Below are 44,310 nucleotides of genomic sequence, written 5' to 3'. Positions count from 1 at the left end.
GAAGTCACGTGCTTCACCACCATATACTTTTGCAAGTACGTTAGTGATTGCTGCTGTTAGAGTTGTTTTACCGTGGTCAACGTGGCCGATTGTACCAACGTTAACGTGCGGTTTCGAACGTTCAAACTTTTCTTTTGCCATGACGGAACCTATAAGTTTTTGTGTATCTAGATTACATATAAAAATAATCCACGCGCGCGCGCGGGGACTATGTTTATTCTTTACAATTATAAATGTTTTTGTGACAAATCAAAGGAAGTATTTGGGAAGATCCGGAGACTGGTGCTGATAGGCAGATTTGAACTGCCGACCTCACCCTTACCAAGGGTGCGCTCTACCAACTGAGCTATATCAGCACACCAGAAATCTGGAGCGGGCAGCGGGAATCGAACCCGCATCATCAGCTTGGAAGGCTGAGGTAATAGCCATTATACGATGCCCGCTTTAGGAACCTGTTCTTAACTACCTCAGAACCGTCAAGAATAAAGTGGTGGAGGGAGCTGGATTCGAACCAGCGAAGGCTGAGCCGTCAGATTTACAGTCTGATCCCTTTGGCCGCTCGGGAACCCCTCCACATAAAAATTCTTTTCTAAAGCGTGTTCTAAATCTTGAAAATGGTGCCGACTATCCGAGTCGAACGGATGACCTACTGATTACAAGTCAGTTGCTCTACCAACTGAGCTAAGTCGGCACTGCTTTAGTACGGGGCGAGATATTAGAGCAACCGCTGACACTATGCAACAGTTAAATCAAAAAAAATCGCAATTTCTTGTTTAAATGCTCATATTTACAACAAAAACTCTACTATTTAATCGTTTTGTTGATATTTACGCCAATAAATCAGCCCTTGCATAACCAAGTCATCAAAATAGATACCTTTAGGATCAAGGTGTTGCTGTATAAGCTCACCATATCCACCAGCATAAATGAGCTGTGCGTTTTCACCCATTTGCGTCACTGCACGCTCGGCCAGTGCAACAGTCGCACTCAACGCTGCATTTTTTACCGCATTGGGTGTATTGGTCCCCAGCTTGGTATCAAATAGCGTATGTGTGTCACTGAATACTTTTTGTGTATTGGCCACCAAGCTGTCGATCATCATATCGAGTCCGGGCAAAATCCACCCCCCTTGGTGCTGACCCGTCGCATCCAACACATCGACTTTAGTCGCTGTCCCAGAGTCAACAATCACACAAGCTTGCTTGGGAAACAAATGAAAACTGGCAACCACAGTGAGCCAACGATCTATGCCTAAGTTTTGAAATTCTGCATACGCACATTTTAGTGCGCCTAAAGTGGGTGAGACTGAAGCAAATAGATAAGGCACTTGATGAGTCTGGGCTTGTTGCAATATTGGCGTTAAGTCCTCGTTACTACCAACTTGCGCTATCAAGACTTCTTTGATTTTGTGCCAAGGCACGTGCGCTTCATTAATAAGCACAATCTCACCTTGAAACTCAGTGGCTACTTTCACGGCGGTATTACCGACATCGATAAGCAAACGCATCACGGCTCCTTACGCAGTGAAATTTCACCGCCATAATAGGTTTTACGCTCACCATCTTGACGCAAGATTAAACCGCCTTGATGATCAATGCCCTCACAGATCCCCCGCCACTGTCTTTGCCCCGTGCTCAAACTCACAACTTGGTCGCGAAACGCATTTAACGCATTCCACTGGGCGACCATGTTGCTTAAACCATTCTTTTGATACATATGTAAGCGCTTTTGCAAACATAAGGTAAGTACAACTGCCAGTTGGTTTTTATCAACCTCAGACACATGTTGGCTTAGATCTGTCCATGCTTGATCAATATACTGTGCAGCAGTATTGGGCATCGCTACATTTAAGCCGATGCCAATCACTAAATGACATGGCCCTTCCATTTGCCCATCTAGCTCCACCAGCACACCTGCCAACTTATGCTCATTGATATAAATGTCATTTGGCCATTTAAGTTGGACATCTAAATCATACAAAGCATTGAGCGCATCATGCACAGCCAATCCCACTGCAACAGATACCCCCATGGCCGCCTGCATACCGTCTTCGAAATACCAGTAGTAGCTGTAATATAAATTAGCGCCAAATGGCGATTGCCACTGTCTACCACGCCGACCGCGACCAGCTTGCTGCATCTCTGCAACTAATACCTGACCCGATGTTAGGCAATCTTCTTTCGACTGAATACGACGCATCAACTCACTGTTGGTCGAGTCAATGATGGGCTGCACTTCTATATGGCAAGGCTTGTCAGTTAACGCCTGCCACACTGGCAAAATTTTATGTTGATCTAATAAGGGCAGGCTATGGTTAAGGCGATAACCTTTACCAGTCACTTTGAAGATATCGATACCCATATCCTGAAGCGAATTAATGTGTTTTGAGACAGCGGCACGCGTGATCCCCAACTGCTCTCCCAATGCCTGACCAGAGATAAAATGGTCTCGGCTTAGCGCACTTAAGATTGCTAGTTTATTTCCAACAGGTGCTTTAACCATGCATGCCCCCAGCTAAATGTTCTCCTTGCGCTGCGACCAAACGCACTTCAGGCATTAACGCAACAGTAAACTTATCCCATACCGACTGCTGAATGTGCGCAATCATGGCGAGTAAATCAGTACCATCACCTTGTTGGTCATTGACCAATACCAAAGCTTGCTTATCATACACGCGGATACCACCAATACGATGGTTTTTAAGACCGGCTTGCTCAATCAACCACCCAGCGGCCAGTTTCACTTTGCTCTTTGAGACCGGGTACACTGGCATATCAGGGTATTGTTCTCGTAATGTATCGACCCATTGCGCTTCAACAACTGGGTTTTTAAAAAAGCTACCCGCATTGGCACACACTCTTGGATCAGGCAATTTACTGCGTCTTATTTGCATCACTCGCTCAGCCACTAATTGTGGACTAACAGGCTGTCCCTGTAACTCTTTCAATGGTCCATATGCCAATATCGGTTGCCACTGCTTGGGAAGTTTAAGCTTGACTTCGGTGATCACAAATTGGCCTTGCAATGGCCCTTTAAAGACCGAGTCACGATAACCAAACTGGCACTGAGCTTTATTAAGCTGTACAAAATCTCGTTTTACAATATCAAAGCCGATTAGCGAGTCAAAAACATGAGCCAATTCCACACCATAAGCGCCGATATTTTGCACCGGTGCTGCGCCGACGGTGCCGGGTATTAACGCCAGATTTTCAAGTCCGCCTATGCCCATATTCAGTAATTTGATCACCAATTGATGCCAGTTTTCACCTGCGGCTACACGCACATGATAATGCAGCTCGGTTTCGGTGATCTCAATGCCTCGGTTTGCTATCTGCAGAACACTGCCTTGGAAATCTTCTAAAAAGACGCAGTTACTCCCCTCTCCCAAAATAAAGAATGGAGGTTCAAAATCAATTTCTTTTAACTGCTCTGGCGCCTCAACCACCACTAATTCTTGGCAATGAGAAGGCAAAGCAAACGTATGTAAGGACTGCAAAGCGTGCACAGAAAGCACCTATAAACTACCAACTATTCTTCCTAGTTTACCTGATTGATGCCGCTAACGCATCCAAGTGCCATTTACGCTGTGAAGTGGTATAACAACGGCGACACTCAATCATGAGCAAGGATAAAAATGAAACTCTCAGCCTTAACATTCGGCCTCACAATGGCGGGCCTCTCTCATACTGTTTTGGCGGCAGATGCCGTCGATGAGCATACTTTTGCAAACTTAAAAGATGTAGTAAGCACGCACTTACATTTAGATCTCGATATCGACTTTGAGGACAAGCAGCTCGAAGGATTTGTTGAGCACACCCTAGCATGGCAAAACAGCCATGCACGGACACTGGTACTGGATACCCGCGACCTTGAAATAGATAAAATCCTCTATCAGTCACCACAGGGAAAATGGCTACCTGCACAATTCACACTCGCACCGCGCAGTGGTGTGAAAGGGGCCAAGCTCACCATCCAATTCAAGCACCAAGCGAGCAAAGCTCGCATTTACTATAACAGCTTGCCACAAGCCTCTGGCTTACAGTGGTTAACGCCAGTGCAGACTGCAAGTAAAACTCACCCATTCATGTACAGTCAATCTCAAGCAATTCATGCCAGAAGTTGGATCCCTGTGCAAGACACCCCAGCGATGCGCACCACCTATACAGCGCGTATTCAAACACCCAAAGATGTCCGCGCAGTCATGAGTGCAGACAACTCCGAAGCGTTTATAAAAGATGGTGACTACTGGTTTGATATGCCACAGGCTATTCCACCATATTTAATCGCCATCGGTGCCGGTAACCTAGAGTATAAAGAAATGTCTCATCAAACCGCGATTTTTGCGGAGCCACAAATTCTCGACGCTTCTGTGGCAGAGTTTAATGACACGCAAGCCATGATAGACAAAACCAACGCCATGTATGGTGAATACGCTTGGGGCCGCTACGACTTACTTATGTTGCCACCGAGTTTTCCATTTGGTGGGATGGAAAACCCACGCTTGTCATTCATTACGCCGACTGTCGTTGCAGGTGATAAAAGCCTGGTTAACTTGATTGCTCATGAACTGGCCCATTCCTGGTCAGGTAACCTAGTAACAAACGCGACATGGGAAGATCTGTGGCTCAATGAAGGTTTTACGTCCTATGTTGAAAACCGCATCATGGAAGAGGTCTTTGGCCGTGACCGTGCGGTAATGGAGCAAGCGCTAGATGCAGCCGGCCTGCGTGCACAGCTCAAAAACATTCCCGCACCAGACACTCGATTAAACTTAAAACTCAATGGCCGCGATCCGGATGATGCCTTCAGTAAAGTGCCTTATATTAAAGGTCAGTTATTCCTCATTTATTTAGAGGAAAAGTTTGGTCGTGAAAAGTTTGATGTATTTGTAAAAGGCTATTTTGACGCCTATGCATTTAAATCGCTCACTACCGCCGAGTTCGTTCAATACCTGGATAAACACTTATTGAAAAAGCACCCAGGTATCGTTTCATTGAATAAAGCCAAAGAGTGGATCTATCAACCAGGTCTACCAGAGGATGCACCAAACCCAACTTCTGATGCTTTCAATCAGGTTGATAGCCATATGCAAGCTTGGCTTAGCGGTAACAAATCACTAGATACACTACCTACCAGCAACTGGACGGTGCATGAGTGGCTTCATTTTTTAAATAATCTGCCAAGAGATCTGGGTTTAGACAAGATGGCTGCACTAGACAACGCATTTAACCTGACCAACTCAAGTAATGCCGAATTAGCTTTTGCATGGTACATGCTGGCAGTTGGCAACGGTTATCAGGCAATTTATCCCGCCCTAGATGCACATCTCAGTGGCATTGGCCGACGTAAACTCATCGTGCCTTTATACAAAGCATTGGCAAGTACAGATAGACGTGATTGGGCGTATCGTGTTTATCAAAAAGCACGTCCAGGCTACCACCCGTTAGCGCAAGGTACCGTCGACGCGATTTTCGAATAAACAATAGCAGAGATAAAGCTTTGGCTTTATCTCTGCGTCACTTTATCTGACGCTGTTCAGTGCTTTTCATCAATAGACATTAAAAACGCGGTGCGTTGCTCAGGCGTCGCCTGCTGCCACCAAAACTCCAACATAGACACCGCATCCGGCTTGCCTGCGCTGGGCGCAACATGATCTGTGCTACTTTCTTTTTGACTGCGTGCTTTGACTACCGTAGGCACTGGCTCACGGACTACTGGCATGGGCGCTGCGGTTGTTTGCGCCTTTACACGCTTTGCTGCGACTGTGTCGCCTTTTTTAGGTTGCAGCCAAATTTTCGGAGCCTTGGCAAACGCCCGTGCTTGTTCTACATCTTCAATGGGCTTGAAGCGCACTTGATAATCACGATCTTTGATGGTCACTTCCACCCAAAATGGTTTCGAGTTGACGACTTCATGCTCATCATAATCTAATTCAAACAAGTCTGAATACTTCACTTTGATGCGATGCACACCCGCAGGTAACTCTAACTGACGTACCTTGTTAAAAAACGAATGCTCTATCTCACGATCATTCACTTGCAAAGGCAGCAATTCTTCTGGGAAGTTAACTTCCCCCGCAACAGAAATACCACTATAAAGTGCTATAAAAATTCCAAATATACTAATTTTCTTCATATTTCCTCTTTATTTGATTGCTACCTTGGTAGTGAAAGGTATTTGTGCCAAATTTAGTTACAATTATGAACAAGCATCAATTGTAATTTCCCTTGTATCTTGTAGAGTCCGCGCTATGCTGAACAGCTAAACTAACGTATATAAGGAGAAAAGTAATGGCCCAAGAAACGATTTTTACAAAAATAATTAATCGTGAAATACCTGCAGATATTGTGTACGAAGACGAAAAGGCACTTGCGTTTAAGGATATTAATCCTCAAGCACCTTTTCATGTGTTGGTGATACCAAAGCAGCCAATCGCAACAATTAATGACGTAAACGAAGAAAATGCACACTTAGTTGGGCATTTACACTTAGTCGCGTCTAAACTTGCGAAAGAGCACGGATTTGCTGAAGACGGTTATCGCGTTGTAATGAACTGCAACAATGATGGTGGACAAACCGTATATCACATTCATCTACATGTATTAGCTGGACTTGAAATGGGCTGGCCTCCGTACCAAAGTAGGAAAAAAGTAGTATCTTAAATTATTCTTTGTTAAAAAATGTAATTAACTAAGCTATTACTCTACTAAATTAAATTAATACTAAAATCAACAAGTTGAAGCATTCACAAAATTAAGCTGTTTACAAAACAGGCTATCGTGCCAAACTTTATATTGTAAACATCTTTTTATTGATGAAATTTCTAATACAAAAGGTCTGATTCACGTGTTAGCATTGCGTTATCAGACAGAATGAGAGTGTTTTCCAAATGAGCAGTACTGCATTTTTATTGCTAGATAAAGAGCCTATCAACACGATAGGAATAAACGTTTTACAACCCCTGCTAAAAACTCAAGGGTTAGACGTCATCACAGGAACTGATATTTCCGAAGTACCTGAAGATACTCGGTTGCTTTTTATTGAAACGGCAGTCAATGATGCATGGGGCAAACTTAAAGAGCAGTTAGTAAACCTCAAAGTGAGTTGCGACATCGTGCTGTTCAATTTAGATGAAAACCCTGAATTGGCAAATCGCGCATTGCTCAGCGGTATTCGTGGTGTGTTTTATACCACAGATAATGCAGACGTCTTGATGAAAGGTATCCGTTTGCTGATGGAAGATCAGCTATGGTATCGCCGTGAAATCATGTGTAATGCATTAAATCGCATGCTGCAATTCAATAAAGACGCCCTGCACAAGCTAACTGAAGGCGATATTGAACCAGTCAAACTGACTAAGCGTGAAAAAGCCATTATCTCGCTAATGAGTAAAGGCGCGAAAAACAAAGAAATCGCGGAAGATTTAAATATCAGCCCACATACGGTTAAAACCCATCTATACAGCGCATTTCGCAAAACTAAGTGCCGTAACCGTATCGAGCTACTGTCATGGGCACAACAAAATATCCCTGACGAGATCCGCTAATACTCATCATCGAGTACACTTCTAAAGTCTGTAAAAAGCATGCACCTCGCATGCTTTTTGTATTTTTACCTATCACTTAATCTCTATACTTGCTATCTCATTATTTTCTTGGCGCTTTGCTTTACTGCATTAGGTCTTCGCTCTATCCTAGGTACGTCTATTAATTGTTAACAAAGTCTTTATGTTGGACCATAAAACCCTGTATGTAGCCAGTGCAGCAATGACAGCGATGATGACGCTCATCAATTACTTAACTTGGCGTGCGAATAAAAACACACCAGGCGTACTGTTATACATTTTTTACCCCCTTATCCTATTTGCTGCCATATCTATGTTTGCACTGCATAGCTTTTTATCTCAGTGGCAAACCATTGGTATTGCAAACACCTTACTATTTTTGGCATCCATCATACATTGTTGGGCAATAAGTCAGTTTTTAGGGCAGCGAGGCATCGAATTCAGGACCTATTTATTTGCCACTTTGGCCCTGCTCTCTGCACTCATTTATTATGCAATGGTCGATGATAATTTGCGAAAGCGTATTCTAATCTCTGACTTGCAGCATATCGTCGAAGCGATCTTACTGAGCTATTACTTTATACGTTATGCTCGCAAACAATACCCCAATGGCAGCATCGTATATTTAATCGTCCTCAGCTTTATTTTCACGGCTTTTATAGGACGCTCGTTATTCATGGGAGACGTCGACCAGGTATCCTTATTTGTCGACCCATGGTTTTCGATCGCCATCTTTTTTAATGGCGTTTTAGCCCCCATTTTCTATGCCACTGGCATGGCACTATTATGTAATGAGCGGCGCGAACTTAACCTCAATAAACTGACCGAAAAAGCCCAAAAAGATCTCGAAATTCGCGGTTTATTTTTATCCACCATCAGCCATGAGATCCGCACCCCTTTAAATGGTATTTTAGGCAGTGCACAACTGGTCCTTAACCGCAGTCATGATCAGCATAGCAAAGCCTATTGTGAGGCCATTATCAACTCCGCAGAATCTCTCAATTTATTGATAGACAAGGTACTCGATTACGCCAGTTTAGATCAAAGTGACGAAGTGCTCTCCTCCGAAGATGTCGAATTAAAGAGTTGGCTCGATAACCTATGCTTGTTGATGAGCCCACTAGCCGAGCAAAAGAAACTCACTTTTACGCTGCTCTATGATTTGCCAGACCAAGTATGTTATTACTGCGACCAGCAAAAACTACGGCAAATTTTGCTCAATTTGGTAGGCAATGCCATTAAGTTTACGGACAAAGGGGAAGTCAAACTGCGCGTCGAATTGCTAGAGGAAGCCAACATGTCTCATATTGTGCGCTTCAGCGTCGTCGACTCAGGCCCTGGCATCGAAGAAGAAGACATCGACAAGCTGACAGAGCCTTATGTACAGAGTAACGCGGGTAAAACCAAAGGTGGAACAGGCCTTGGTCTGGCTATCACGGCACGCTTGCTGAGCAAGCTTGGCAGTCAACTTGAGATAATCAGTGAGCTTGGCAAAGGCAGCTCGTTTAGTTTTGACGTCAGTTTGCCTGTCGGCGAGTTAAGTTTGGTAGAGCAGCGCCATCACAACCCAGAATACCCAACAGGGCTCTCTGTTTTATTGGTTGAAGACTTAGACCTCAATCGCAAAATTGCCATCGAATTTATGGCAGCGGACGAGCATAAGATTAAGCTCGCATACGATGGCACCAGTGCCATAGAGCACCTGAAAGAATATGTCTTCGACGTTGTGCTCTTGGATATGAATTTGCCTGATTTCACCGGCCAAGAAGTCCTGAGGCACTTACAAACGATTGAGCATAAAAATAAGCGCACGCCCTTCTTGGCATTTACCGCGAGCTTAAGCCCAGAAGAAATCAAAGAATATTTATCTCTTGGTATCAAAGATGTGGTTGGTAAGCCCATAAAACAAGAGAAGCTTCGTCAAGCCATCAGTGACTCACAAAAAGCGCAAAAGCCGGATATGCGGGTCGAGTTGAGCGATACTTTGTATGATGATACCGCCGTCAACTCGCTTAAAAGTGGTTTCAGCGAAGATGAAGTCTCCTCAATTTACAATGAGTTTGTACTTTCTGCTCGTAACAAATTAATCCATATCCAACAGTTGCTGGCTGAGGATGAAGAACAGTGTATTAAGTCTCTGCATCGCCAAGCCAGCACCGCTTTGCAGCTGGGCTTTAACCGCTACGGCCTTGCCTTGAAGAAAATAGAGCGTCGATTACTCGATGGTAAGTCTTGTGATGATGATTTAACCCAAGCCATGGCATTGTGGCAGAAAAGCTTAGAAGCCTATTTACAATTTGTTCGTCAACAGACGCTCAATTAGCCTCAATGCTCGCCGTACTGCCTAACCAGTACGGCGCTTTTTGCACGCCTATGACATCAAGGTAACGAATACATTTAAATAAAAACAGACAAAGTTTGTATAAAAATACTGCAAAACTGCCGCATTTGAGCGCACTTTTATCGCCATCTTGTCGACTTTAGTAAAAAAATTCGCCATCCTACACGGGTAAAATACAAATTAGCTCACAACAAGACAAGAAACCAACACTCAGCGATAGACTGAGACTTGGCTTAAAGCATATAGGAATACACCATGGCACTATTTAAATCGCCGATTGCCATTGCAATCGGGGCCGCTTTGATTGGATTAAGTACACCAGCACTCGCCTCCTCTGGTGCGCAGGAAACCACCGCAAAATGGGATGTACTTGCCCCGCCTGGCGAAAAGCAAACTATCACCATAGATACCAATGAAACAACATGGAGTAATGTCGATGTCAGCCCAGATGGCCAGCACGTTATTTTCGATATGTTGGGTGATATCTATGTAATGCCAATCTCTGGTGGTAAAGCGACTGCAATTACCGCTGATCGCGCTTGGAACTTCCAGCCGAAGTTCTCACCTGATGGTAAACACATCGCATTTATTTCTGATCGCGCGGGTGCAGAAAACCTATGGGTTATGGATGTCAACGGCGACAACATGCGTCAAGTATCTGATGAATCACACAACCTCATTCATAATCCATCATGGTCACCTGATGGGCAATATATCGCTGTAAAGCAAGGCCAAGTCACAGGTCGTACGATTCCTGGTGGTTCTATACGCATGTACCACATTTCCGGTGGTAAAGGGGTATTAGTACGTGAAAGATTGCACGGCGCAAAGTCACAAAAGAACATCGCAGAGCCTGCATTCTCTACTGACGGTAAAAAGATCTATTATTCAGTCGATGCCACAGCCGGTGTACGCTGGCAATACAATAAAAACGCTTTAACATCGGTCTTTGAGATCCGCTCTTGGGATTTAGCAACCGGTGAAGAGGAAACGGTGATCCGTGGTGCCGGTGGTGCTATCCGCCCAACACCAAGCCCTGATGGTCAATCAATTGCTTTTGTAAAACGTGAAGACAACGGCGAGAAAATGATCAGTGCGCTATATGTTAAAGACCTGAAATCTGGTATTGAATCACAAATCTTCACAGGTCTTGACCGCGACTTACAAGAAGCCAATGGCGCGCAGGGTAATACACCTGCATTTGCTTACACGCCAGATGGCAAAGCTTTAGTATTTTGGTCAGGTGGTGTATTCCACAAAGTAGACATTGCAACAAAGCAGTCGCAAGTCATTCCAACGCGCATAGTGGCTGAAAAAGAGATCACACCGGCACTTAAATTTGCAGTAGACGTTGCCCCTGATAACTTCAAAGTAAAACTGGCTCGCTGGTCGCAAATTTCACCGGATGGCGAGACAGCACTATTCCAAGCCCTGGGCCATTTATACATCAAAGACATTGAGTCTGGTAAAGTACGCCGTGTTACTACGCAAAACGATCACTTTGAGTTTTACCCTAGCTACTCTCGCGATGGTAAATACATTGTATACACCACGTATGATGATCAAGAGTTAGGGAGTGTGCGTATCGTCTCTGCAAAAGGCGGTAAAGGTCGCATCATTACACAAAACCCAGGTCACTATATATCACCTAGCTTCTCGCCAGATGGCAAAAAAGTCCTATTCAAAAAAGTAACTGGTGGTTATCTTCTGAGCGGTGACTGGTCAATGCACCCGGGTATCTACCTCGTTGATGCCAAAGGTGGCGAAGCAAAACGCATCGTTAAAAGTGGTGATAATCCGCACTTTGGCGCCAACCCTGAGCGTATCTACTTCTCCGTTGCTAGCAGCGAAACCAGTAGAGAGCTAAAAAGTGTCGATTTGAATGGTCATGAAGAACGCAGTCACTTCAAAGGCGAATTCATCTTTGATTATAAAGTCTCACCCGATGGCAACTATGTTGCATTTATCGAGCACTTCAACACCTTTGTTGCCCCCTTCACCAGCACAGGGAAAACACTGTCTATCAATAAAGGTGGTAAAGCCTTCCCTGTAAAACAAGTATCTAAATATTCAGGCGATTTCTTAAATTGGAAAGCAGACAGTAGTGCGTTAACTTGGGCATTTGGTCCAAACCTGTATCAACGTAAACTCACAGACACTTTCTCATTTGTTGACAATGCATCTGACAACCTGGATGAATTAACCGCTGAAGGCATTGACCTGAGCTTCGAGCAACCTGCAGATAAACCAAAAGGCTTGCTGGCACTGGTTGGTGGTAAAGTGGTGACTATGCGTGATGCAGAGAACCAACAAGAAATCATCGAAGATGGTGTGGTACTGATTGAAGATAACCGCATTATCGCCGTGGGTACGCGCAGTGATGTGACCATCCCTAGTGCAGCAAAAGTAATGGATATTAAAGGGAAAACAGTGATCCCTGGCTTAGTCGATGCCCACGCACACGGCAGCTACGGTAGCCATAACTTGCAACCTGAGCAAAACTGGAACCAGTTCTCCAACGTCAGCTTTGGTGTCACGACCATTCATGATCCATCAAATAACTCTAACGAAGTATTCTCCATGGCAGAGCTACAACGTGCAGGTTTGACTGTGGCGCCGCGTATATACTCTGTAGGTCGTATCTTATATGCAGGTGAAGCACCAGGTTACAAGACACCAATCAATAATTTGGAAGATGCACAATTCCACGTTAAGCGTTTAAAAGACGCCGGTGCAATCTCGGTGAAAAGTTATAACCACCCTCGCCGTGATACTCGCCAGCAAGTGCTAGAAGCTGCGAAGCAAATGGAAATCATGGTAGTGCCAGAAGGTGGTTCAAAGTTCCAGCAAAACATGAACATGATCATTGATGGTCACACAGGCCTTGAACATGCATTGCCAATTCCAAATATCTACTCAGATGTCACGCAAATGTGGAGCCAAACTGACGCGGGCTTTACGCCGACTTTCAATGTGGCATATGGCGGTATTAAAGGTGAAGACTACTTCTACAACACCACCAATGTATGGGAAAATGAGCGCTTAATGAGCTTTGTTCCGGAGTATGTTGTCAAACCAATGTCTATCCGCCGTGAAAAAGCACCAGAGCACCACTATAACCATATCAATGCTGCAAAATCAGCTAAGCAACTACGTGATAAAGGTGTCACAGTACATATTGGTGCACACGGCCAACGTGAAGGTTTGGGCGCACACTGGGAACTGTGGTCAATGGCACAAGGCGGATTTACGCCGTGGGAAGCCCTGCGCAGTGGTACGATTGATGGCGCAAGATACCTCGCAATGGACCACGATATTGGCACAATTGAAAAAGGTAAGCTTGCCGACCTAGTGATCATTGACGGTGATGTACTGAATGACATCCGCGAGTCTGAAAAGGTGACCTATACAATTCTGAATGGTCGTGTTTATGACGCAGCGACCATGAATGAAATCGGTCATCAAAAACGTGACCGCCAGCCGTTCTTCTTTGAAAACGGTAACAAGACACCAATGCACCCAGATACGGAAGCGTATATGGAAGAAAAAGCACATAAGTATCATTGGAAACACTGATCACAGTGACCTACTTTCTTAACAAGAGGCAGCAATAGCTGCTTCTTTTTTTGTCTGAAAGAATGATCATCAAAAGTTCATCAAATTTGTTTTTACACCTCTCCCTCATGTTATCGCAATTCATCGGTGTCAGCGAAGCCTACCATCGGTTAACCAATATTTGTTCAGATTAGAGAAACATTCACGCCTAGATCTTATCGAGATGTGATCTACACTAAGCTTAAATCTGTACAATTATTAGCCACACATTGTGTAGGGTTTTACACAGTTTGGTTCGATAATCTGACAACAGAATAAGGTAGCAAACAGCATCAAACTGATGCCAAAAATACAAGGATCGGAGGGCCACATCATGTCTCGAATACATCAATTCCTAAAATCGCTCGACCTCGCTAAAAAGCTCATGGCCGCCTTTTTACTTGTCGCCCTCATCCCCGCCACTGTCATTATCACTTTTTCACTTATTCAAGCTTCCAATACCATCAGTGAACAGGTTTATGCACAGCTCGGTGCCGTGGGCAGTGTTAAAAAGCGTGCCATTGAACGTCACTTTAAAACCGTCGAAGATAAACTACATGCTTTAGCAATCAACCCCTATTTAATAACAGCAACACAAGACTTACTCGATGGCTTTGACGAAACGCAAGCGGCCCAAACCATTCCAAGTAACCTAAAACAGTTTTACCAAGACGCTTTTTTACCTCGCTTTGAACAGCAAACAAATAGCAAGGTCGCGCTCAATTCCTTAGTCGACTCGCTCTCTGGTCAGGGCATGACTTTGCAGGCACGCTATTTAGCAGATAATCCACATCCCATCGGTGAGAAAGATGCATTGAATGCCACAGGGCACCTCGATGCCTATGACCTTGCACACCAACGCCACCATGGATTTTTCCGCGAGCTCACCGACGTTTACCAACTTTATGATATTTTTATCGTCGATAATTACAGCGGTAATATTGTGTACTCAGTATTTAAAGAAGTCGACTTCGCCACTTCTTTAAATACCGGTCCGTATGCCAATAGCAGTATCGCCGACGTATTTAATCGTGCCTTAATCGAACAAGATCAAATGCTGTTCGCAGACTATGAGCCATACTTACCCTCATATAATGCGCCTGCAAGCTTTGTAGCTATGCCATTGGATTTTGATGGTATTTCTCAAGCAACCTTAATTTTTCAACTCTCTATTGACGCACTGAACGACATCATGAGTGAACGCCATGGGCTGGGGCAAAGTGGTGAAACCTACCTCGTTGGCCCAGATGGATTAATGCGATCAGATTCATACCTCGACCCTATTAATCATTCTGTGCAGGCCTCTTTTGAAAATCCTGCTAAGGGCACCATTGCCACTGAATCATATAAGCTGGCTATGCAAGGCCTGCAAGGGCAAAAAGTCGTCACCGACTACAATGGTAATCCCGTGTTATCTGCCTATAGCGATTTACAGGTGTTTGATGTCAGATGGGCACTGCTAGCTGAAATCGATGAAGCAGAAGCATTTGCGCCCGTTGCTTCTCTGCGCCAAACCATGACAATTGTCATGCTCATCAGCATCGTTGTGATTTTATTTACCGCGCTATGGTTTGCCAGAAGTTTATCTCGGCCCGTACATAAACTCGTCAACACCATGCGAGCAGTCCAAACTCGCGGGGACTTTTCGCTACGTGCCGAAGTCAGTTCTCGTGATGAAATAGGGCAAAGTGCGCAGGCCTTCAATTCCTTGCTCGATGCACTGCAACTGTCTATTTCTGAAGCCAATCGAGTACTGAATCAAATGGCCAAAGGTAAGTTTAGCGATCGAATAAGTGCGCCGTGTAATGGCGAGCTCAAAGAGCTCAAAAACGCCACAAATGAATGCTCTACTAGTTTGCAAACGGCTTTAACAGAAATCAATCTCGTGATGCAAGCCATGGCCAGAGGGCAATTTACTCAACAGATCACAGCCCCGCTGAGTGGAGATTTAGACGTTTTAAAAAACAATATCAATCACTCCGTTACTTCCATTGATGAGACCATGAACGACATTATTAATGTGATGAGTTGTGTAGAACAAGGGGAGTTTAAACAACAGGTCACAGTCGAAGCCAATGGCAATCTGGCGCGCTTGAAAGACAGTGTGAACAATTCCATACTCGCGTTAAGTGGTGCCATTGATGAATTGAGCTCTACGATGAGTGCCATCAGCAGTGGCGATTTTTCTAAACGTATTACACATCCCTTATCAGGCCAATTAGCGCAACTGAAAAGAGACACCAATTTGAGTATGGATAATCTCGAAGCCATCTTGCAAGACATTGGCAATACCATGGCCGCGGTCAGTGAAGGCGACTTTAAACATCCGATTGTAACCCCAGCCCACGGTCAACTTGGACAGCTGAAAACCAATGTAAACCTATCTATCGCCAGCTTAGACCAAGCCATCAGTGAGATTTCATCGGTGATGATGGCTATAAGCCATGGACGCTTTGATCGCACCATTAATACACCGTTAAAAGGTCAATTAGCCACTTTACAACACGACATCAATCATACTGTCAATAACTTAAATCAGGTTATCGAAGAGCTTGCCAGCGTCATGGCGGCCATGAGCGAAGGTGAGTTTTCTCATAAGATCGAGTCCACATTACAAGGTCAGTTGCTGCAGCTGAAAGAGGACGTCAACGGCTCTATCGATACCATCTCAGGCGCGATCCATGCTGTTACGCATAGTCTCGGCGCCATTGCTAGGGGCGACCTATGCACCTTAGTGGAAGGTGAATACGACGGTGTCTTTGCCACCTTGCAACAAGACCTCAATACCACCACCAACAAACTCACACACGTCATTGAAAGCATTCAAAGTGCAGCCAGCTTGGTTGCACATAGTACCGAAGAAATCGCCGCTAGCAATGCTGAGATCAGCCGCCGCACCGAAGAGCAAGCAGCTAACCTAGAAGAAGCCAATGCAAGCACTGGCCATATTCTTGAGGAGCTGACACAAGTAGCGATGCAATCGGACACTGCGGTTGAAAAGTCACATAATGCACAAAACATTGCGAAAGAAGGCGGTACTTTATCACAAGACACAGTGTATGCCATCGGTGAGGTCAATGCTGCCAGTAAAGACATTAACGAAATTGTATCGGTAATTGATGAACTGGCATTTCAAACTAATCTACTGGCCTTAAATGCCGCGGTCGAAGCTGCCCGCGCTGGCGAAAACGGCCGAGGTTTCGCGGTGGTCGCCAATGAAGTACGAGAGCTGGCGGGGCGCAGTGCCGCTTCTGCCAAACAAATTAAAGACATCATCGCCAACAGCAACGATAAAGTACAACAAGGTACCACCCTCGCCAATAGCTCTGGAGAGAAACTCGGACACATTGTACAAGCGGTCGCTGACGTAAATGAAAATATCATCAGCATTAACCGCTCTACATTGACACAAAAGCAAGCCATTGAAGAAGTCGATATAGTGGTGCAGAGACTCACTGATTTAATTCAAGAAAACTCTGCTATCACCGAAGAGACCATGGCCGCGGCAAAACGTATGGCAACCCAGGCGATGGAAATGAAAAACTTACTGGGCTACTTTACATTACCCAATACTGACAACAGCCAGTCGACGGATATCGCCTCGCCGCAACAAGCACTCTTAGTGCATCAATACAACGTCTAACTCTGTACGGAGCAGCATTTGCTGCTCCCATTTATACACTCAGTTCAAAGCCATCTGCATCTAAATGAGCTGGAAATTGGCACTTAAACTCAGCTAGCTTTGCTTTTTCAAGTATGACGCTGATCATCCCAGTCTCGTCATCACCAACCTGGGTGATCGCTTGCCCTAAATAATCTAAAGCCACGGTGCCGCCATTGTGAGCAATCCCTTGACCGTCTTGACCAATACGATTGGTCGCCAGAACAAAACACTGATTTTCGATCGCACGAGCACGTAACAGCGTATCCCAGGCGTAGCGTCTTGCTGATGGCCAGTTTGCAACGTTCACCATCACGTCATAATCGTTTTTACTGCGTTGAAAAACGGGGAAACGCAAGTCATAACACACCTGGGGTAACAGCCTAAAACCATTGATTTCAAATATTTTTCTTTCCTTACCTTGGGCTACATAATCCCCTTCATTTCCCAGGCAAAACAAATGACGTTTATCATACGTCTGTTCAGTTCCATCAGGCCAGACCCAATAAAAGCGATTGGCTTTTTTACCTTGATGAGGCACCAATACAGAGCCCGCGACCACACACTGTAAACGTTTAGCCAGTTGCTGTATAAATGCCCTCGCCTTCGCTGCTTGCTCATCGGTTGCCTGTTGCAACGCAAATCCTGTGGCAAAGGTCTCAGGTAGCAATAGCAAATCACAAGGAGGCGCATCAGCAACCAGCGCTTCAATCGTTGCGAAATTCTGCTCTGGGGCTAACCACGCAATGTCATATTGCACTAGGTTAACTGTTAAAGTTGACATAATTTCTCCGCCGCTGCGATTAATGTCTCGGTTTCTTTAGCAAAACACAAACGAATAATTTTATCGCCATTCGGTTTATCATAGAACACGCTTAACGGGATCGCCGCCACGCCACTTTGCTCAACCAATTGCTGACAAAAAGTCACATCGTCTAGATCGGAAATATCACTGTAATCAAGTAACAAGAAGTAAGTCCCTTCACTTGGCAGGATCTTAAAGCGACTGGTCGCTAACGCCTCAACCAGTACATCACGCTTTTGTTGATAAAACGCACTCAATTCATCGACATGCTCAGGGACATCACGCAACATGTCTGCCAATGCGAATTGCGCCGGCGTAAAACTCGAAAAATTCACAAACTGGTGGATTTTTCTAAACTCAACAGACAAATGCGCTGGTGCGACACAATAACCCATTTTCCAACCAGTACAGTGGAAGGTTTTTCCAAAACTTGATATCACAAACGCCCGTGCTGCAAGCTCAGAGTCTCGTAGAGCACTCAAGTGTGGCGCGTCATCAAAGGTAATGTGCTCATACACTTCGTCACTGATAAGGTATATATCATGCTCAATAAGCAGTGCTTTTAATGCATCTAGATCAGCTTGTTTGAGTGTTTTCGCACTGGGGTTATGAGGTGTATTAATGATGATCGCCCGTGTTTTATCCGTCACTGCTGCACGCACTTGTGCCCAATCAATGGCATACTCCGGTGCACTTAATGGCATATGCACAGTGCGCCCTCCCGCTAATTCGACCGCTGGGCGATAGGAGTCATAAGCGGGGTCAAACACAATCACTTCATCACCTTGGCGCACCAGTGACTGAATCGCCACGAACAACGCTTCTGTCGCCCCCGCAGTGACCGTCACTTGAGCCGTGGCGTCAATTTCTTGTTGATAGCGACGCGCAACAAGTGCGGCAATCTCTTGCTGTAAGACAGGTACACCAGGAGATGGCGCATATTGGTTATATCCCGCTAGAGCATGCTCAGCCAACGCATTTTTGAGCTTACTAGGGGTATCAAACTCAGGAAAACCTTGAGAGAGATTCAGTGCACCATGCGCGTTAGCAAGGCCTGTCATGGTCGTGAAGATACTGGTACCGACGTCTGGTAATTTACTTTCCATTTTGTAACTCTTTTCGTTATGGCGTAGGCGATAAAGCGATGCTATCATTGCCAAAGATAGAAGTATAGCCGTCCAAACCTCATAGGATGATCGAATATGCAAACAAAGGCAGCAAAACAAGCACTCATCGACGCAGGCCGCTGGGTTAGCCACCAAGGCTGGGTGCCCGCAACAGGCGGCAACTTTTCTATGAAGACCGATGATGGCTTTGTCGTCACCGCCAGCGGCTTTGATAAAGGCCACTTAACCCCTGAGCAATTTTTAGAATTGGACCAAGATGGCCACATTGTGTCTGGAGATGGTCGGCCCTCAGCAGAAACTGCCCTGCACCTAAAATTATATGAGTTACAGCCTCAAGCTGGATGTATATTACATACTCATTCTGTCGCCGCCACGGTGCTATCACGCTTCATACGTAGTAACAGTTTTACCGTGACTGGCTATGAAATGCAAAAATCACTTGCGGGCATTCAAAGCCATTTAGAGCCCTTATCCATTGCCATATTCGATAACGATCAGGATATTCCTGCTCTGGCTGCACGTGTTGCCAAGCATCATGAAACACACCCTATAACACACGGTGTTTTGATCCGAGGCCATGGCCTTTATGCCCTGGGTAACAGTATCTTTGAAACTCGCCGTCATATTGAAGGGCTAGAGTTTTTGTTCGCCTGCGAATTAGAACGCATCAAGCTTGAAGGAGCAGTAAAATGATAAAAGCCATTCTCACTGATATTGAAGGCACAATTACCCGAATTTCATTCGTTAAAGAAATCCTTTTCCCCTATGCCGCTAATCACTTAGCTAGTTTTATCAAAAATTCACAGGATGAGCCGCAAGTGCGTGCTCAACTTGATGCTGTCAGGGCAGAAATCGCGCAGCCAGATGCCAGTTTAGACACAGTGATAGACACCTTACTTGGCTGGATTGAAGCAGATAAAAAAATTACTCCACTTAAACAGCTACAGGGGTTAATCTGGCAAGATGGCTATCAACAAAAAGACTTCACAGGTCATATCTACCCCGATGCCCATGCCTATTTAACTGCGCAACACCAAGCTGGTACTGCGCTGTATGTGTATTCTTCTGGCTCAGTCAAGGCACAGCAGCTGCTTTTTGCACATTCCGATTTTGGTGATATACGCGGATTATTTAGCGATTATTTTGATACGCGAGTTGGGGCAAAACAGCAACCTGAGTCTTATCACAACATCGTACAAAACCTGCCTTTTGAGGCACATGAAGTTCTATTTTTAAGTGATGTCGTCGCTGAACTCGATGCCGCCAAAGCCGCCGGTTTACAAACTTTGCAGTTGTGGCGCGATGATCAACCCAAAAGCCCCAATCATGCTTTTATCACCAGTTTTGAGCACCTTTAAAACGAGACACCGTCATGAGTTACTTACATATCTACCAAGAAAATCAGCCCAATGAAGCTATTTTTCAAAGCGATGAGGCAAGTAAAATTGCCGAGCGACTTGCTGAGGTTGGCGTACGCTTTGAGCAATGGCAAGCAACACAAATATTGGCAAAAGAGGCAACAGAAGCAGATATCATTGCCGCTTACCGTCAAGATATCGAACGCTTGAAAGCGCAAGGTGGCTACCAAACCGTTGATGTTGTTGCACTGCAAAAAGGTAACCCTAATGCGCCGGCCATGCGAGAAAAGTTTCTTTTTGAACATACCCACAGTGAGGATGAAGTACGTTTTTTTGTAGCCGGATATGGCCTTTTCTGCCTGCATATCGCAGATAAGATTTATCAAGTATTCTGTCAGCAAGGCGATTTAATATCTGTACCAGATCACACGCCACATTGGTTTGATATGGGGAGTGATCCTGAGTTTACAGCTATTCGCTTATTCAATAACACCGAAGGCTGGGTCGCCAAAGAAACAGGGTCAAGTATTGCTAAACAATTCCCGATTTTAGACTAACAACAAGCGGAAAGCGGCGGCACCAACTTCACTTGGATGCCGCGCACTATCAATTAAATCGCCACTCAATCATGCTCAAGGTTCAAGTGCTTTTCTAAGAAAGTGATCAGCTGATTAAAGTAATCTAAGCGATGTTTTTCTTTGTAAAATCCATGACCTTCGGTTTCAAATACATAATAGCTCACTGGTTTATTTGCTTTTTTGAGTGCATTAACCATCGCCTCAGCCTGTGCGACTGGCGCACGGGCATCATCGCCACCATGAATAATTAACACCGGTGCAGTGACTTTTTCAGCATTGAGCGCCGGAGAATATTCGCGCAGCTGCTTCTCATTATCGCCCAGCACCATTTTCAAATAACTTTGACCTGTATCCGAACTTGCCACATCGCCTTTTTTAAATAGCAGTGTTAAATCGTAAACGCCAACCACACCAATTGCACATTTAAACTTATTCGGTGCAACCACGGTGCTTTGCAGCGCCGAGTAACCACCAAAACTTTCGCCAAAAATACACATGTTGTCAGGATCGACATAACCAGCTTCTACCACATGATCGACGCCATCTAAAATATCATATTGAATATTACGCCCCCATTCCAAGTAACCCAGCTCTTCAAACTTGCGACCATAGCCACCAGAAGCTCTGAAGTTCACACGTAATACCGCCATACCACGACTTGCAAAAAGTTGACTTTGCGTTTCATACTGCCAGTAATCACGCACACCATATGGTCCACCATGTGGCATAACAACAAGCGGAAGGTTTTTTGCTTCTCTATTTGTCGGCAAAGTCAAATAGCCATGTATTTTATTGCCATCGCGACTTTGAAATGAAATAGGCTTAGTCTCAGCCATCAACTCTGGATCTATCCAAGCACGAGCAGAGAATAAATAAGACATTTTTTTATTTTTTTGATCAAATAAATAGTAGTCCCCAGGATTGCGATCATTGTTTGCAAATACAACATGCTTTGTACCCTCTAATGTTGAGCTTACGATCTGTAGTTGATGGCCAGGAATACTTTTGAGTAGCGATTTAATACTCGTGCTCAGTGGCACTTTTTCATCCGTAAACGCATAGGTTGGATAGCCAGGGTCAAGCTCAATAGCAAATAATTCCTTGTTGACAGGGTCAACCCAAATTCTTGTTGGTGAGACATCTTTATCTTGATAGACCAAGGTCAGTTCGTTTTGCTTAAGCGAAAGCTTATACAACGCATCAGGTTCACCTTGTTTTGAACCAGTCAGATACACAGACTCGCCTTGATGACCGATTGCATGCAACTTAATATTTTTTAAAGCGCCCGGTATTTCAAGCGGCTGCCAACCACTGCCTTTTTTGTTTTTTTGATAAATCTCCCCCGCCATTTTGCTGTCCCAAGCCGCAGCAAAGCGAATATTACCAAGACGGTCTGTTAAAAACTGCGCATGTCTGCCAGGTGCGCGCGTCACGCGTTTTCGTTTACCTGATATCACATTAACACGATACACTCTTGCATGAGGCTCTTTGGACGCAGTCCATGGCACAGTATAAATCAACATGTGACGTTCATCATGAACAAGCGGATCTAAAACATACGATGTACCATATAACGCCGTAGCCTTTGAAATACGAGAGCCTGTCTGCCCGCCGCCCTGATAGCCAACCAGATATTTACCTGAAGAGCCATCGGCGTTGACACTATAAAGTTCACCATAGTAATGCGGTTGATCGGTCCACCCTTTGAGATATTCCTTTTCAACCACAATGCGCTCAGCATTCACCCAATGGTAATCTCCCACTTGCGCATTACTTTCAAAACGAATAGCGGACAGCATGCTAAAATTCTCTGCCAAGAGCACACCCAATATATTCTTGCCATCAACTTTGGAAATAAAGCTGATATATTTTCCACTTGGGGAGAGCTGAACGTTGGCGTATTCTTCTCCTTTGCTAAAATGTGAAATCGGAATAGGTTTGGAAGCTGGCTTCGTTTGGTGGGATTCTGCCAGTAAGCCAAAGCTTAAACTCAATAAGAATACTGCGCAGAGTATTTTCGAAAACATTTAAAACTCCATAAATATAAACGCCTAAATATGATATCAATTTAAGCGTTTAATATGGAGTAGGTTGAATTAATTAGAGAATATGGAAGTGTGGGGTATGATATACGCCGCTGTCAAAAACCCATCCAGTCACTAACTTGGCTGGAGTCACATCAAAAGCAGGGTTGTACACCTTTGCCTGCGAAGGGGCCCATTGGCATTCACCAAAGCTGCCACTCACGCCGGTCACCTCAAGCGCACTGCGCTGCTCAATTTCAATATCTTGCCCGCTGGCACACTTAGGATCAAAAGTCGTTTTTGGTGCCACCACATAAAATGGTACCTGATGAAAGTGCGCTAAAACAGCTAAATTATAAGTACCCACTTTATTCGCAAAATCGCCGTTCGCCGCGACCCTATCAGCACCAACAAATATCTTGTCGACTTTACCTGCAGCCATTAAAGATGCGGCCATGCTGTCACACAGCAAAGTATACGGGATCTGCCAGCGCGCCAGCTCATACGCGGTTAAACGCCCACCTTGCAATAAAGGGCGTGTTTCATCAACCCAAACATGAATATCACCATGGCGCTGCATCGCTTGGTAAATCACCCCCAATGCCGTACCAATGCCTGCTGTGGCCAGCGCGCCAGTATTACAATGGGTCAGAATATTATCACCAGCCTCCACCAGTTCAACACCATGCTGGGCAATCCGCGCGCACAAAGCGATATCTTCTTCAAAGAGATTCTCAGCAACACGCACAACATGCGCCACATATTGCACATCATTGACAACCGCTCTCAATCGGTCCATACAATGCTTAAGATTTACCGCTGTGGGTCGCGTTGCTTCTAAATCATCAATGGCCTTACATAGCACTTGCTGTGAAGCACCTTGCTCAGCAAGGTATGCCACCAACAAAGTCGCCGCTAGGCCAATTAAAGGCGCCCCCCGCACTTGAAGGTTATTTATTAGGCTCTGCATATCACTGACCGTTTGGCATACATGCCAAACCTCTTGATGAGGCAGCAGATACTGATCGAGCACCTGTACCTTACCATCCTGATATTTCAAACTTTGCGCGATTAAATCTTTCATTTTGATTAGGGAGTGTACAGTTGTAATTACTGCTCATTCTACATAAAGATCTAAAGATGTATAGACATCTAAACATTTAAAAATATAGAATGCTAAAAGTTACTTTAATTTTTGGTGAATAACCGTGAGCAAATACGTTGCCTTTAATAACGACACAGCCTTAAGTTACGTCCAAGAACTGGGGCAATTCTTTCCAGCAGATGCCATATTATCTTGCTATGAGTTTGGGGATGGAAACCTCAATTTGGTCTTTCGTATCCAAGATACGAATGCGCAGCGTAGCATCATTTTGAAACAAGCTCTGCCTTATGCTCGCTGCGTAGGGGAAAGTTGGCCGCTGACGTTAGACAGAGCCAGAATTGAAGCAAGCGTATTACAAAAACATGGCGCAGTATGTCCAGAGCTGACTGCAAAAGTACTGCATCACAATAGTGAACTAGCAGTAACAATTTTAGAAGATCTGGGTCATATGGCCATTTTGCGGGGTGAGCTGAACCAAGGCAATACGTTCAAACACCTTGGCACACATGTGGGCACTTACCTCGCCACCACCAGCTTTTTTTACTCGGATTTTTACTTACCTGCAGCAGATAAAAAATCGTTGGTTCAGGAGTTTACAAATCCTGAGCTATGCTCCATCACAGAAGATTTATTTTTTGATGATCCCTATCGAGAGCATGAACGAAACAATTACCCAGTAGCGCTAGAAGAGCAAGTGTCTCTGCTGCGCGAAAACAAAACCTTATTAATCAATGTTGCTAAACTAAAAAGTAAATTCTATTCGTCGCCGCAGACCCTATTACATGGTGACGTCCACACAGGTAGCCTGTTTGTTTCCGCACAAGAAACCAAGTTTATCGACCCAGAGTTCGGCTTTTTCGGCCCCATAGGCTTTGATTTAGGCTCATTTATCGGCAACCTATTACTTAATTACTGCGCTCAAAATGGGCGTATCGTCGAAACGCCTAAACGAAGAGATGTGCACTCTTACTTGTTAAACACCATCTCTACATGCTTGCAGACATTCGAACAACATTGGTTAACCTTAGCCAAAACAGATACCCGCGATTTAGCATTACAGGCACCTGGTTATGTAGAGCAATTTTTACAGGAAGTCTTGCAAGATGCGATGGGGTATTGTGGCACTGAATTGATCCGTCGCACCATCGGGCTAGCGCACGTTGCCGATATTGACGGCATTGAAGATGAAACTAAACGCTTAGCAGTGCAAAAACAAACGCTCTTGCTTGGCGAACAGTTGATTTTAAATGCAAAAAGTTGCCGTTCAACCGATGACTTTTATCAACTCATTATCAGCTTTGCACACTAATATGATAAGGCCGTGCTTGGCGGCCTTATCACTCCATCTTACTGCTGCGCTAATGTTTGTGTTATGTAATTCTTAATTTGCGCCTCGAGTACAAACAAAGGAACAGAGCCATTTTTCAGCACTTCACGGTGAAAGTCTCGAATCTCAAATTTTTCGCCCAATGCTTCCTCAGCCTCTGTACGCAAGCGCCTAATCGTCAACTCACCAATTTTGTATGACAACGCTTGGCCAGGCCAAGAAATGTACCGATCCGTTTCTGTTCTCACATTGTGTAATGATAACGCCGTATTATCTTGCATAAACTGCATCGCCTGTTCACGGCTCCAGCCAAACATATGCATGCCCGTATCCACTACTAAACGCGCAGCACGCCACATTTCATAGGTAAGTCGACCAAAATCACTGTATGGGTCTTGATAAAAACCCGCCTCTAAACCAAGATATTCAGCGTATAGCCCCCAACCCTCACCAAATGCAGAGATATATTCGTTTCGATACTCAGGTAGATGTATCAACTCATCATTCATTGAGATCTGTAGGTGATGACCCGGTACCCCTTCGTGTAAGGTCAATGCCTCTAAAACATAGAGCGGTCTCTTATCAAGCGCATACGTATTGACCCAATAATAGCCTGGATCTGTTTCTTTCGATGGCGATAAGTATCTCCCCGTAGTGTACTTAGGTGCGATACTGTCAGGCACAGGCGCTACACCATAAGGTACTCTAGGGAGCGTCGCAACATGGAAAAATTGAGGTAATTTTGCATCCATCTGTTTAGCAATAAATGATGCTTCTTTGAGCAACTCTTCAGGTGTCTTTGCATAAAACTGCGGATCGGTACGCAAAAACTCGACGAACTCAGCAAACGACCCTTCAAAGCCCACTTTTTCAATGATGGTTTCCATCTCACTGCGAATACGCGCCACTTCCTGCAAACCTAACTCATGGATTTGCCTAGGCGTCATATCGGTTGTCGTGAAATGCTTAGCACGGTTGATGTAAAATGCTTCACCATTGGGTGCACTCGACCAAGCAATATCTTGCTTTGCGTTCGGTCGGTATTCGTTGACGAAAAAATCTAAGTAACTTTGATATGCAGGATTAGCATATTGGACTATCGCTTGTTTGGCTTGCTGCTGAAGCTGCATAAACGCCTCATCTGATATACCCGCCTGATTTGTTTTGAACGGGGCATAAAACGGCGAGCGCTCAACATCATCTGTTGCAATATAAGCTTCAATGGATGACTCAAAGCCTTGAAGCACCACTTGAGGCTGAGTTAAACCGATAGCCATACCCTTTCTCATCCAGTCCATCTGCTGCGAAAAATATCGTGGCAGCTGCTTAATCCGAGCGATCAATAATTGATAACCAAGCTCGGTAGAAAAGTCATGCTCTCTGATCTTAAATGACATGCGTGTATGAAAGCCAGACTCAGATAACAAGGGTACATAATGATGTTTAAAGTGATATTTATCGACTTTATCTTGCACCTGTGCGCGCAAAATTGCGAAGTTAATTTGATTCTCAGCAGTTAACTGTGTTGTGTCTATCGCATCAAGCTTATTCAGTAGCGCTAAACGACGCTCATTTTCGCTTGCCAAGCGTTCTGGTGACATATCTGGCAGTAAATAGGGTGCATCTATTGACTTAATATGACTGGTGCTAATGTCAGCACGAAAGGCCATCACTTGCTCAGACAACGCCACAAAGGCCTGATCTGGATTGGTCTTGGTCATCTGACAAGCAGACAAACTGAGTGCTAATGCAATTGCACTTAGCGGTTTAAAAACGGCGTTCAACACTGAGGTTCCTTAACTTTCGCTGGGGTATGCACCATAACGAAGGCACTTATCGTTATGCAAGTATAATCGACCAAACATCGTTCAAATGCGCTCATCGATGCGCCGTCACATGTATAAGAGAAAAAGTTGTCGATAAATTCGCCTAATAGAATTAAATGGGTAACTTTTTACCATTAAAAGGGCAAATTTTACTTTCAAAAAGTCACAATTGCGATTAATGTAGCGGGACTTCAAATAGGATGAAATCATGACTTGTGCCAAAGGACGTTAAGGCTTCGAAATTAACCTGAATGTGTGGTAAATAAGTAGATGACGTTCCATGACCCAATGGCCATAGCCCAAGAAAAAATGACCAAAGTCTGTCATTTTTTGGAACTGCATGCGCTGCCACCCACGCCGCTCAACTACCAGGTAGCCTATACGTTCATCAGCCGTAGCAACGAACCTCTAACGACGCGCTTGGAGCGTGATTTACGAAATAATGTTGCCATTGATAACGTCTATATCGAACAACTTTACTTTGAGTTTATTTATACTGAGCATCAAGAAGAGTTGGCCGTGTTGAAAGAAGTCGACAACGTCATTGATGAGCTCTCATCCTCTTCATCCCGGACACACCAAAATATCGCAATATATACACAAAGCATTCGTAAATGTCACAGTGAATTGGATGCTCAGGATATCGCAAAAAGTAAAAAAGCGCTGAACGAATTTGTGCAGCAAACTGAACGTTATATGGAACAACAGCAACGTTTTAAACACAGTTTGCAAAAAGCCAGAGCCACACAAAGCCAGCAGTACATGGTATTAAACAAGATCCGCAAACAGCGTTTAATTGATCCACATACCGGCTTATACAAACGTCACTACCTCAACCAAAAAACACAACTCTGGCTAGACCAAGATAAAACCCTGTGTGCTATCTCTATTCAAGTTGATAACCTCAGTGACTTTAGTACGAGATTTGGCGATATGATTGGCGAAACCGTCTTGCAACGTGTTGCCAATAAAATCAAACATTATGTTTTAGAGAGTGGTGTACCCGGGCGCACAGGCAAACAAGAATTCACTATTTTACTTGCAGACATCGAGCCGGAAACAGCCAAAGTCATCGCCGCAAAGATCCGTAAAGGCGTCGAAAAGCTCAAATTCATTAGCAATAAAGGCAATGTACAATTTCCTGAAGTTCAGCTCGCCATTGGTATTGCAAAAAGGCAAAACGAACGAGACTTTAATGAATTGGCAACCCAAGCCGCTTTTGCGGCACAAAAAGCCCATACACTGGGGCGCGATTGCTACATTTCAGGGGCAATATAGTCTTTGTTTTAAGACAAATATTTACGATTTACAGCCACTATAAATTGCACCTGAGTGTCGCAATCAAGTACACTATACCCATCTAAACTGTGTCACCAAGGTCAACATGAAAGAAGAAAATCGCGATACCACCCACTTTGGTTATAAAACCGTAGAGTCCACTCAAAAAGAGTCTTTGGTTGCAGATGTTTTTCACTCTGTCGCAGCTAAATACGACATCATGAATGACTTTTTGTCGTTTGGTATTCACCGCCTTTGGAAGCGTCAAACCGTCGCATGCGCTGGCGTACGCAAAGGCCATCGAGTATTAGACTTGGCAGGTGGTACAGGTGATTTAACGGCTAAATTTAGCCAGCTTGTTGGTGATACAGGTCAAGTGATCCTCGGCGACATCAATGATTCAATGTTAAAAGTAGGCCGCGATAAACTGCGTGACTTAGGTTTGGTAAACAACATTGAATATGTGCAAATGAACGCCCAAGCATTACCATTTCCAGACAACAGCTTAGATGTTATCACCATTGCATTTGGTCTACGTAACGTCACAGATAAAGATGAGGCGTTGCGCTCTATGTACCGAGTGCTTAAGCCAGGTGGACGCTTATTGGTCTTGGAGTTTTCTAAAACAGATAACGAAGCGCTGTCAAAGTTGTATGACTTCTATTCCTTTAATATTTTGCCGAATGTTGGCAAAATAGTGGCCAATGACAGTGAATCTTATCGCTACCTTGCTGAGTCAATTCGCATGCACCCAGATCAAGAAACCTTGAAAGGAATGATGGAAGAAGCCGGTTTTGAGCAAACAAGCTATCAAAATTTCACCGGTGGCATCGTGGCGCTCCATAGAGGGTTTAAGTACTAACGTCTATAAGGATAAGTTTATGTTGATCTCTGTCTTAACGGCCGTGGCCGAGCAAGCTATGAATCGTCTATTAACCCTTGAACCCAGCCTCGCAAATGACTTGCAAGGCGCTGCACACAAGGTGCTAGCATTGACGTTAACAGACTTAAACTTATCCTGCGCACTACATTACAACGGGGAGTACTGTTTTGTGTATGGTCATTATCATGACAATGCTGACTGCCACATCACCACTTCCCTTGATTGCCTCGGCGAGTTAAAAGACCCCAGTCAACTGACACGATTGATCCGCAGTGGCAAATTAGATTTAGATGGAGATCTGCATCTGGCGCAGCTCTTCAGCAAGGCATTTGCAAATCTAAATATCGATTGGGCAGAACATTTATCTCGGTATTTAGGGGATGCGGGCGCGCAACATCTGGTGCAGCAAACCAAGCAATGTAACGCGTATACACAGCAACATAAAAAATCATATCAGCAAGTGCTGACTCAACTGTGTCAAGATGAGCTGAATGTCACCATCCACCCTCTGGAGATGCAGCAATTTAAAGCCCAAACAAGAGCCCTTTCATCGCAATTAGCTGCGCTTGAACAACGCATTAATGCACTAACTGACTGACTTTAAGGAGCAGGAATTGTCCATCGCTCGCCTATATCAAATTGGTAAAACATTCCTTAATTATGGCCTAGATGAACTGCTGCCTCAGCACTTACAGCCCTGGTACGCTAAATACCTGCGTAAAAGCTTATTTTGGCTGCCGAATAAACACCAAGAAAAATCCGAAGGTGCACGTTTACGCCTCGCGTTACAAACGCTGGGGCCAGTGTGGATAAAGTTTGGACAAATGCTGTCTACTCGCCGTGATTTGTTACCTCACGAAATGGCGCAAGAGTTAGCTCAACTGCAAGATAATGTTGCACCATTTGACGGTGAACAAGCGCAAAAATTAATAGAACAAGCGCTAGATTTAGAACATATAAGCGCGCTATTTGAACACTTCGAGCAACAACCGTTAGCCTCTGCATCGATTGCCCAAGTACATACCGCTCAGTTACAAACTGAACAAGGTTTGAAAGATGTGGTTGTCAAAGTGATCCGCCCGGACATAGAAAAGCAAATTCTCGCTGATTTATCTTTGATGGAGCAATTTGCCAAGATCTTAGCGGGTCTAGTCAGTGAAAGTCGCCGATTAAGGCCCGTTGAAGTTGTCCGTGAGTATCGTAAAACCTTACTCGACGAACTTGATTTAATGCGCGAAGGCGCCAATGCCATTCAACTGAGGCGCAACTTTGAGGGCTCTGAAGCACTGTACATTCCCGAAGTGTATAGCGACCACTCCAGACAAAACGTATTAGTCATGGAGCGTATTTATGGCATTCCGGTTTCTGATACTCAGACGCTAGAAGCGCAGGGTACTGATATGAAGCTACTCGCTGAACGGGGTGTAGAAGTCTTTTTCACTCAAGTTTTTAGAGACAGCTTTTTCCATGCTGACATGCATCCGGGTAATATTTTTGTCTCCTACGAACATCCTGAAAACCCACAGTATATTGGAATTGACTGTGGTATCGTCGGCACCTTAAACCGAGAGGATAAGCGATATTTAGCCGAAAACTTTATTGCATTTTTCAACCGTGACTACCGCCAAGTCGCTCAGCTGCATGTAGACTCTGGTTGGGTGCCCGCAGACACCTGTGTTGAAGAGTTTGAGTTTGCTATCCGCACCGTATGTGAACCCATTTTTAATAAACCCCTTGCCGAGATTTCATTTGGCCATGTACTGGTCAATTTATTCAATACGGCAAGACGCTTTAATATGGAAGTTCAACCACAACTCGTTTTATTGCAAAAAACACTGTTATACGTGGAAGGACTCGGCCGTCAACTATATCCTCAGCTAGATCTTTGGCAAACTGCCAAACCATTTCTAGAACATTGGGTGCAAGAGCAAGTTGGCCCACTGGCCGTGGCTAAAAAACTTTACCAGAATCTGCCTTTTTGGGCAGAAAAAATGCCTGAGCTGCCTGATTTAATTTATCAGAACCTGAAACGACAGCACCATCGTCCTGCGGCACCAAGCCGCTCGGTCAGCCAGCAAACTATGCAAAGTATTCTGCTCGGTATGGCAGCGTCAACCTTCGCCATAATCGCAGGCTTGTGTTTTATCGCAGAGTTAAGTGGGGCAAGCCTAGGAAGCGCACTCTTTGCATGCTTGCTATTTATTTGCGCATGGCGTAAAACAGGATGATATTTTATACGCGGGGCGTATAATCAAATCAGTATTTACAAATAACACGTAAACGGAGTCGTTATGGGATTAGGTGGAATTAGTATTTGGCAATTATTGATTGTGCTTGCAATCATTGTTTTGCTTTTTGGCACGAAAAAGCTACGCGGTATGGGTGGTGATCTTGGTAACGCTGTCAAAGGGTTTAAAAAAGCCATGTCAGATGAAGATAACAACGACGCTAGCAAGCCAAAAGACGCGCTTCAAAATCAAACTCAGAGCAAGTCAAACAGCACCGAAACTGACAAAGAAAAGGTATAGTTTACATGGGCATGTGGGAGCTCGTCGTCATATTGATTGTCGGCTTAATTGTATTAGGGCCTGAGCGCTTGCCTGTGGCGATCCGTACCGTTAGCCGCTGGATCAGAACCGTCAAATCAGTTGCCAATTCAGTCAAAGCTGAGGTCAATGAGGAGCTTCGGGTACATGAGCTACATGCCAATTTGAAAAAAGCTGAGCAGCAGGATATGCATAACTTAGCACCTGAGCTGCAAGAGTCCGTAGATGAGCTAAAAAAAGCGGCGGAGTCCGTTCGTCATAGCTATCAAACTGACGCGACAGATCAACAGTCGAAAAAAGACTAATCCCTAGAAGTAACAGGAATATTCATGTCAGAGCCGGAGCAAAGTGGATTTATAGGCCACCTGATTGAACTCAGAGATAGGCTGATAAAAGCCCTCCTTAGCGTATTGGTTATTTTTTTATCCTTAGTATATTTTGCGAATGATATTTATGCATTTGTCGCTAACCCATTGGTACTAAGTTTACCTGAAAATACCACTATGATAGCCACAGATGTCACGGCACCGTTTTTCGCACCGTTTAAACTGACTCTATTCGTCGCGTTATTTTTAGCAATCCCGTTTATTTTGCATCAAGTTTGGGGCTTTCTCGCACCCGGCTTATATCAGCATGAAAAACGCATGCTGATGCCAATACTGCTCTCAAGCATCATTCTATTTTACGCAGGTATCGCTTTTTGCTACTTTGTCGTTATGCCAATTATTTTGGGCTTTTTTACTGCGGTTGGCCCAGAAATGATGACCCTATCTCCGGATATTAGTAGCTACCTTGCCTTTATCCTCAAACTGTTTTTCGCATTTGGTGTCGCATTCGAAATCCCCGTCGCGATTATGCTGCTATGTTGGAGCGGTGTTACAACAACACAAAGTCTAAAAGAAAAAAGACCTTACATTGTTGTTGGTGTATTTGTCGTGGCAATGTTTTTAACTCCCCCTGATGTACTGTCACAAACACTGCTTGCCGTACCCATGTTATTATTATTCGAAATTGGCCTTATTTTAGCGGCGTTCTACAGCAAAAAATCTCAACAACAGGAAATGAATAATGAATAAGTGGCTCACTTTACTTGCCCTGAGTTTCTCACTCTCAACCGATGCACAAGAGAGCGCACTCGATCAACTAACTGCCTGCCAAAATATTTCAGTCGATCAACAACGTCTGCAGTGTTATGACCAAGTAGTAAGCCAATATCAAGCAAAACAGTCCGTCGCTCAGACACCACCTACTGCTAAGGTATCCACGGCACCTGTCACACTCAGCGCAGAGCAGCAACAAGCGCGTTTTGGCATAGAAAATAAAGTCATAAAAAACGAGCAACGCGTCGACAATATTGAAGCTACAATAATAAAACTCACAAAATCAACCCATGGCGTGCGTACTTTTGAGCTTTCAAACGCACAAGTATGGAAGCAAATAGGCAGCAGCGCTTTTTTTGCAAAACAAGAGGACACTGTGACGATTCAACGTGGCTCATTTAACTCTTTTTTGATGAGTAAATCAGGCTCAAACAGAACCATACGTGTAAAAAGAATAAAATAAATGCAAACAATGATTGATGCCGGTGTCAATTTAACCAGCTCCCAATTTGATAAAGACAGAGCTGACGTCGTCTTACGCGCCAAATCACAGCATATTAGTAATATGCTTTTAATCGGGTGTGACCTCGCATCGAGCGATGACAGCCTTGCTTTAGCACAAACCTATCAATTAGTAAGCACCGCCGGAATTCACCCCCACGATGCCAAAGATGCCCCTGACGATTTCATTGCGCAAATCATGAGATTAGCCAGCTCTCCTCATGTTGTAGCAATTGGCGAGTGTGGATTAGATTTTAATCGCGACTTTTCCCCTCGAGATACGCAAGAACGTATCTGCAGTGCTCAATTTGCACTCGCCCAACAACTCAATATGCCAGCTTATATCCACGAACGAGATGCACATGACCGTATGAAAGGATTATTATCTGAGCATCAACTCGACGGTGTCTTACATTGCTTTACGGGGGACAAACAAGCACTCAAGTTTTATCTCGATTACGGTTTAATGATCGGCATTACAGGTTGGGTATGTGATGAAAGACGCGGCCAACAATTACGTGATTTGATTAAATATATTCCAAACGATAGACTTCTTATTGAAACTGATGCGCCTTATTTACTGCCACGGACCCTATCACCCAAACCCAAATCTCGGCGTAATGAACCCGCGTATTTACCTGCCGTTGCTGAGCAAATTGCCTTATTAAAAAACACCGATAGAGAATCCATTGCGATGTGCAGCAGCAGTAATTTCAATGCATTATTTATGGCCAAGCCACAGAGTAATATTTGATGAAATTATGGTTATTGTTGGCACTGATGTTCAATACTTATGCGGCGCTCGCGAATCTCGTTATTGACCCTGAGCGTCACTCACCTGTGTTTGAACTACAAGCCCAGTTTAGACACCAGGCTTCACTTCAATTTAGCTATACAGTAACCGCTCAAGACAATATCCAAGAATTACTCAATGACAATCCTAACTGGCATTATCATCGCTCTGGCGCGCTGAATTTAGGTGAAGTAGATCAGCAAGTCTGGATTAAAATCGTTTTACGTAACGACAGCTTAATCGAGCTGCCGCTGTTACTCAGCGTCAACAATAACCTTTTGGATAGTATCACTGCCTATATCATGCAGCCTGATCATGCTATTTTGACCCTAGATTTAGGTGACAGCCGCCCCTTAATGCAACGGCCAATAAAACATGAAGCACAACTCATTCCACTGGAGCTACCTGGTAAACGACAAACAACCCTTTATTTGAAAGTGAAACACCATGGCGCGCTCAATATTCCACTCAGTCTTTGGCATCCAGTTGAATATTTAAAATACAAAAGCAAATTTAACCTCATATATGGCATCTTAGCAGGGTTTTTACTTGCAATGATTGCGACGAACTTCACGATGTATACCTTCACACGCCGCAAATACTTTATGCATGGTACTTTGTTGTTATTGAGTGTGTGGCTCTTGCTGGTGCATCTTTACGGTTTTGGATATCGTTATCTCTATGCAGATTGGCAATGGATGCAACAATATGGGCAAAGCCTACTCGTGCTGTTATCTACTTTAGCAATAGTACCTATTTTAAGAAGTGGTATTTTACCGATTAGTACAGCATCGTATGTCGACGTCGGGCTAAAATACCTGCTCGTTAGTGGTCTGGGACTCACACTTTTATGTACCTTGCTGCCAATCACACTGGCTTCAAAAATCGCATATGTTTTTGCCATCCTAGCCGTTTTATACTTTTTTGTGATCACAATCAAAGCATCATTAAATAAGCTCAGCCAAAGGTTACCTGCGGTAACTGTTTATCTGTGTTTAATGATATCTTTATGTTACCAGTTTGGCTTTGAACTCGGGTTACTTTCTGGTGCATTACTAGAGCGTCCAGTTACCTATATTTGTGCGCTATTTGTGTGCGCATATATCAGCTATGCACTGGCTAAACAGTATATTTTTGAACGAGAAAGCCATATCAAGCAACAAGAACAAAAACTCGCAAAAACACGTGCCGAAGATGCATTACTCAAAGAGAAGCTCATCATCCAAGAGCAAGCACAACAAGATCTAGAAAGCAGTATTGATGAGCGCACTTTCGAACTACAGGTCACGCTGCGTGAACTTGAAGAAAAAAATAGAGAGTTAGAACGACTTAATATGGAAGACCCATTGACTAAGGTAAAAAATCGACGCTACTTCGATAAACGCCTTATGATGGAGGTCAGACGCTCTCGCAGAGAACAAACCACACTGAGTGTCGTGATGCTTGATATTGACCATTTTAAACGTGTGAATGACGTATATGGGCACCTAGCAGGCGATCAAACCATTTGTGCTTTTGCCAATACCATTAGCAAACATTTAAAACGGCCCCATGACGAAGTGTTTCGTTACGGTGGTGAAGAGTTTGTTATCTTGCTACCCAATACCAATGTGCAAGGTGCACAAGAGCTTGCTGAACAGATCCGCGAAGCGACTGCCAATTGCATAGTCAATATAGCTGACCAGAGTATCCAATTTACCACAAGTGCTGGGGTTTACAGCGCAATCGCACAAGATACAAAAAACCCAACTTTATTCACCGATTTCGCCGACAAAGCTTTATATGAAGCGAAGCAAAGTGGCCGCAATCGGGTATGTATTTATCAACACACGCAGGAGACTTAATGTGGCTCAATCAGGACTAGATCTATTTCCATATACTCGTATGCGACGCATGCGCCGCGACGACTTTTCACGTCGCCTTATGAGCGAAAATACATTAACTGTCGCTGATCTAATTTATCCTGTTTTCGTTTTAGAGGGTACAAATTGTCGTGAACCCATTCCTTCTATGCCTGGGATTGAACGACTGTCGATTGATCTGCTCGTAGAAGAGGCGAAGCAATTACACGCACTGGGCATTCCTGCCATTGCTATTTTTCCAGTCACCCCCTCAGATAAAAAGTCTTTAATGGCTGAAGAAGCTTATAGTCCTGATGGACTTGCACAGCGCACAGTCAAGGCACTCAAAGCGGCCTGCCCTGAGCTGGGTGTGATCACTGACGTCGCATTAGACCCATTTACTGTGCATGGACAAGACGGCATCATAGACGACACAGGCTATGTAATGAATGACATCACCACTGAGATTCTTATCAAACAGGCCTTGTCTCACGCCGACGCAGGTGCTGATGTGGTTGCGCCCTCAGACATGATGGATGGCCGTATTGGTGCCATTCGCGATGCATTGGAAGAAGCTGGTCACATCCACACGCGTATCATGGCTTACTCTGCAAAGTATGCATCAAGTTATTATGGCCCATTCAGAGATGCTGTTGGCTCCGCTGGTAACCTAAAAGGCGCTGATAAGAAGACCTACCAGATGGACCCAGCTAATTCGGATGAAGCAATCAGAGAAATAGCCTTGGACTTACAAGAGGGCGCGGACATGGTCATGGTGAAGCCTGGCATGCCTTACCTCGATGTCGTCAAACGCGTAAAAAGTGAGTTTGGAGTACCCACTTTTGCTTATCAAGTCAGTGGCGAATATGCCATGCATAAAGCCGCTATTGATAATGGCTGGCTTGCTGAAAAGCCCGTCGTTATGGAGTCGCTCTTAGCGTTTAAACGTGCTGGGGCAGACGGAATATTGACCTACTTTGCCAAGCAGGCAGCCATTTGGCTCAACGAGCAATAAAAAGCAAAAAAGCGCCTATTAGGCGCTTTTTTAGTTAGGCTTTCACTTCGGTGTTTATCGCACCAGCTAACGGGCAATTAAATTCCTTCGCTGCTCTTTGTATGTCTTCTAGATTTGCCAACCAATATGGAAATGCAATCTGCTTTTTCGAGCTCAACTCGACTGACACTATGTATGCGCCTAGCAGCTTAGTGATTTTTAACGCCGCAATTTCATCACTGTGTAAATAATTGACCTGTGACCAGCTGCGATAACTAAACCCAGCTTTATCAATGTGAACGTATTTTTTCCCAATAATTGATGAAATCAGCGTAACCATTGTCAAAGCAGCGCCTGAGCCGCCAAGTACTTTAGCGACAAACTCCAAGCCAGAGTGCAATAACACAACATAAAGCAAAACCGATACAATCAGCTGCAACAGATAAATATACCAGTTAATTTGTAAGTTGATTGTTTTCATGAGTACCTCCAAATTTTACTCAATTCACCTACTTTAGGATTAAGAAGGAAGCATGATAAATTCGCTTTGTTCCTAAATCAAGCTCGCCCTCTGCTTTTTTCAACAATCCACTTTTTTAGCGCATGCTTAATTCTCTATATTTGCATTACATTAGATAATTTAACTTTCTATATAGGTATATTTTTTAATAAATTACGTAAAAAAGATGTGGGGATTGTTCAGAAAACAACCCGAAAGAATGGGAATTTGCATTATACAATTGTTTACATTTTACAAATAAAAAAATTCATAAAATGGCGATTTAGCTAGGCTTAAATCAACTTAATCACTGTTCAGTCACAGCGAGGTGAGTTATCCATACGCATAAAAAAACCGCCCTGAGGCGGTTTTTTCAAAAGAAAAGAGTGGCTAATTACTTAGCAGCTTTCTTTTCTTTCTCTGCAGCGATTACCGCGTCAGCAACGTTTTGCGGACATGGTGCATAGTGAGAGAATTCCATTGAGAACTGACCACGACCAGACGTGATAGTACGTAGGTGACCAATGTATCCGAACATTTCAGATAGAGGTACTTCACCCTTGATACGAACGCCCATTGCGCCAGCTTCTTGGTCTTTGATCATACCACGACGACGGTTAAGGTCACCGATTACGTCACCTACGTTGTCATCTGGCGTGAACACGTCAACTTTCATGATTGGCTCAAGAAGTTGTGCACCCGCTTTAGGGATAGACTGACGGAAAGCGCCTTTAGCAGCGATTTCGAAAGCAATTGCTGATGAGTCAACTGCGTGGAAACCACCGTCGAATAGCTCAACTTCAACGTCTAGTACAGGGAAGCCAGCTAGAACACCTTCTTCCATCATTGACGCGAAGCCTTTCTCAACTGCAGGCCAGAATTCTTTAGGTACGTTACCACCAACAACTGAAGATGAGAACGTGAAACCAGAACCAACTTCACCTGGCTTGATGCGGTAGTCGATCTTACCGAACTGACCAGAACCACCAGACTGCTTCTTGTGCGTGTAGCTGTCTTCAACTTCTTGCGTGATAGTTTCACGGTAAGCAACCTGAGGCTGACCAACAACTAGCTCAACGCCGTAAGTACGCTTAAGGATGTCTACCTTGATGTCTAGGTGAAGCTCACCCATACCTTTAAGGATAGTTTCACCTGAATCTTCGTCAGTCTCAACCTGGAATGACGGATCTTCTGCAACCATCTTACCGATAGCGATACCCATCTTCTCGTTACCACCTTTATCTTTAGGTGCAACAGCGATAGAGATTACCGGATCAGGGAAGATCATCGCTTCTAGAGTACATTCGTGCTTAGGATCACATAGCGTGTGACCAGTTTGAACGTTCTTCATACCTACAACTGCGATGATGTCACCAGCTTGTGCTTCAGTAAGTTCGTTACGCTCGTCTGCCTGCATCTCAACCATACGGCCGATACGCTCTGTTTTACCAGTTGCAGAGTTAAGGATCGTGTCACCTTTCTTCATGCGACCAGCGTAGATACGGATGAACGTAAGTGCACCGAAACGGTCGTCCATGATTTTGAACGCAAGCGCTTTAAGTGGCTCTTCTGCGTCAACTGTCGCAACGTCACCAGTAGGCTCACCAGTTTCAGGATCAGTTAGAGGCTGAGGGTCAACTTCTGTTGGAGACGGTAGGTAATCAACAACTGCGTCTAGTACTAGCTGCATACCTTTGTTTTTGAATGCAGAACCACAGAAAGTTGGGAAGAAAGCAAGGTCACGTGTACCTTTACGGATACAAGCTTTGATTTGCTCTAGTGAAGGAGTTTCACCTTCCATGTATGCTTCCATTAGGTCGTCGTCTTGCTCAACAGCAGACTCAACTAGCATCTCATGGTACTCTTCAACTTTCTCAACCATGTCAGCTGGAACGTCCGTGATTTCGTAGTTTTCTGGAAGGCCAGTCTCGTCCCAGATGTATGCTTTCTTTTCTAGTACGTCAACAACACCTGTGAACTGATCTTCGATACCGATAGGAAGAGTCATAACTAGTGGGTTTGCGCCAAGTACTTTCTCTACTTGACCTACTACGCGGTAGAAGTCAGCACCCATACGGTCTAGTTTGTTTACGAAGATACAACGTGCAACTTCTGATTCGTTAGCATAACGCCAGTTAGTTTCTGACTGAGGCTCAACACCACCAGAACCACAGAATACACCGATACCGCCGTCAAGAACTTTAAGTGAACGGTATACTTCAACTGTGAAGTCAACGTGTCCAGGAGTATCGATAACGTTTAAACGGTGGCCTTTCCACTCACAAGTAACAGCTGCTGACTGGATAGTAATACCACGCTCTGCTTCCTGTTCCATGAAGTCAGTAGTTGACTCACCATCGTGTACTTCACCAGTTTTGTGAATCTTACCAGTAAGCTTAAGAATACGCTCAGTGGTCGTAGTTTTACCCGCATCAACGTGCGCGAAAATACCAATGTTTCTGTATTTCGATAAATCTGCCATTGTTTTACTCTATTTAAAGTAGAAAAATTATTCGGCGGGAGTATATCACCTCTTTAGGCGAACATCATCCTTGAAGTCGATTAAAATGCAGCCAATTTGCAATTAAAACGCATTCGCTGCGATATTGCATTGTTGAACTGCATTAAATAAGCCATTTTTAGCCTCAATCACCATCAATGATATCGCCAACACTGCCTAATACAGAGCCTTCGCCCTGCCTGCTACCGCCCTGTTTTGGTGCGTGCTCAAGCACTCGATCCGCTAATCTAGAGAATGGTAAACTTTGGATCCACACCGTACCATGGCCTTTTAACGTCGCTAAAAAGAGCCCTTCCCCGCCAAAAAACATGCTTTTCAGGCCTTTCACCCGCTCAATATCAAATTCGATGCCTTCGCTGAACCCAACCACACAGCCTGTATCGACGCGCAGTGTTTCACCATTAAGTTGCTTTTCAACCACAGTGCCGCCTGCATGGGCAAATGCCATTCCATCGCCCTGTAGGTGTTCTAATATGAACCCTTCTCCACCAAAAAAGCCCGCGCCAAGTTTACGCTGAAAGGCAATATCCACTTTGGTGCCCAGTGCAGCACATAAAAATGAATCTTTTTGTAAGTACACAGATTGACCCAATGTCGCCATATCCAATGCCAAAATAGAGCCCGGAAAAGGCGCTGCAAATGCCACGCGCTTTTTACCCATGCCTTCATTGGTAAAGTGCGTCATAAACAACGACTCACCACTAATTAAACGCTTACCTGCACTGAATAACTTACCCATAAAGCCTTGATCTACATCAGAGCCATCACCCATTTTTGCTTCAAAGCTAATGCCATCTTGCATGTAGTTCATCGCGCCGGCTTCTGCAATAACCGTTTCATTGGGATCCAACTCCACTTCAACCATCTGCATAGATTCGCCAATGATTTCGTAATCAATTTCATGACAATGCATATTTTATTCTCCTTTTATGTGCCCAAATTACTGTGTCTTCACAGCCTTTTTGTCTGTCAAAGTTAGTACAATGCAATGAATTTTGCATGACAACTGCTTACCCATTGACATCTTCAGTTAAAACCAAATAAATAACCCCAAGATCAAAACAACCCCTAATAAAGGCACACATACCGTCAATACTGCCAGTGGCCAATACGCATCTTGATGTTTCTCGCCACAAATCGCCCGCACCGTTGTCACGACATAGCCATTGTGTGGCAAGGTGTCCAGTGCACCCGAACTAATCGCGACAACACGATGTAACTGGTTTTCATCGACCCCTAAATCTAAATAATGAGGTGCGACCAAAGGCAGCGCAATTGCCTGTCCACCTGAGGCTGATCCCGTCAATGCAGCGATAACACTCACCGCGATTGCCGCGCCAAGCAATTCATTGCCCGGAATAGAGGTCATTAAGGCCACAGCCTCTTGAAACGCAGGTGTGCCTTTAGCAACGGCACCAAAACCGACCACTGCCGCTGTATTACCGATTGCCACTAATGCCCCTGTTGTGCCGAGGTTAATTGCCTGAGATAAACTTTTAAAGTACTTAAAATTAATGATGAAAATAGACACGACACCACCGAGCAGGGCGACAATTAATGCACTTTGCTGGAGTTGTTCGTGTAACAAGAATGACAAGCTCAGTACCACGAGTAATGGCAACAGGCCTGTGATTGGATGGGGTAAATGACGTTTATCCTCGATAGGGTCCCCCACTCTCGCTTCAAAAGATTCGCCACTATCAACGGCCTTTTTAATCATTTTAACGAGTAAAAAATAGCCCAATACAGCCATAAAGACAGCGACAATCAAGCTCTCTTGCCATGCCGCATAGGGAGACGTGCCCAAGTATTTTATTGGGATCCAGTTTTGTATTTCAGGAGAACCCGCCGAGGTCATGGTAAATGTCACAGATCCAAAAGCCAGCACTGCAGGGATAAAACGCCGAGGCAGATCCGCATCCTTGAATAAGCTCAGTGCCATTGGATAAACTGAAAACGCCACAATAAAGACACTCACCCCACCATAAGTGAGTAAGGCACACGCTAAAACGATAGCAAATACAGCGTGCTTCATTCCTATTTTATCGGTAATGTAGCGTGCTATGGCATCTGCAGCGCCTGTGTCCTCCATAAATTTTCCAAATAATGACCCCAGCAAAAACATAAAGAACCAAGCTTGGATAAAGCCACTGAATCCAGACATATAAATTGAAACAAAGTTACCGTCATTGATGCCATTAAATATCGCAATATCACTACTAAGTGCGACCAATAGTGCACATAATGGTGCAGCAATAAACAGATTCATCCCTCTTAAAGTCAGCCAAATCAATGCTGCCAATGCACCGATCAACCCCACCGTACTGACCATTAACTCACCTCTTTTGTTATTTTTATGTAACTGTTATACGCCGAAAAGATCAGGAAATAAAGTGTCTTAGCACACTCAAAAATGAAGCCAACCAAGCCTTGAGTTACGGAAGAAATGAATACAGCAAAAATCAAATGAGAATTATTTGCAAATAAGTGTTGACACAGAGGCAGATGTTATTGATAATCAATCTCAACAAAGTAAGTGACGGTTTATTTTGTTGAAGTACTCTAATTTTGTTTCTCGACCCTGAAACACGTTGAGCGAACGTTACACGCTAGGTAATAACGCGTTGTTTTACGCCCCTAAAACAACTTGTAAAAACCGACTATTTTACTTGCTACATTGCTCATATCAGTGACGGTAGATATGAACACAAAAAGCCCGCTTGACCCGCGGGCTTTTCTATTTTTACTACCTACCAATTACTCGCTTACCTTACCAATTAACATGATGGTCTCCCAAACATTCGGAACACGTCCACGCTTACAGCTCACCAACAATGTAAATGAGAATTGTTTTCAAAAAAGTATTGACATAGATCAAAATACAATTGATAATCAATCTCAACAAGCTGAGTAGACGGCTCAACTTGTTAAGTACGCTAAATTGTTTCAAGACCCTGAAACACGTGATGCACACGTAAAAATGCAAGGTTGCATGTGCTTTATCTTAACGCCCCTTAAATAAAGCACACTCAACCCACTTACTATTTTACTTGCTACATTGCTCATATCGGTGACGGTAGATATGATCAAAAAAGGCCCGCAATTGCGGGCTTTTTTATTGCCCTCGACTTACCATCGCTATTTTTTCAGCAACACTCCCGCAAAATATACCTGTACAAACCAATGCCATAAACTCGTGATATCAGCGTTATCAATGCATGTTAATCACAGCAAAGCTCACCAATAAAACTAAATGAGAATTATTTTCAAATAAGTGTTGACACTCATCCAAATCTAACTGATAATCAATCTCAACAAAGACGGATTAACTCACTTTGTTGACGTACTCAGATTTTGTTTCTCGACCCCGAAACACGTGTGGCGCACGCAAACAGCTTCTGGTTGTCAGTGATGAACATTAACGCCCCTTAACGCGATTCACTAACAACCAACTTACTATTTTACTTGCTACATTGCTCATATCGGTGACGGTAGATATGAACCTAAAAGGCCCTGACAGGGCCTTTTTTATTGCGCGAAGTAAAGCAGTTGTAATCTTGTGTAATAGTCTGCACCAATACCCACTGTTAGAATTTTGTACCTATTTAATCTAAACACTTCTGTAATGACTAAAACACGCTACCGCTACAACTTCATCTTAACGGTGCTACTTTTAACCGGCTTCATTTTTACCAGTTGGTTTAGCTTAATCATTGCTAAGCAATCTTTATTTCGCGGCATTGAAAATGACGCACTGCCACTGACTAGCCACTTAATCCATACTGATCTGCAAAAGCAGCTCCAAGCGCCTATCATTATTTCTTCTCAGATGGCCAATAATACGTTTTTACACCATTGGCTGACAGATCCACAAAAAGACACCACCTTCTTATTTGAGTACCTAAGACAGACACGAAGTGATTTTGATGCGGTCACCAGTTTTCTCGCCACCAGTCATGACAAAACGTATTACCGCTATGATGGCAATACCACCACGTTAAGCCAACAGGACACTTGGTATCAAGACACCATGGATAACGACGC

Annotated in this window: 36 protein-coding genes and 4 tRNA genes (1 of these 40 cut by a window edge); 22 read left to right on the top strand and 18 right to left on the bottom strand. The window is 44.2% G+C overall.

The window, feature by feature from the left end; translation table 11 throughout:
- The 8 genes from N473_RS25715 to murB form a co-directional block, all read right to left on the bottom strand.
- Nucleotides 1–141 (bottom strand): GTP-binding protein (locus tag N473_RS25715; protein WP_231099494.1); only part of this gene is annotated, 141 nt, incomplete at its 3' end.
- Between the two features lie 139 nt (nt 142–280).
- Nucleotides 281–356, bottom strand: a tRNA-Thr gene (locus tag N473_RS00430).
- Between the two features lie 12 nt (nt 357–368).
- Nucleotides 369–443, bottom strand: a tRNA-Gly gene (locus N473_RS00425).
- A gap of 45 nt (nt 444–488) precedes the next feature.
- A tRNA-Tyr gene (locus tag N473_RS00420) sits at nt 489–573 on the bottom strand.
- Between the two features lie 42 nt (nt 574–615).
- Nucleotides 616–691, bottom strand: a tRNA-Thr gene (locus N473_RS00415).
- 117 nt (nt 692–808) lie between these two features.
- On the bottom strand, nt 809–1,507 hold the full coding sequence (locus tag N473_RS00410; protein WP_063366254.1) for a type III pantothenate kinase: 699 nt from the start codon (nt 1,505–1,507) through the stop codon (nt 809–811).
- The gene (birA, locus tag N473_RS00405; RefSeq protein ID WP_063366253.1) at nt 1,507–2,502 is read right to left on the bottom strand and encodes a bifunctional biotin--[acetyl-CoA-carboxylase] ligase/biotin operon repressor BirA; all 996 of its coding nucleotides are present in this window, start codon (nt 2,500–2,502) and stop codon (nt 1,507–1,509) included. The genes N473_RS00410 and birA overlap by 1 nt, the downstream gene beginning before the upstream one ends.
- Nucleotides 2,495–3,505 (bottom strand): UDP-N-acetylmuramate dehydrogenase, encoded by a 1,011-nt coding sequence (gene murB / locus N473_RS00400; RefSeq protein ID WP_063366252.1) that lies wholly within the window; start codon nt 3,503–3,505, stop codon nt 2,495–2,497. Before murB ends, birA begins: the two co-directional genes overlap by 8 nt.
- A gap of 129 nt (nt 3,506–3,634) precedes the next feature.
- Between murB and N473_RS00395 the strand changes: the two genes are divergently transcribed.
- Entirely contained in the window at nt 3,635–5,479 is a 1,845-nt protein-coding gene (locus N473_RS00395; protein ID WP_063366251.1) for a M1 family metallopeptidase, read from the top strand.
- Between the two features lie 56 nt (nt 5,480–5,535).
- Here the strand turns inward: N473_RS00395 and N473_RS00390 are convergent, their stop codons facing one another.
- Nucleotides 5,536–6,135, bottom strand: a complete 600-nt coding sequence (locus tag N473_RS00390; protein ID WP_063366250.1) for a DUF2057 domain-containing protein — start codon at nt 6,133–6,135, stop codon at nt 5,536–5,538.
- A 155-nt stretch (nt 6,136–6,290) separates the two neighbouring features.
- Between N473_RS00390 and N473_RS00385 the strand changes: the two genes are divergently transcribed.
- From N473_RS00385 to N473_RS00365, 5 genes are all read left to right on the top strand, one after another.
- Nucleotides 6,291–6,662: a histidine triad nucleotide-binding protein gene (locus N473_RS00385; protein ID WP_046354251.1), complete on the top strand. Its 372-nt coding sequence runs from the start codon at nt 6,291–6,293 to the stop codon at nt 6,660–6,662.
- 227 nt (nt 6,663–6,889) lie between these two features.
- A complete protein-coding gene (locus N473_RS00380) occupies nt 6,890–7,546 on the top strand; it encodes a helix-turn-helix transcriptional regulator (protein ID WP_039611367.1) in 657 nt (218 codons plus the stop codon).
- A gap of 181 nt (nt 7,547–7,727) precedes the next feature.
- On the top strand, nt 7,728–9,887 hold the full coding sequence (locus N473_RS00375) for an ATP-binding protein (RefSeq protein ID WP_063366249.1): 2,160 nt from the start codon (nt 7,728–7,730) through the stop codon (nt 9,885–9,887).
- Between the two features lie 273 nt (nt 9,888–10,160).
- Nucleotides 10,161–13,481 (top strand): amidohydrolase family protein, encoded by a 3,321-nt coding sequence (locus tag N473_RS00370; protein ID WP_063366248.1) that lies wholly within the window; start codon nt 10,161–10,163, stop codon nt 13,479–13,481.
- Between the two features lie 352 nt (nt 13,482–13,833).
- Nucleotides 13,834–17,142, top strand: a complete 3,309-nt coding sequence (locus N473_RS00365; RefSeq protein ID WP_063366247.1) for a methyl-accepting chemotaxis protein — start codon at nt 13,834–13,836, stop codon at nt 17,140–17,142.
- A 31-nt stretch (nt 17,143–17,173) separates the two neighbouring features.
- On the opposite strand, the gene N473_RS00360 is transcribed toward N473_RS00365, so the two are convergent.
- Entirely contained in the window at nt 17,174–17,944 is a 771-nt protein-coding gene (locus N473_RS00360; protein ID WP_063366246.1) for a nitrilase-related carbon-nitrogen hydrolase, read from the bottom strand.
- On the bottom strand, nt 17,932–19,071 hold the full coding sequence (locus N473_RS00355) for a methionine aminotransferase (protein ID WP_063366245.1): 1,140 nt from the start codon (nt 19,069–19,071) through the stop codon (nt 17,932–17,934). Before N473_RS00355 ends, N473_RS00360 begins: the two co-directional genes overlap by 13 nt.
- A 96-nt stretch (nt 19,072–19,167) precedes the next feature.
- Between N473_RS00355 and N473_RS00350 the strand changes: the two genes are divergently transcribed.
- From N473_RS00350 to N473_RS00340, 3 genes are read left to right on the top strand one after another with little or no spacing between them, the layout of a single operon-like run.
- Nucleotides 19,168–19,785, top strand: coding sequence for a methylthioribulose 1-phosphate dehydratase (locus tag N473_RS00350; RefSeq protein WP_063366244.1), 618 nt, complete (start codon nt 19,168–19,170; stop codon nt 19,783–19,785).
- Complete coding sequence (gene mtnC / locus N473_RS00345; protein ID WP_063366243.1) at nt 19,782–20,450, top strand: acireductone synthase; 669 nt, start codon at nt 19,782–19,784, stop codon at nt 20,448–20,450. The genes N473_RS00350 and mtnC overlap by 4 nt, the downstream gene beginning before the upstream one ends.
- A 14-nt stretch (nt 20,451–20,464) precedes the next feature.
- A complete protein-coding gene (locus N473_RS00340; RefSeq protein WP_063366242.1) occupies nt 20,465–21,007 on the top strand; it encodes a 1,2-dihydroxy-3-keto-5-methylthiopentene dioxygenase in 543 nt (180 codons plus the stop codon).
- Nucleotides 21,008–21,072: 65 nt separating this feature from the next.
- Here N473_RS00340 and N473_RS00335 read toward each other — a convergent pair whose 3' ends face one another.
- Nucleotides 21,073–23,055, bottom strand: coding sequence for an alpha/beta hydrolase family protein (locus tag N473_RS00335; protein WP_063366241.1), 1,983 nt, complete (start codon nt 23,053–23,055; stop codon nt 21,073–21,075).
- 73 nt (nt 23,056–23,128) lie between these two features.
- The gene (gene mtnA, locus N473_RS00330; RefSeq protein ID WP_063366240.1) at nt 23,129–24,136 is read right to left on the bottom strand and encodes an S-methyl-5-thioribose-1-phosphate isomerase; all 1,008 of its coding nucleotides are present in this window, start codon (nt 24,134–24,136) and stop codon (nt 23,129–23,131) included.
- Between the two features lie 124 nt (nt 24,137–24,260).
- Between mtnA and mtnK the strand changes: the two genes are divergently transcribed.
- A complete protein-coding gene (gene mtnK / locus N473_RS00325; protein WP_063366239.1) occupies nt 24,261–25,466 on the top strand; it encodes an S-methyl-5-thioribose kinase in 1,206 nt (401 codons plus the stop codon).
- A 38-nt stretch (nt 25,467–25,504) separates the two neighbouring features.
- Here the strand turns inward: mtnK and N473_RS00320 are convergent, their stop codons facing one another.
- Nucleotides 25,505–27,271: a DUF885 domain-containing protein gene (locus N473_RS00320; protein ID WP_063366238.1), complete on the bottom strand. Its 1,767-nt coding sequence runs from the start codon at nt 27,269–27,271 to the stop codon at nt 25,505–25,507.
- Between the two features lie 309 nt (nt 27,272–27,580).
- Here N473_RS00320 and N473_RS00315 point away from each other — a divergent pair, with 309 nt between their 5' ends.
- The 11 genes from N473_RS00315 to hemB all read left to right on the top strand — a co-directional run bounded on the left by N473_RS00315 (nt 27,581) and on the right by hemB (nt 37,267).
- A complete protein-coding gene (locus N473_RS00315) occupies nt 27,581–28,588 on the top strand; it encodes a GGDEF domain-containing protein (protein ID WP_063366237.1) in 1,008 nt (335 codons plus the stop codon).
- 106 nt (nt 28,589–28,694) lie between these two features.
- Nucleotides 28,695–29,450, top strand: a complete 756-nt coding sequence (gene ubiE / locus N473_RS00310; protein WP_039611354.1) for a bifunctional demethylmenaquinone methyltransferase/2-methoxy-6-polyprenyl-1,4-benzoquinol methylase UbiE — start codon at nt 28,695–28,697, stop codon at nt 29,448–29,450.
- A 19-nt stretch (nt 29,451–29,469) separates the two neighbouring features.
- Nucleotides 29,470–30,069 (top strand): ubiquinone biosynthesis accessory factor UbiJ, encoded by a 600-nt coding sequence (locus N473_RS00305; protein WP_063366236.1) that lies wholly within the window; start codon nt 29,470–29,472, stop codon nt 30,067–30,069.
- Between the two features lie 16 nt (nt 30,070–30,085).
- On the top strand, nt 30,086–31,699 hold the full coding sequence (gene ubiB, locus N473_RS00300; RefSeq protein WP_063366235.1) for a ubiquinone biosynthesis regulatory protein kinase UbiB: 1,614 nt from the start codon (nt 30,086–30,088) through the stop codon (nt 31,697–31,699).
- Nucleotides 31,700–31,762: 63 nt separating this feature from the next.
- Entirely contained in the window at nt 31,763–31,999 is a 237-nt protein-coding gene (gene tatA / locus N473_RS00295) for a Sec-independent protein translocase subunit TatA (RefSeq protein ID WP_039611351.1), read from the top strand.
- A gap of 5 nt (nt 32,000–32,004) precedes the next feature.
- On the top strand, nt 32,005–32,322 hold the full coding sequence (gene tatB, locus N473_RS00290) for a Sec-independent protein translocase protein TatB (RefSeq protein WP_063366234.1): 318 nt from the start codon (nt 32,005–32,007) through the stop codon (nt 32,320–32,322).
- 24 nt (nt 32,323–32,346) lie between these two features.
- Nucleotides 32,347–33,093: a twin-arginine translocase subunit TatC gene (gene tatC / locus N473_RS00285; RefSeq protein ID WP_063366233.1), complete on the top strand. Its 747-nt coding sequence runs from the start codon at nt 32,347–32,349 to the stop codon at nt 33,091–33,093.
- The gene (locus N473_RS00280; RefSeq protein WP_063366232.1) at nt 33,086–33,580 is read left to right on the top strand and encodes a hypothetical protein; all 495 of its coding nucleotides are present in this window, start codon (nt 33,086–33,088) and stop codon (nt 33,578–33,580) included. The genes tatC and N473_RS00280 overlap by 8 nt, the downstream gene beginning before the upstream one ends.
- Nucleotides 33,581–34,372, top strand: coding sequence for a TatD family hydrolase (locus N473_RS00275; protein ID WP_063366231.1), 792 nt, complete (start codon nt 33,581–33,583; stop codon nt 34,370–34,372). It begins immediately after the preceding gene.
- Nucleotides 34,372–36,255, top strand: a complete 1,884-nt coding sequence (locus N473_RS00270; protein ID WP_063366230.1) for a diguanylate cyclase — start codon at nt 34,372–34,374, stop codon at nt 36,253–36,255. Before N473_RS00275 ends, N473_RS00270 begins: the two co-directional genes overlap by 1 nt.
- Before the next feature lies 1 nt (nt 36,256).
- Complete coding sequence (gene hemB / locus N473_RS00265) at nt 36,257–37,267, top strand: porphobilinogen synthase (RefSeq protein WP_063366229.1); 1,011 nt, start codon at nt 36,257–36,259, stop codon at nt 37,265–37,267.
- A gap of 34 nt (nt 37,268–37,301) precedes the next feature.
- Here hemB and N473_RS00260 read toward each other — a convergent pair whose 3' ends face one another.
- From N473_RS00260 to N473_RS00245, 4 genes are all read right to left on the bottom strand, one after another.
- Nucleotides 37,302–37,727, bottom strand: a complete 426-nt coding sequence (locus N473_RS00260) for a hypothetical protein (protein WP_063366228.1) — start codon at nt 37,725–37,727, stop codon at nt 37,302–37,304.
- A 412-nt stretch (nt 37,728–38,139) separates the two neighbouring features.
- A complete protein-coding gene (fusA, locus tag N473_RS00255; RefSeq protein WP_039611345.1) occupies nt 38,140–40,227 on the bottom strand; it encodes an elongation factor G in 2,088 nt (695 codons plus the stop codon).
- Between the two features lie 163 nt (nt 40,228–40,390).
- Nucleotides 40,391–41,179, bottom strand: a complete 789-nt coding sequence (locus N473_RS00250; protein WP_063366227.1) for a TIGR00266 family protein — start codon at nt 41,177–41,179, stop codon at nt 40,391–40,393.
- A gap of 117 nt (nt 41,180–41,296) precedes the next feature.
- Nucleotides 41,297–42,598, bottom strand: a complete 1,302-nt coding sequence (locus tag N473_RS00245) for a GntP family permease (RefSeq protein ID WP_063366226.1) — start codon at nt 42,596–42,598, stop codon at nt 41,297–41,299.
- A gap of 1,293 nt (nt 42,599–43,891) precedes the next feature.
- On the opposite strand from N473_RS00245, the gene N473_RS00235 reads away from it, so the two are divergent.
- Nucleotides 43,892–44,310, top strand: partial view of a sensor domain-containing diguanylate cyclase gene (locus N473_RS00235; protein ID WP_063366224.1) — the start only. Its footprint extends 991 nt past the window's final position; only the first 419 of its 1,410 coding nucleotides appear in the window; its start codon is at nt 43,892–43,894; its stop codon lies off the right edge, out of view.

Origin of the sequence: Pseudoalteromonas luteoviolacea CPMOR-1 (assembly GCF_001625685.1) — a bacterium.
Classification (GTDB): Bacteria; Pseudomonadota; Gammaproteobacteria; order Enterobacterales; family Alteromonadaceae; genus Pseudoalteromonas; species Pseudoalteromonas luteoviolacea_K.
Note: the sequence above shows the minus strand (reverse complement) of the source record. Positions and strands in the feature narration are given on the sequence as shown.

Coding starts and splice junctions, on each gene's coding strand:
- N473_RS00245 (WP_063366226.1), bottom strand. CDS start 42,598: ATGGTCAGTACGGTGGGGTTGATCGGTGCATTGGCAGCATTGATTTGG.
- N473_RS00275 (WP_063366231.1), top strand. CDS start 33,581: ATGCAAACAATGATTGATGCCGGTGTCAATTTAACCAGCTCCCAATTT.
- tatC (WP_063366233.1), top strand. CDS start 32,347: ATGTCAGAGCCGGAGCAAAGTGGATTTATAGGCCACCTGATTGAACTC.
- N473_RS00250 (WP_063366227.1), bottom strand. CDS start 41,179: ATGCATTGTCATGAAATTGATTACGAAATCATTGGCGAATCTATGCAG.
- N473_RS00380 (WP_039611367.1), top strand. CDS start 6,890: ATGAGCAGTACTGCATTTTTATTGCTAGATAAAGAGCCTATCAACACG.
- N473_RS00260 (WP_063366228.1), bottom strand. CDS start 37,727: ATGAAAACAATCAACTTACAAATTAACTGGTATATTTATCTGTTGCAG.
- mtnA (WP_063366240.1), bottom strand. CDS start 24,136: ATGAAAGATTTAATCGCGCAAAGTTTGAAATATCAGGATGGTAAGGTA.
- N473_RS00280 (WP_063366232.1), top strand. CDS start 33,086: ATGAATAAGTGGCTCACTTTACTTGCCCTGAGTTTCTCACTCTCAACC.
- N473_RS00390 (WP_063366250.1), bottom strand. CDS start 6,135: ATGAAGAAAATTAGTATATTTGGAATTTTTATAGCACTTTATAGTGGT.
- tatA (WP_039611351.1), top strand. CDS start 31,763: ATGGGATTAGGTGGAATTAGTATTTGGCAATTATTGATTGTGCTTGCA.
- N473_RS00410 (WP_063366254.1), bottom strand. CDS start 1,507: ATGCGTTTGCTTATCGATGTCGGTAATACCGCCGTGAAAGTAGCCACT.
- mtnC (WP_063366243.1), top strand. CDS start 19,782: ATGATAAAAGCCATTCTCACTGATATTGAAGGCACAATTACCCGAATT.
- N473_RS00375 (WP_063366249.1), top strand. CDS start 7,728: ATGTTGGACCATAAAACCCTGTATGTAGCCAGTGCAGCAATGACAGCG.
- N473_RS00340 (WP_063366242.1), top strand. CDS start 20,465: ATGAGTTACTTACATATCTACCAAGAAAATCAGCCCAATGAAGCTATT.
- ubiE (WP_039611354.1), top strand. CDS start 28,695: ATGAAAGAAGAAAATCGCGATACCACCCACTTTGGTTATAAAACCGTA.
- N473_RS00370 (WP_063366248.1), top strand. CDS start 10,161: ATGGCACTATTTAAATCGCCGATTGCCATTGCAATCGGGGCCGCTTTG.
- N473_RS00355 (WP_063366245.1), bottom strand. CDS start 19,071: ATGGAAAGTAAATTACCAGACGTCGGTACCAGTATCTTCACGACCATG.
- N473_RS00365 (WP_063366247.1), top strand. CDS start 13,834: ATGTCTCGAATACATCAATTCCTAAAATCGCTCGACCTCGCTAAAAAG.
- fusA (WP_039611345.1), bottom strand. CDS start 40,227: ATGGCAGATTTATCGAAATACAGAAACATTGGTATTTTCGCGCACGTT.
- N473_RS00385 (WP_046354251.1), top strand. CDS start 6,291: ATGGCCCAAGAAACGATTTTTACAAAAATAATTAATCGTGAAATACCT.
- N473_RS00315 (WP_063366237.1), top strand. CDS start 27,581: ATGACGTTCCATGACCCAATGGCCATAGCCCAAGAAAAAATGACCAAA.
- N473_RS00395 (WP_063366251.1), top strand. CDS start 3,635: ATGAAACTCTCAGCCTTAACATTCGGCCTCACAATGGCGGGCCTCTCT.
- tatB (WP_063366234.1), top strand. CDS start 32,005: ATGGGCATGTGGGAGCTCGTCGTCATATTGATTGTCGGCTTAATTGTA.
- N473_RS00305 (WP_063366236.1), top strand. CDS start 29,470: ATGTTGATCTCTGTCTTAACGGCCGTGGCCGAGCAAGCTATGAATCGT.
- N473_RS00350 (WP_063366244.1), top strand. CDS start 19,168: ATGCAAACAAAGGCAGCAAAACAAGCACTCATCGACGCAGGCCGCTGG.
- birA (WP_063366253.1), bottom strand. CDS start 2,502: ATGGTTAAAGCACCTGTTGGAAATAAACTAGCAATCTTAAGTGCGCTA.
- N473_RS00270 (WP_063366230.1), top strand. CDS start 34,372: ATGAAATTATGGTTATTGTTGGCACTGATGTTCAATACTTATGCGGCG.
- N473_RS00335 (WP_063366241.1), bottom strand. CDS start 23,055: ATGTTTTCGAAAATACTCTGCGCAGTATTCTTATTGAGTTTAAGCTTT.
- N473_RS00360 (WP_063366246.1), bottom strand. CDS start 17,944: ATGTCAACTTTAACAGTTAACCTAGTGCAATATGACATTGCGTGGTTA.